The organism is Haloarcula sp. CGMCC 1.2071, from assembly GCF_037078445.1.
Classification (GTDB): Archaea; Halobacteriota; Halobacteria; order Halobacteriales; family Haloarculaceae; genus Haloarcula; species Haloarcula amylolytica.
This window is the reverse complement of record NZ_JAYMGY010000008.1, coordinates 111083-166698: the sequence shown is the minus strand read 5'-3', so window position 1 is coordinate 166698 and position 55616 is coordinate 111083. Positions and strand designations below refer to the sequence as shown.

General features: G+C 64.3%; 55 protein-coding genes, 1 tRNA gene and 2 pseudogenes (1 of these 58 cut by a window edge). 27 read left to right on the top strand and 31 right to left on the bottom strand.

Annotation, left to right across the window (positions count from 1 at the left end; genetic code table 11):
• Nucleotides 1–98: 98 nt before the first annotated feature.
• Nucleotides 99–278, top strand: a pseudogene (locus tag VI234_RS15255) (NAD-binding protein); the annotation flags it as partial.
• A pseudogene (locus tag VI234_RS15250) lies at nt 244–1548 on the top strand (potassium transporter TrkG); the annotation flags it as partial. The pseudogenes VI234_RS15255 and VI234_RS15250, both read left to right, overlap by 35 nt.
• 22 nt (nt 1549–1570) lie before the next feature.
• Here VI234_RS15250 and VI234_RS15245 read toward each other — a convergent pair.
• Nucleotides 1571–1927 (bottom strand): hypothetical protein, encoded by a 357-nt coding sequence (locus tag VI234_RS15245; RefSeq protein ID WP_336330503.1) that lies wholly within the window; start codon nt 1925–1927, stop codon nt 1571–1573.
• A 73-nt stretch (nt 1928–2000) separates the two neighbouring features.
• Nucleotides 2001–3536 carry a TrkH family potassium uptake protein gene (locus VI234_RS15240; RefSeq protein WP_336330502.1) on the bottom strand — a complete coding sequence of 512 codons (1536 nt, stop codon included), beginning with the start codon at nt 3534–3536 and terminating at the stop codon, nt 2001–2003.
• A 272-nt stretch (nt 3537–3808) separates the two neighbouring features.
• On the opposite strand from VI234_RS15240, the gene VI234_RS15235 reads away from it, so the two are divergent.
• Together VI234_RS15235 and VI234_RS15230 are read left to right on the top strand one after the other, a co-directional pair.
• Nucleotides 3809–4249, top strand: coding sequence for a universal stress protein (locus VI234_RS15235; RefSeq protein WP_008309338.1), 441 nt, complete (start codon nt 3809–3811; stop codon nt 4247–4249).
• Nucleotides 4246–6510: an amino acid permease gene (locus tag VI234_RS15230; RefSeq protein ID WP_336330501.1), complete on the top strand. Its 2265-nt coding sequence runs from the start codon at nt 4246–4248 to the stop codon at nt 6508–6510. The genes VI234_RS15235 and VI234_RS15230 overlap by 4 nt, the downstream gene beginning before the upstream one ends.
• Before the next feature lie 17 nt (nt 6511–6527).
• On the opposite strand, the gene VI234_RS15225 is transcribed toward VI234_RS15230, so the two are convergent.
• The 4 genes from VI234_RS15225 to VI234_RS15210 form a co-directional block, all read right to left on the bottom strand.
• Nucleotides 6528–6950: a hypothetical protein gene (locus tag VI234_RS15225; RefSeq protein ID WP_336330500.1), complete on the bottom strand. Its 423-nt coding sequence runs from the start codon at nt 6948–6950 to the stop codon at nt 6528–6530.
• Nucleotides 6951–6973: 23 nt separating this feature from the next.
• Entirely contained in the window at nt 6974–7711 is a 738-nt protein-coding gene (locus VI234_RS15220) for a cell surface protein (protein ID WP_336330499.1), read from the bottom strand.
• A gap of 45 nt (nt 7712–7756) precedes the next feature.
• Entirely contained in the window at nt 7757–10423 is a 2667-nt protein-coding gene (locus VI234_RS15215) for an alkaline phosphatase PhoX (RefSeq protein ID WP_336330498.1), read from the bottom strand.
• Between the two features lie 290 nt (nt 10424–10713).
• Nucleotides 10714–11001 (bottom strand): DUF7111 family protein, encoded by a 288-nt coding sequence (locus VI234_RS15210; RefSeq protein WP_336330497.1) that lies wholly within the window; start codon nt 10999–11001, stop codon nt 10714–10716.
• A gap of 87 nt (nt 11002–11088) precedes the next feature.
• Between VI234_RS15210 and VI234_RS15205 the strand changes: the two genes are divergently transcribed.
• Nucleotides 11089–11379 (top strand): PadR family transcriptional regulator, encoded by a 291-nt coding sequence (locus VI234_RS15205; RefSeq protein ID WP_336330496.1) that lies wholly within the window; start codon nt 11089–11091, stop codon nt 11377–11379.
• Between the two features lie 84 nt (nt 11380–11463).
• Nucleotides 11464–11718, top strand: coding sequence for a hypothetical protein (locus tag VI234_RS15200; RefSeq protein ID WP_336330495.1), 255 nt, complete (start codon nt 11464–11466; stop codon nt 11716–11718).
• Here the strand turns inward: VI234_RS15200 and VI234_RS15195 are convergent.
• Together VI234_RS15195 and VI234_RS15190 are read right to left on the bottom strand one after the other, a co-directional pair.
• A complete protein-coding gene (locus VI234_RS15195; protein ID WP_336330494.1) occupies nt 11715–12863 on the bottom strand; it encodes an acyl-CoA dehydrogenase in 1149 nt (382 codons plus the stop codon). The two genes, VI234_RS15200 and VI234_RS15195, sit on opposite strands and share 4 nt — an antisense overlap.
• 105 nt (nt 12864–12968) lie before the next feature.
• Nucleotides 12969–13826, bottom strand: a complete 858-nt coding sequence (locus VI234_RS15190; RefSeq protein WP_008309329.1) for a 3-hydroxyacyl-CoA dehydrogenase family protein — start codon at nt 13824–13826, stop codon at nt 12969–12971.
• Between the two features lie 269 nt (nt 13827–14095).
• Here VI234_RS15190 and VI234_RS15185 point away from each other — a divergent pair, with 269 nt between their 5' ends.
• Nucleotides 14096–14971 (top strand): class 1 fructose-bisphosphatase, encoded by an 876-nt coding sequence (locus VI234_RS15185; protein WP_336330493.1) that lies wholly within the window; start codon nt 14096–14098, stop codon nt 14969–14971.
• Between the two features lie 18 nt (nt 14972–14989).
• Here the strand turns inward: VI234_RS15185 and VI234_RS15180 are convergent, their stop codons facing one another.
• Entirely contained in the window at nt 14990–16999 is a 2010-nt protein-coding gene (locus VI234_RS15180; RefSeq protein ID WP_336330492.1) for a PKD domain-containing protein, read from the bottom strand.
• Between the two features lie 107 nt (nt 17000–17106).
• Here VI234_RS15180 and VI234_RS15175 point away from each other — a divergent pair, with 107 nt between their 5' ends.
• The 5 genes from VI234_RS15175 (at nt 17107) to VI234_RS15155 (ending at nt 22550) form a co-directional block, all read left to right on the top strand.
• Complete coding sequence (locus VI234_RS15175) at nt 17107–18870, top strand: acyl-CoA carboxylase subunit beta (protein WP_336330491.1); 1764 nt, start codon at nt 17107–17109, stop codon at nt 18868–18870.
• 128 nt (nt 18871–18998) lie between these two features.
• Entirely contained in the window at nt 18999–19382 is a 384-nt protein-coding gene (locus VI234_RS15170) for a DUF5658 family protein (RefSeq protein WP_008309322.1), read from the top strand.
• 308 nt (nt 19383–19690) lie between these two features.
• Nucleotides 19691–20947 carry a Glu/Leu/Phe/Val family dehydrogenase gene (locus VI234_RS15165; RefSeq protein ID WP_336330490.1) on the top strand — a complete coding sequence of 419 codons (1257 nt, stop codon included), beginning with the start codon at nt 19691–19693 and terminating at the stop codon, nt 20945–20947.
• Between the two features lie 63 nt (nt 20948–21010).
• Nucleotides 21011–21496 carry an SRPBCC family protein gene (locus VI234_RS15160; protein ID WP_008309317.1) on the top strand — a complete coding sequence of 162 codons (486 nt, stop codon included), beginning with the start codon at nt 21011–21013 and terminating at the stop codon, nt 21494–21496.
• A 145-nt stretch (nt 21497–21641) separates the two neighbouring features.
• Complete coding sequence (locus VI234_RS15155) at nt 21642–22550, top strand: DMT family transporter (protein ID WP_336330489.1); 909 nt, start codon at nt 21642–21644, stop codon at nt 22548–22550.
• 17 nt (nt 22551–22567) lie between these two features.
• On the opposite strand, the gene VI234_RS15150 is transcribed toward VI234_RS15155, so the two are convergent.
• Nucleotides 22568–23362, bottom strand: coding sequence for an RIO1 family regulatory kinase/ATPase domain-containing protein (locus VI234_RS15150; RefSeq protein WP_336330488.1), 795 nt, complete (start codon nt 23360–23362; stop codon nt 22568–22570).
• A gap of 82 nt (nt 23363–23444) precedes the next feature.
• On the opposite strand from VI234_RS15150, the gene VI234_RS15145 reads away from it, so the two are divergent.
• Nucleotides 23445–24584, top strand: coding sequence for an acyl-CoA dehydrogenase family protein (locus VI234_RS15145; protein WP_336330487.1), 1140 nt, complete (start codon nt 23445–23447; stop codon nt 24582–24584).
• A 15-nt stretch (nt 24585–24599) separates the two neighbouring features.
• On the opposite strand, the gene VI234_RS15140 is transcribed toward VI234_RS15145, so the two are convergent.
• A complete protein-coding gene (locus VI234_RS15140) occupies nt 24600–25016 on the bottom strand; it encodes a universal stress protein (RefSeq protein ID WP_336330486.1) in 417 nt (138 codons plus the stop codon).
• A 55-nt stretch (nt 25017–25071) separates the two neighbouring features.
• Entirely contained in the window at nt 25072–26535 is a 1464-nt protein-coding gene (locus tag VI234_RS15135) for an RtcB family protein (protein WP_336330485.1), read from the bottom strand.
• Between the two features lie 222 nt (nt 26536–26757).
• Here VI234_RS15135 and VI234_RS15130 point away from each other — a divergent pair, with 222 nt between their 5' ends.
• The 4 genes from VI234_RS15130 (at nt 26758) to VI234_RS15115 (ending at nt 29235) form a co-directional block, all read left to right on the top strand.
• Nucleotides 26758–27282 carry a DoxX family protein gene (locus tag VI234_RS15130; RefSeq protein WP_336330484.1) on the top strand — a complete coding sequence of 175 codons (525 nt, stop codon included), beginning with the start codon at nt 26758–26760 and terminating at the stop codon, nt 27280–27282.
• Nucleotides 27283–27296: 14 nt separating this feature from the next.
• Nucleotides 27297–27593 carry a hypothetical protein gene (locus tag VI234_RS15125; RefSeq protein WP_008309307.1) on the top strand — a complete coding sequence of 99 codons (297 nt, stop codon included), beginning with the start codon at nt 27297–27299 and terminating at the stop codon, nt 27591–27593.
• Nucleotides 27594–27783: 190 nt separating this feature from the next.
• Complete coding sequence (locus tag VI234_RS15120; protein WP_008309306.1) at nt 27784–28476, top strand: metal-dependent hydrolase; 693 nt, start codon at nt 27784–27786, stop codon at nt 28474–28476.
• A 72-nt stretch (nt 28477–28548) separates the two neighbouring features.
• Nucleotides 28549–29235, top strand: a complete 687-nt coding sequence (locus VI234_RS15115) for a protein sorting system archaetidylserine synthase (RefSeq protein WP_008309305.1) — start codon at nt 28549–28551, stop codon at nt 29233–29235.
• A 25-nt stretch (nt 29236–29260) separates the two neighbouring features.
• On the opposite strand, the gene VI234_RS15110 is transcribed toward VI234_RS15115, so the two are convergent.
• Complete coding sequence (locus tag VI234_RS15110) at nt 29261–30037, bottom strand: alpha/beta fold hydrolase (RefSeq protein ID WP_336330483.1); 777 nt, start codon at nt 30035–30037, stop codon at nt 29261–29263.
• 147 nt (nt 30038–30184) lie between these two features.
• Here VI234_RS15110 and VI234_RS15105 point away from each other — a divergent pair, with 147 nt between their 5' ends.
• Both VI234_RS15105 and VI234_RS15100 read left to right on the top strand, forming a co-directional pair.
• Complete coding sequence (locus tag VI234_RS15105; protein WP_008309302.1) at nt 30185–30430, top strand: DUF7127 family protein; 246 nt, start codon at nt 30185–30187, stop codon at nt 30428–30430.
• Nucleotides 30430–32703 carry a CDC48 family AAA ATPase gene (locus VI234_RS15100; protein WP_336330482.1) on the top strand — a complete coding sequence of 758 codons (2274 nt, stop codon included), beginning with the start codon at nt 30430–30432 and terminating at the stop codon, nt 32701–32703. Before VI234_RS15105 ends, VI234_RS15100 begins: the two co-directional genes overlap by 1 nt.
• 77 nt (nt 32704–32780) lie before the next feature.
• Here VI234_RS15100 and VI234_RS15095 read toward each other — a convergent pair whose 3' ends face one another.
• Entirely contained in the window at nt 32781–33533 is a 753-nt protein-coding gene (locus VI234_RS15095) for a TrmB family transcriptional regulator sugar-binding domain-containing protein (RefSeq protein WP_336330481.1), read from the bottom strand.
• Nucleotides 33534–33664: 131 nt separating this feature from the next.
• Here VI234_RS15095 and VI234_RS15090 point away from each other — a divergent pair, with 131 nt between their 5' ends.
• A complete protein-coding gene (locus tag VI234_RS15090; RefSeq protein WP_336330480.1) occupies nt 33665–35200 on the top strand; it encodes an ATP-binding response regulator in 1536 nt (511 codons plus the stop codon).
• A 60-nt stretch (nt 35201–35260) separates the two neighbouring features.
• A complete protein-coding gene (locus tag VI234_RS15085; RefSeq protein ID WP_336330479.1) occupies nt 35261–35821 on the top strand; it encodes a DUF420 domain-containing protein in 561 nt (186 codons plus the stop codon).
• Nucleotides 35822–35854: 33 nt separating this feature from the next.
• Here VI234_RS15085 and purF read toward each other — a convergent pair whose 3' ends face one another.
• The 4 genes from purF to VI234_RS15065 form a co-directional block, all read right to left on the bottom strand.
• Nucleotides 35855–37297 carry an amidophosphoribosyltransferase gene (purF, locus tag VI234_RS15080; RefSeq protein WP_336330478.1) on the bottom strand — a complete coding sequence of 481 codons (1443 nt, stop codon included), beginning with the start codon at nt 37295–37297 and terminating at the stop codon, nt 35855–35857.
• Between the two features lie 14 nt (nt 37298–37311).
• Nucleotides 37312–37485, bottom strand: coding sequence for a 50S ribosomal protein L37e (locus VI234_RS15075; protein ID WP_004517916.1), 174 nt, complete (start codon nt 37483–37485; stop codon nt 37312–37314).
• On the bottom strand, nt 37482–37664 hold the full coding sequence (locus tag VI234_RS15070; protein WP_004592851.1) for an LSM domain-containing protein: 183 nt from the start codon (nt 37662–37664) through the stop codon (nt 37482–37484). The genes VI234_RS15075 and VI234_RS15070 overlap by 4 nt, the downstream gene beginning before the upstream one ends.
• Nucleotides 37665–37737: 73 nt before the next feature.
• Entirely contained in the window at nt 37738–38796 is a 1059-nt protein-coding gene (locus VI234_RS15065) for a M20/M25/M40 family metallo-hydrolase (protein WP_008309285.1), read from the bottom strand.
• 114 nt (nt 38797–38910) lie between these two features.
• Here VI234_RS15065 and VI234_RS15060 point away from each other — a divergent pair, with 114 nt between their 5' ends.
• Together VI234_RS15060 and VI234_RS15055 are read left to right on the top strand one after the other, a co-directional pair.
• Nucleotides 38911–39192, top strand: coding sequence for a hypothetical protein (locus VI234_RS15060; protein WP_336330477.1), 282 nt, complete (start codon nt 38911–38913; stop codon nt 39190–39192).
• Between the two features lie 97 nt (nt 39193–39289).
• The gene (locus VI234_RS15055) at nt 39290–40240 is read left to right on the top strand and encodes a zinc-dependent metalloprotease (protein WP_336330476.1); all 951 of its coding nucleotides are present in this window, start codon (nt 39290–39292) and stop codon (nt 40238–40240) included.
• A gap of 36 nt (nt 40241–40276) precedes the next feature.
• Here the strand turns inward: VI234_RS15055 and VI234_RS15050 are convergent, their stop codons facing one another.
• On the bottom strand, nt 40277–40807 hold the full coding sequence (locus tag VI234_RS15050; protein WP_336330475.1) for an Rrf2 family transcriptional regulator: 531 nt from the start codon (nt 40805–40807) through the stop codon (nt 40277–40279).
• 76 nt (nt 40808–40883) lie between these two features.
• Entirely contained in the window at nt 40884–42428 is a 1545-nt protein-coding gene (locus tag VI234_RS15045; RefSeq protein ID WP_336330474.1) for an alkaline phosphatase family protein, read from the bottom strand.
• 122 nt (nt 42429–42550) lie between these two features.
• Here VI234_RS15045 and VI234_RS15040 point away from each other — a divergent pair, with 122 nt between their 5' ends.
• Entirely contained in the window at nt 42551–42976 is a 426-nt protein-coding gene (locus tag VI234_RS15040; protein WP_050038025.1) for a DUF5796 family protein, read from the top strand.
• A gap of 42 nt (nt 42977–43018) precedes the next feature.
• Here the strand turns inward: VI234_RS15040 and VI234_RS15035 are convergent, their stop codons facing one another.
• Complete coding sequence (locus VI234_RS15035; RefSeq protein ID WP_004517924.1) at nt 43019–43153, bottom strand: DUF7128 family protein; 135 nt, start codon at nt 43151–43153, stop codon at nt 43019–43021.
• A gap of 85 nt (nt 43154–43238) precedes the next feature.
• Between VI234_RS15035 and VI234_RS15030 the strand changes: the two genes are divergently transcribed.
• The gene (locus VI234_RS15030) at nt 43239–45359 is read left to right on the top strand and encodes an AAA family ATPase (protein ID WP_336330473.1); all 2121 of its coding nucleotides are present in this window, start codon (nt 43239–43241) and stop codon (nt 45357–45359) included.
• A 255-nt stretch (nt 45360–45614) separates the two neighbouring features.
• On the opposite strand, the gene VI234_RS15025 is transcribed toward VI234_RS15030, so the two are convergent.
• The 10 genes from VI234_RS15025 to VI234_RS14980 all read right to left on the bottom strand — a co-directional run bounded on the left by VI234_RS15025 (nt 45615) and on the right by VI234_RS14980 (nt 53215).
• Nucleotides 45615–46634 (bottom strand): DUF4349 domain-containing protein, encoded by a 1020-nt coding sequence (locus VI234_RS15025; protein ID WP_336330472.1) that lies wholly within the window; start codon nt 46632–46634, stop codon nt 45615–45617.
• A gap of 78 nt (nt 46635–46712) precedes the next feature.
• On the bottom strand, nt 46713–47531 hold the full coding sequence (locus VI234_RS15020) for a carbon-nitrogen family hydrolase (RefSeq protein WP_336330471.1): 819 nt from the start codon (nt 47529–47531) through the stop codon (nt 46713–46715).
• Nucleotides 47528–47959: an SRPBCC family protein gene (locus VI234_RS15015; protein WP_336330470.1), complete on the bottom strand. Its 432-nt coding sequence runs from the start codon at nt 47957–47959 to the stop codon at nt 47528–47530. Before VI234_RS15015 ends, VI234_RS15020 begins: the two co-directional genes overlap by 4 nt.
• Before the next feature lie 67 nt (nt 47960–48026).
• Nucleotides 48027–48254, bottom strand: a complete 228-nt coding sequence (locus VI234_RS15010) for a DUF7123 family protein (RefSeq protein ID WP_004592831.1) — start codon at nt 48252–48254, stop codon at nt 48027–48029.
• A 64-nt stretch (nt 48255–48318) separates the two neighbouring features.
• Nucleotides 48319–48549, bottom strand: a complete 231-nt coding sequence (locus tag VI234_RS15005; protein ID WP_011223248.1) for a DUF7525 family protein — start codon at nt 48547–48549, stop codon at nt 48319–48321.
• A gap of 54 nt (nt 48550–48603) precedes the next feature.
• Nucleotides 48604–49638, bottom strand: coding sequence for a phosphate signaling complex PhoU family protein (locus tag VI234_RS15000; protein ID WP_004961528.1), 1035 nt, complete (start codon nt 49636–49638; stop codon nt 48604–48606).
• Nucleotides 49639–49745: 107 nt separating this feature from the next.
• Nucleotides 49746–50816: an ATP-NAD kinase family protein gene (locus VI234_RS14995; protein ID WP_336330469.1), complete on the bottom strand. Its 1071-nt coding sequence runs from the start codon at nt 50814–50816 to the stop codon at nt 49746–49748.
• 196 nt (nt 50817–51012) lie between these two features.
• Complete coding sequence (locus VI234_RS14990) at nt 51013–51708, bottom strand: competence/damage-inducible protein A (RefSeq protein ID WP_336330468.1); 696 nt, start codon at nt 51706–51708, stop codon at nt 51013–51015.
• 80 nt (nt 51709–51788) lie between these two features.
• Nucleotides 51789–51863: transfer RNA gene (locus VI234_RS14985), tRNA-Glu, on the bottom strand.
• Nucleotides 51864–52003: 140 nt separating this feature from the next.
• A complete protein-coding gene (locus VI234_RS14980) occupies nt 52004–53215 on the bottom strand; it encodes a helix-turn-helix transcriptional regulator (protein WP_336330467.1) in 1212 nt (403 codons plus the stop codon).
• A 319-nt stretch (nt 53216–53534) separates the two neighbouring features.
• Between VI234_RS14980 and VI234_RS14975 the strand changes: the two genes are divergently transcribed.
• Nucleotides 53535–54650, top strand: a complete 1116-nt coding sequence (locus VI234_RS14975) for a branched-chain amino acid ABC transporter permease (RefSeq protein WP_146417253.1) — start codon at nt 53535–53537, stop codon at nt 54648–54650.
• Nucleotides 54647–55616 carry the 5' portion of a branched-chain amino acid ABC transporter permease gene (locus VI234_RS14970; RefSeq protein WP_336330466.1) on the top strand. The gene runs 314 nt beyond the window's last position, so 970 of the gene's 1284 nt are visible here — the first part of the coding sequence; the start codon lies at nt 54647–54649; the stop codon falls past the right edge of the window. Before VI234_RS14975 ends, VI234_RS14970 begins: the two co-directional genes overlap by 4 nt.

The following is a 55616-nucleotide window of genomic DNA, read 5'->3' as shown; positions in this document are numbered from 1 at the left end:
GGGAGCGGGGCGGGCACCGACAGGCCGAACCGCCGCAGTGGCTTGCTTGTGATTGATAACGGTAGTCTTTCAACCATCGGTTCAGTAAACTGGCAAAAATGTATATCGTCATCGTCGGCGCCGGTGATATCGGGTCGCCGTTGCTTGAAATCGCGACACCAGGCGGCAACGAGGTCGTTGCCATCGAAAGGGACGAGGAGCGAGCGGAACGTGCGTCGAGACAGTACGACTGTCTCGTTATCAACGACGACGCTCTCCAGTCTGGCGTACTTCCGGAACCCGCTCCACGCTTTCTTCGAGAGCATGAGCGGATGGACCGGGAGCGGCCTGACGATGGCGATTCACGAGCCCTCGCTCCCCCGCGCAGTTCAGTGGTGGCGGTCGTTCATCCAGTACGTCGGCGGCGTCGGCGTCATCGTCCTGACCGTCTCCATCCTCTCGCGGCCCGGCAGCGGCAGTTACGCGCTCTACCAGAGCGAGGCCCGCGAGGAGAAGATCCACCCGAGCGTCGTCTCCACCGTCCGAACGGTCTGGAAACTCGTCGTCGGCTACACGGTGCTCTCGTTCGCGCTCCTGTTCGGTGCCATCCTCGCCAGCGATAGCGAGTACGCCGAATCGCTGCCGCTGTGGGAGGTCGCCTGGCAGGCGCTCAACCACGCCATGACCGGGCTCACGACTGGCGGGTTCTCGGTCACGGACAACTCGATTGCGACGTACAACTCGCCGCTCGTCGAAACCGTTCTGTTGCCGATCATGATTCTCGGTGCGGTCGCGTTCCCGGTCCACTACGTCGTCTTGCACGACAGGCAAGTTCGCGAACTGGTGTCGGACTTACAGACTCGCTGGCTGTTCATCCTGCTCGCGCTCGGCGTCGTCGCGCTCTCGGTACAGAACGTATGGTCCGTGCCCGCGACGACCGAGGCGTTTGCCACCCAGTCGTTCCTGCCGTTTTCGGTGCCGATGCTCGACGCCGCACAGCTCGATGCGGTCCGGGACTCGACGTTCCAGTGGGTCAGCGCCCTCAGCTGTACCGGGTTCCAGTCGGCCCCGATCGGCCGCTGGCTCGCTGGCGGGAAAGTGCTCGTGGTCGGCGCGATGGTGCTCGGCGGCGCTGCCGGATCCACCGTCGGCGGCATCAAGATCATCCGCGGCTACACTATCGCTCGCGGCATCATCTGGCAGTTCTCGCGGGTGTTCCTCCCGACGAACGCGGTGATTACGGCCCGAATCGGCGACCGGACGCTCGACCGCGAATCGATGGAACGGGAGTTCAGCGAAGCGGCCATCGTCACGCTGCTGTGGCTCATCATTCTGGTGACCAGCAGCGTCGTCCTCACCAACGTCGCGGGTCCGGAGTTCGGCTACGCCGATGCTCTGTTCGAAGTCGCCAGCGCGCAGGGGAACGTCGGCCTCTCCTCGGGCATCACCGGCCCGTCGATGTCCCCGCTCGCAGAGGGGATGTTCGTGCTGAACATGTGGGTCGGCCGACTGGAGATCATCCCGATTCTCGTGTTCATCCGCGCCGGACTGTACGGGCTGGAACCGTAGTTGAGCGTTCGCCCGCTGTCTCTCACTCTTCGTCAGGGTACACTTCGCCGAGGAACATCCAGCGTGCCTTCGTTCCACCCTCGGGTCGGGATTCCTGTTTGACGTGGTAGAGATACGGACCGTGGGGACAGTCGTCACAGCCCTGCGCACAGGAAGCCAGCTTTACCACCTCAGTGTAGCCGTCGCGTTCGGTTGCCCGGATGATGTCTTCGTTGGGACCCGGTTCTATCGGCGACGCCGTCTCGTCGTGGAACTGCAGCAGTTCCTGCGCGTAGATGATCGTGTTGCGGAGTTCTTCAGGCGTCAACTCCGGTAGGTCCGTCGCCACCCGGTCCGGAACCCCCTCAGGTGGTGTCGGTTCGTCTGCAGGACTGGTCATACCGTAGTCTCCGTCGGGTAGGTACATAACTGAACTGCCAGCTAGAACTGCCGACGGAACGAGTCTCCCGCACTCACTCGTTCCAGAACGCCCCGGTAAATATCACGAACACCGGAATGATCTCCAGTCGACCGATCCACATCAGGAATATCATCAGCAGTTTGCTGGTCTCCGGGAAGAGTTCGTAGGTCCCGAACGGCCCCAGAAACCCGAACCCGGGACCGATGTTCCCGATGGTCGCCAGGCTTGCGCTGATGGCTTCGAAGACAGTCAGGCCGAGCCCGACACGGCCTGCATCGAGGAGGAGAAACACTGTCGCGACACCGAACGTGAGCAGGTACAACAGCGTGAACCCGTATATCGCGTTGATGACGTCCTCGTCGATGACCTGCCCGCCGAGCCGAACTGGTTTGACAGCGCTGGGATGAGCTGTCGTGAACAGTTGGCGTCGGATGCTCTTGAGCACGACCAGCCATCGGACTATCTTGACACCGCCACCGGTCGACCCTGCGGAGCCACCGATGAACATCGCGAACAGGAGGATTCCCTTTGCGGTGTTACCCCATTCGGCGAAGTTACTGGTCGCGTACCCGGTCGAGTTCAGCAACGAGGCGATCTGGAACGTGGCTTGCCGGAGCGAGTTCTCCAGCGCACCCTGTGTGATGCCACCGAGTTCGAGCGGCGGCGCGGACCCGGTAAAGAGCAGTCCCCAGAGGATGACGGCCACGCCGGCGTTCGCACCGAGGTACGCCTGTAGTTCGCGGTCCTTGAGGAAGGCGGCGTACTCGTCCTGTAACAGGAGGTAAAACAGCGCGAAGTTCATCCCGGCGATGAGCATGAACGGGATGACGACCCACTGGACGGCCGGTGAGAAGTAGGCGATGCTCTCGGCCTGGGGGGAGAACCCGCCGGTGGGCAGCGTCGTGAATCCGTGTGCGACGGCATTATACGCATCCATGTTCGGTGCGTAGCCCGTGTAATGGAGGCCGAGCAGAATGAGGATATACAGAAGGGTAAAGCCCAGATAGAACAGCCAGAGGAGCCGTGCGGTTTCGGCTATCTTCGGCGTCAGCTTCTGGAGTTCGGGGCCGGGCGCTTCGGATTCGATCAACTGCGCCCCGTTGACGGCCGCTTCCGGAAGAATGGCGACCATCAGAACGATGATACCCATCCCGCCGAGCCACTGGGTGAGCTGTCGCCACATCAACAGCGCATGGGAGTGGCGGGCAAACGAGATCTCGTCAGTCACAGTCGCGCCTGTGGTCGTAAAGCCGGACATCGACTCGAACAGCGCGTTCACGGGCTCACCGAGCGCTGATTCGGTCCCCCAGCCGGCGATAACGTAGGGAATCGCGCCGATAACCGCGACAGCACCCCAGGAGAGGCCGACGAACAGCAGCGCCTCGCGTGGCCCGAGTTCGTGACTGTCGCTGGCTTGCTCCAGCGCTATGCCGAGCGTGATGGCGATCGCGATAGAAATCAGAAAGACGACGGTATCTTCTCCGTACAGAAAACTGATCCCGAGCGGGACCAGCATTGCGACGGCGAGATACTTGATTACAGTGCCGGTCAGGGCGACACTCTGTCGCCAGTCGACGCGAACCGACATCACTGATCACCGACCATTAACTGACGCTCACACTCCCGATATGAAAAAGCCCCACGTTCCAACAGCGCTGCTTCCGACGGAGATACTCGGGAACAGCGCTGCTGTAGGGTTTTCCCTTCCGCAACGGAACTCGCTATATACAGACAGGTACCGGTCCGAGTGTTCCGTTGACGACGATTGGTTTTCCGAATTCGAACATCTATATTTAAATGAGGTTCGAATATGCGATATAAGTAGACACATTCTTACCGACCTATCTACTCCGTCTGTGTATGAACAGTAGCACCAACGAGACAACCACGGACATTCTTGCACATGTCTTGCTACCGGTTGGCAACGAGGACGACGCGCTTGCGACGGCGACTGCGCTCGAACCGTACGAGCCGGAGCAGGTGACGGCGTTACACGTCGTCGAGAAAGGCGAGGGTGTTCCGGACAAGACGCCAGTCGAGCAGTCAGAAGAGCTGGCGGCAGAGTCGTACGCGGCCGTCAGGACGGTGTTCCCTGACGCCGACGACCGCACCGCGTACGCTCGGGATGTCGTCGAGGCTATCTTCGATGCCGCCGAGGAAGTCGGAGCGAGCGCTATCGCGTACCGATCCCGCGGTGGTGGTCGCCTCATGCAGTTCCTCTCCGGTGATCTCTCGCTGAAGCTCGTGACAAACGCGGAGGTCCCAGTAATTGCACTTCCACAGGCGGACTCGAAGGAATGAGCGACGAAGAACTGGCGAAAGACCTCGGGCTGGTGTCGGCGATGACCATCGGTATCGGGACGATGATCGGTGCCGGTATCTTCGTCCTGCCCGGCGTGGCCGCGAACGCGGCCGGTCCCATCGTCGTCGTCTCGTTCGTCGTTGGTGGACTGATTGCGATGGTGAACGCGCTATCAGTCTCGGAACTCGGCACGGCGATGCCGAAGGCGGGCGGCGGGTACTACTACATCAACAAGTCACTCGGACCGCTGTTTGGCTCGATAGCCGGGATGGGCGACTGGATGGGACTAGCATTCGCCTCTGCGTTCTACTGCATCGGGTTCGGCCAGTATCTTGCCGTCTTCGTCCCGCTCCCCGAAGTCGCCTTTCTCAACCCGATTCAGATAGGGGCGCTCATCGCCGGGGCGATATTCGTCGCCGTCAACTACATCGGTGCCAAGGAGACCGGCGGCGTCCAGACGGTCATCGTCTTTATCCTGCTCTCTATTCTCACCGTCTTTGCCGTTGCAGGCTTTTTCGCCTTCGACTACGCGACGCTGGTGGGATCGGACGGCCTGGCGCCGTTCGGGACCGGCGCGATCCTCCCGGCGACGGCGCTCGTGTTCGTCTCCTTCCTCGGGTACGCGAAAATCGCGACCGTCGCCGAGGAACTCAAGAACCCGGGACGGAACCTCCCGATCGCTATCATCGGAAGTGTCGGTATCGTGACCGTCATCTACGCCATCCTCGTGTCGATGATGCTCGGCGTCGTCCCGTGGCCGGACCTCAGTCAGGACGCGCCGGTCGCACAGGCCGCGCAGGTCGCGTTCCCGGAATCCATCGGCCCGATCGGCGGCGTGGCCGCCGGTGCGGCAGCCATAATGACCGTCGGCGCACTGCTGGCGACGGCTTCCTCCGCGAACGCGTCGATTCTCGCCTCGGCCCGGATCAACTTCGCGATGGGCCGGGACAAGATCGTCACGAACTGGCTCAACGAGATCCATCCCAACTACGCCACGCCCTACCGCTCGATTCTGGTCACCGGCGGACTCATCATCGTATTCATCGTGTTCCTCGGTCGCGACATCGAGGTGCTGGCGAAGGCGGCCAGCGTCCTCCACCTCATCGTCTACGCCCTGATGAACGTGGGACTCATCGTCTTCCGCGAGGCCGACGTGCCGGAGTACGACCCGGACTTCACGGTGCCGCTGTACCCCATCACGCCGATACTCGGTGCGGTACTCTCGCTTGGCCTCGTCGCGTTCATGGACCGCATCGAGATTGCGCTGTCGGCCGGATTCGTCCTCGTCGCGATCGCATGGTACTTCGTCTACGCGCGCGGCAAAACCACACAGCAGGGCGTACTCTCCGACTACATCGGCAATCGCGAGGAACAGCTTCCGGATCAGGTGGTAAACGCCGCCGACGCAGTCGCACCGAACGGAACCGGGGGACCGACGATCATGGTGGCACTGGCGAATCCCCGCACCGAGAGCGCGCTCATCACCCTCGCGGGCGCGCTGGCGAAACACGAGGGCGGACGGGTGCTCGCAACCCACATCGCCACGGTCCCGGACCAGACGGCGCTCGAAACCGCCGCCGCGAATCGGACCCAGATCGACGCGACTTCCGAGAGCCTGTTGAACGCCGCGAAGGCCGATTCGGAGGCCTTCGACGTGCCAATTGAGACGAAGACGATCCTCTCCCACCGCGGTATCGAAGAGGTGTTCGACGCGGCCCGGACGAACAACGCCGACACCGTCGTGATGGGCTACGGCGGCACCCAGTTCGCCGGCGGTCGCGCCGAAGGCACGCTTGACGAACTGGCCCACGACCTGCCGTGTGACTTCCTCGTGCTGGACGGGCAGGACCTCGACCTCAGTGACGTCCTGGTTCCGACCGCTGGCGGTCTCTCGTCTGATCTTTCGGCGGAGGTCGCTAAAGCGCTCGAAGAAACCGTCGACGTGGCCGTCGACCTGCTCCACGTCGTCGACCCCGGCAAAGAAGAGAGCGGTCGCACGTTCCTGCGTGAGTGGGCGGCGGAACACGACTTGACCGACGCCGAGATACGCATTGAAACCGGTGACATCGAGGGGACCATCGAACGGATCGGCCGCGACTACAGCCTCGTCATCGTCGGCGCGACGGAACGAGGCCTGCTATCACGCATTGTTCGCGGCTCGCTGGTGTTCGATGTCATCGAGACGCTCGATACGCCGGTCCTGTTGACCGAACGGCCGTCGTCGCGTTCCCTCCGAGAGCGGCTGTTCGGCCGCGAATAGCGGGGCGCGACTGCGGTTCAGGCGTGGCCCTGTTCTTTCGCCCCGTCGCGGATCTTCTTCGACCGTTTGCGGACGCGTGAGACGTACCGTTCGATTTTCTCCGGTTTCTCGCCGTAGAACGACGCGGCCCAGTGGACGTCAACGCCGTCCTGTGTGAGGAAGTAGGCGACCAGCGTATCACGGCCGGCCTGTATGACCGTCGGCGGCACGCCTCGGTCGCCGGTCCCGGCCTCCTGGAATCCGTTCACGTCGAAGTACACGTCGGCGTACAGCGTCGCCATCTCGGGGTCGGCGAACTCGACTCCCCGGTGGTCCGGGGCCTCGAATCGGTAGCGTGTGTCGCCGTCGTCTGGCGTCCGTTCGACGATGCGTACGTCGAGGATGTACTCGCGGTAGGGCGAGCGGTCCGTCGGTGCAGCGGCGGTGTCTGGTTGTGGCATGGATAGGTTGGACTGGTCTACGGTCATCGGCTCGTTCTGGCTGCGAGCGCCGCCACCGCGGCGAGTGCGGCGATGGCCAGCGCTATCGGGAGTGGACCGTTCGCTCCGGTCGTCGACTGGTCGCCGCCGCCCGCGGCGTCGTCCTCTGTGGCGTTCGCAGTGCCGGCTGACTCGGCTGTGGACTCGCCGCCGGGTGACGATGCTTCGGTCGCAGCCGCCACTGTCTCCGTCGTCGCGCTCGGTGACACTGCGAGCGCCGCCGGCTCGGTCGCTGGCTCGACTGCGCCGCCGCCGTCGGCGTCGACCTGGTTCGACGCGACGGTCACCTGCGTCTCACCGCCGTCGACGCCGGTAAGCGAGACTGTCGCGAGTACCACGTCGCTGGCTCCGGGCTCGATCTGGCCGTCGAGGTCAACCGCCTCGAGCGTGACCGTCCCGCCGTCTGAACTAACGACGGGGTCGGTCGTGAGCCCGAACCGGTCGGGGTAGCTCGCGTTTCCGAACCGGGCGACAGCGGTGTCGTCGACGGCGAGTTCGAGCTGGTAGCCGGCAAGGCCGTCCGGCGCGCTCGTCAGGACCACTGGAACGGTCGTTGTCTCGTCGGCGGCGACGGAGCCGGCCTCGATGCTGATTGTCGGCGTGCTCTGCCCTGTGGCGAGCGCGGGGACCGTCCCCGCGAGGAGGACGAGCGCGACGAGCGCCAGGGGGCGGCTGGCGGTTCGGACGCGACCGCGTATCGAACAGGTGGTGTCGTCGGTCATTGTGTTGCTGTATCGAAAGATGGGAGGAGGACTCGGTCGCTGTCGTCAGTTGACCTCTTCGTAGAGCGCCGTCACGTCCGCGAAGTCGATCTTGCCGTTCTCGTTGAAGTCGTACGCGCCGGTGTTCAGCTGGACGCTGTCGGAGTCCATGTTCGAGAACAGCACCTGCACGTCCTCGTAGTCGAGACGGCCGTTGCCGTTGAGGTCCTCGAAGTGGCCGTCGCCGTCGGGGTCGGTCGGCGCGGCGTCGCCGACGACCGTCTTCGGACCGCCAACGACGATGCCGTTTCGGACCTCTGCCTCGATGGCGTTGCCGTTCTCGTCGTCCATCTGCTTGATGGAGACGGTCAGGTCGGTCGTGCCACCGCCGTTGGCGCGGACGTCGAGCGTTGCGAGTGGCACGTCCATCGCGCCGGACTGGACGTTCGTGTCGACATCGGCAACCCGGATTGTCGCCGACGAGCCGTCGTCGCTGATGGAACTCTCGGTGAGTCCGAGCGCGTCGGGGAATGAGACGCCGGTGATAGACGCGATTTCGGGGTTCGAGACGCTGACGGTGAGCCGAGCGCCGGAGAAGCCAGCGGGGAGCGACGAGGCGGTCAGCGGGACGCTACCCGTCGACCCGCTGCCGACCGCGGCGGAGTTGGCGCTGACGACGACGTTGGGCTGGTAGACATAGAGCCCGTCGTTCGGATACGAGCGTGCGGGGCCGCCGAAGCCGTCTTCACAGCAGATGACGCGGCCGTCGCGCATCGTGTAGACGTTGTCGATGTTCCGGAGCGCGTCGTTTGCGTCCTCCGGCGAGTCGGTGAAGTCGGGGCCGGTGATGACCGGTTCGAGCGTCGAGACGTTGTAGTCCGACTCCAGTACCCCGCGGTAGACGACGCCGCCGTCGACGCGGTCCATCTGGATGTCGCCGGTGTCGTCCGCGAGTGCGTCGTTGAACTCCGAGATGCCGAAGTAGACGAAGTCCCCGGGCTGGGAGTCGTCGACGCTGTCGACGCCCTCGGCCTTGTTGAACTCGATAGACGCGCCGATTTCTTTTGCGGCCGCGCGGGTCTCCAGGAACGGGACGCGTCGGAGGTCCTCGTCGACGCCGTCGGGACCGTTGGCCTCGTACTGCTCGGCCCACTCGACGATTTCCTCGTTCGTGATGTAGTTCCGGTTCCCGTTCTCGATGACGGACAGGTCGGCCTGCTTGATGACCGCCTCGGTCACCTCGTCGCCGTCCGCCCAGTCGGCGTGTGCGCTGAGGTAGTCGGCCTGGGTCACGTCGTCGTACTCGGCGACCCAGGACTCGACCTCGCTGTTCGTGGCGTGACCGAGTTCGAGCCACTCGATTTCCAGCGGGGTCTGTGCGGGGGAGTTCCGCTCCCCGGCTTCGGCGGCGTTGGCCGCGTCGTTCGTGATCTTCGGTGCGTACAGCGTCCCGGCGACGTCCATCGGGTCGTCGTACTCCGGAATCGGCTCGTCGGCGACGAACTTGTAGATGCCCTTGCTGTCGCCGTCCGAGCAACCGTAGAGGGTCCGCTGGTCGCCTTCGATGTCGGGTGCCTCCCACGAGGCCCGCCCCATCACGTAGTACTTGACCGCTTCGGGTTCGTCAGCGGTCGGTTCCCGGAAGTCGACGAAGTACCCGTACCGGTACGGGTTCGGATACACGTCGTCGAGCAGCGTCGTTGCGAGGTTCTCGCCGTCCCCCTGGTCGTCGCGCTCCGCACCGAGGTAGTACGCGAGGAACTCGACGCCGGTCAGCGCCCAGGAGCCCTGTGCATAGAAGTTCTCGTCGAGGTCGCCGCTCTCGGCATAGGACTCGATAGCGCCCGAGATCTCGCTCGGGTTCGGCCGGTTCCAGAACTGACACGCGCCGATGAGTCCCTCGCCCGACCCCGCCTCAACAATGTCGCTCACTGTCGCCGTCAGACTGACGCGGGGGTGTGCGTAGTTCTCCTCGGCGGAGACCATCGTCTCCCACGGACTGAGGTCGCCGTAGCAGTTGATCCGCGTCCCGCCGTGTTCACGGAGGGATTCGGTGTTGGTCAGGTTCATCGCGTTCCCGGTGTCCGCGCTCCACTCGCCGTTCTCGTCCTGGCTAAGCGGGACCCGTGAGACGCATCCGGGGCTGTTCTCCCAGTTCGTGAACAGGTACCCCTCGGTCCCCTCGTCGTTGGCCGGGACGAACTGGTTACAGTCGGGGTTCGTCGCCGCACCGCCGTACTGGGTGCCGGCGAAGTTCTCCTGAGTGATATCCGTCCCGTCCGGCGTCTGGACCACACCGAGCCGTTCCGCCCCGCCGTTGATGGGTTCGCGTCCCTGCACGAGGATTTCGTAATCGCCGGCCGCAGACCGGACCTGACGCTGTTTCTCCTCGGTGTCCGGAACCCCCACCTCCGGGAAATCGTCGTTGCTCCCGTCGAACTCGAACTGGAAGCCGCTGAAATAGCCCACTGCGGCCCGTCCGAACGGGTCGGGGTTCTCTCCCTCCGGATGCTGGAGACTGTACAGCAGTGACCCGTCTTCGAAGACGAACGGCCCGGTCACCTCCGCGCCAAACGCCGTCGTCGAAAACCGTTTGAGACTTCCGGCGACGCTCGGAGCGCCTGGTGTGTCTGTCTCTTCGACCTCTTCCCCGCTTGCCACGCCGATGACGCTGGCCCCAAGCGCAGCAGCCACCGACTGTGAAAGCACCTGCCGTCGAGTGAAATCGACCATGCGAGTGAGGAGAGGAGGTGATTATTAAAGCAATTTTATAATATTTGTATGATGTTTTCGGAGCGGTCTTAATACATCGGTTACACACGTACTCCTAATTTGTAAGACCTATCAGAAATAGTGCTATTTTTGCCGAATACGTACTGAATAGCTCCGAGGACATCGTCTCAGGGACCGGTTCATACCCACCTACTTACCAGTAAGCGGTACGAGTAGCTGGCACAGTATTGTACCAGATATATCAGGTAGCTAGTCAGACAGGTAGTCGATGTGGTGGGCGAGCCGGGTGGCTACATCCCCATGTCGGCAGCCGGGTCGGGGATCGGAAGCGCGTTCGGGGACACACCGAGTAGTTCCGCCGCGTGGTCCAGCGCCATGTCGAAGCCGTAGTATCGCTCCAGTTCATCGCCGCCTGCGGTCGGTCGGACCTTCAGCATCGCGTATCCCTCGATGTTCTGTGCGACCGCGGCGCTCCCGCCGTCACTCTCGAATATCAGCAGCCGTTCCTCGTCGGTCTCTCGGTAGGTGGCCGTGATACCGTCGGCTGACGCCTCGACGGGGAGTTCGGAATCGGTCATCGGCGGCTCTAGGGACGGGGGGTATGCGAACTTGGCGGTCCGGTCGGAACCGCAAACGCGAAACCGGGCGGCTGTGACCGGACACCTATGGCGAAGTGGCTCCAGAGCGGCCGTCGGCGCGATATGTGCGTCCTGCTGGCCGCCGCCGAGGACGGGGAACTCTCCGGCCAGCGGCTGAAGACGCGGCTCGAACGCCGCTACGACACGCGCATCGAACCGAAGAGCTTCTACGGCGCGCTCGACGCGCTGGAGTCGGCGGGGTTCGTCGCCCACCGCGAGGACGGCATCGCCGACAAGTACTCGCTGACCGAGGCCGGTGAGCGGCGGCTTCGAGACCAGTTCGAGTGGATTCGGGAAGCGCTCGACGAGGACGGCTGACGCCGCTGATTGTCTGCCCAGCCGAATCGTTGCACCGCTACTGATGGGATATCCTTTTTGTGAGCGCTCCCACAGAACACAGGTATGTCCCTGTCCCGCTCGCTCCTCCTGGCAGGCTTGGACGCCCTCCCGTTCGCGGCGCTCGCCAGCGTCGCAACGTACGTGTTCGCACGCACAGCCATCCACCCGTCGGAAATTGTCGGAATGCTCGCCGGGACCGTCGGCGTGGCGGTACTCCTCGCGCTTGGAACCATCAGCGCGAACCGCTACCGTGCGGACGGAAAACCGTTCTACTTCACGCGTGCGGTGGTCGTCGAAGGGCTCCTCTCGTTTCCTTAGTCGAGGAGTTCACTGGCAATCGTATTGCGCAGCACCTCGCTGGTCCCTTCGTAGATCTCGTTGAGTTTGGCGTCGCGGTAGAACCGTTCGGCCGGGAAGTCCTTCGTGTAGCCGTAGCCGCCGTGGACCTGAATGCCCTCGTTCGCCACTTCCCGGGACACTTCAGAGGCGTAGAGTTTGGCCTGTGCAGCCTCCTTGACGAAGGACTCGCCGGCCATCTTCTTGTCGGCCGCCTGGTGCATCAGCAGGCGGGCGGCCTGCGTTTTCGTGTCCATATCGGCGAGTTTGTGCTGGATGGCCTGAAAATCGCTAATGGGCTGGTCGAACTGCTCGCGGTCCTGCGCGTACTGCAGCGCCTCGTCCAGTGCGGCCTGGGCGATGCCGACGCCGCGGGCCGCGATAGTGATGCGCCCGCCGTTGAGCGTCTTGAGCGCGTGGACGAACCCACGGCCTTCCTCACCGAGACGGCGGTCCGCGGGGATGCGCATATCGTCGAACCGCAGTTCGGCGGTCGGACAGCCCTTGTCGCCGAGTTTGTGCTCGGTCCCTTCGACGATGAAGCCGTCGTCCTCCTCGGGGCGGACGACGAACGACGAGATGCCCTTGTTGCCGGCCTCGGGGTCAGTCTTTGCGAACAGGACGACAGTGTCGGCGACGGACCCGTTGGAGATCCAGAGCTTGCCGCCGTTGACCAGATAGGCGTCACCGCCGTCGACCGGTTCGGCAGTGGTGTCCATCGCCGGCACGTCACTGCCCGCGCCCGCTTCGGAGAGGGCGAACGCGCCGATCTCCTCGCCTTCGGCCAGCGGCGTGAGGTAGGTCTCTTTCTGCGCTTCGTCGCCGAACTCGTAGATCATGTTGCAGGCCAGCGAGATGTGTGCGGCGACGATGGTACCGAGCCCGCCGCTTCCCCGCGAAATCTCTTCGAGGGCCATCGCGTAGCTGTGATAGTCCAGTTCGGCCCCGCCGTACTGCTCCGGAATCGGCATGCCCATCAGACCGAGGTCGGCCATCTCGTCGACGAGGTCCCACGGGAACTCGTCGGTTTCGTCGATCTCCGCCGCCCGCGGCTTGACCTCGTCGTCGACGAACTCCGAGACCATTTCCTGTATCTGGCGTTGTTCCTGTGTGGGGCTAAAGTCCATGACAGATTCTAACGCGGGTTGGGTCTTTACTGTTGGCCAACGCCCAGCCCGTTGCTGGGTATTGTACTCGGCCCGGTACTGTCGGTGTTCGGTACCGCAGATCGGTCAGTCGTAGTCGTAGAAGCCCCGCCCGGACTTTTTCCCGAGGTCGCCGGCCGCGACTTTGCGTTTGAGCAGGTATGCGGGCTTGTAGCGGTCGCCCAGTTCTTCATACAGCGTTTCGGAGGCGTCGAGGACCACGTCGAGGCCGATGTGGTCGGCCAGTTCGAGCGGCCCCATGGGGACGTTCGTTCCGAGAGTTAGCCCGCGGTCGATGTCGGCCTTATCCGCGACGCCTTCGTCGTACGCCCGGATGCCCTCGTTGATCCAGGGCATCAGCACGCGGTTCACGACGAAGCCGGGCTTGTCGTCGGCCTCCCAGGTCTCCTTGCCGATGTCGTGGGCGAACTCGCGGCCCAGCGTTACCGTCTCGTCGCTGGTCTTCTCGCCGACGACGAGTTCGACGCCTTTCATCACCGGCACGGGGTTCATGAAGTGCAGTCCGAGGACCTGTTCGGGCCGTTCGGTGACACTGGCGATGGTCGTAATCGAGAGCGTGCTCGTGTTGCTTGCTAGCACCGTGTCCGGCCCGCAGACGGCGTCGAGGTCCTCGAACACGGACTGCTTGATGTCCATGTTTTCTGTTACGGCCTCGACGACGAGGTCGGCATCCGCGAGGTCCTCCATCTCTGTGGTTCCGGTGATGCGGGCTGTTGCCGCTTCTGCTTCCTGTTCTGTCACTGTGTCGCGCGCAACGAGCGTCTCGAAGCTCGACTGGATCTCCTCGAACCCGGCGGCAACCAGTTCTTCTGATACATCGCGCATGACGACGTCGTAGCCGGCCGTCGCTGTGACCTGGGCGATGCCGTTACCCATCGTTCCAGCTCCGACGACGCCGACGGTGTCGACTGTTTCGAGATGCATACCCGCGCCTTCGTCCGGCGGTCGTGTAAGTCTGCCGACGGTATCGACTCGTCACGGCGGCCGGAAGCTCGCCGAGTGAGCCAGCCACACGCTTAGCGGCAAAAGGTGCGCCTCGGCTGAATATTCACTCGAAATGTAGTAAATGTCAGCAAAAAGATACTTATGGTGTGCCGGAGAACGAACTGATGATGAGAGACCCTGCGGGCAGCAGGCTCGGAGAAACATTCGACTGGTTTCAGTATGGCCAGTCCCTGCCCCTAATCTGACAAATGAGTAAGTCACTCGACATTTCGACCACCGAAGCCGAGCAGACAGTCACGGCAGTCATCGAGACCATCGCCGCGACGACACCGGACGTCCGCCGCGCCATCGCCGACCACCGTGGCCAGAGCAACTCCGTCAACCCAACCGGCGACGACCAGCTCGCGGCTGACCTGCGCGCCGACGAACTGTTCGAGGAGCGGGTGCTGGACATCGACGGTGTCGCCTCCTACGCCAGCGAGGAACGCGCGGACGTGAAAACGACGGACGGTCGCCTCCACGTCGCGATGGACCCGCTCGACGGGTCGAGCAACCTCGAACCCAACAGCGGGATGGGGACGATTTTCGGCGTCTACAGCGAGCAGCCGCCGACGGTCGGCACCAATCTGCTCGCCGCCGGGTTCGTCATCTACGGCCCTATCACCTCGATGATCGTCGCCCGGGACGGCAGCGTCCGCGAGTACATCCTCGAAGACGGCGACAAGCGGGTCGTCGACGACGACGTGACGGTTCCGGAGGACCCCACAGTGTTCGGGTTCGGCGGCGGCGTCGACTCCTGGACCGACGAGTTCGAATCCTACGCCGAGAAGGTCCGCCACGAACTGAAACTCCGCTACGGCGGAGCGATGGTCGCTGACATCAATCAGGTGCTCACCTACGGCGGTATCTTCTCGTACCCCGCACTGGAATCACGCCCCGAAGGAAAGCTCCGGGTCCAGTTCGAGGGACAGCCGATGGCCTACATCCTCGAATCGGCCGGCGGTCGGTCCTCCGACGGCGACCAGTCGCTGCTCGAAATCGACCCCGACGAGCTACACGAGCGGACGCCGCTGTATCTCGGGAACGACGACCTGATCGACCGGCTGGAAGCGACTATCGACTGACGGCTCGGATTCTGCAGTTCAGTAGCCGAGATATATCGCCAGGGCTTTGAGAACGCCATACAGGCCGACAGCGACGCCCAGGAGCCCGCCGAGAACGGTTCCGACGATGCCGTCGGGCCACAGCGAGAGCGGGTTCGGAATCCCGATTGACGGCAACGCGGGAATCGGCAGGCCACCGCTGTCGCCTGTCACGTTCCCGACGCGCTGCCCGTCGACCGTTAGCTCACCGGTCCTGTTTTCGGGTACAGAGCGGGCAAACTCCGTCGTTCGTGTCTCGCCGGCAGGGACCGTGACCGTCCGTGTCGTCAGTATCGAGGTGTTGAGCGCGACGATGACATTGTGGTCCCCGCTCGCAGTCCCCCGGTTTTCAAGCTCGACGGTGATGACGGTCCGCTCGCCGGGGCCGAGTTCCGATGGAACAGCCGTGGCGTTCGTGACCACGATATCCGGCTGTCCGGGTTCTTCTGTCTGTGTCTCGGTCGTCTCGGGTTCGGCCGTCGACGTTTCCGAGTCGGTTGTCGCCGCCTCCGCATCCAGGTCTGTCGCTGCCGTCTGTTCGACTCCGACGACGAACGTCGAGAGGCCCGGAGAGTCAGCCCGGTAGACGATGTGTGACTCGCTCCGGCCGGCGATGTCGGTCGCTAACGGCGTCCACCCGTCGTCTTTCCGGAACAGCGTCACAGCATCGGGTTCCGCGCCGACCGCCCCCAGCGCGTCACGGTCAACAGTAAACGTGAACGTCGCGTCCTCGGCCGGAACGGAGCCGTGGTCGATATCGAACCGGCTGACGCCGGTGTGACCGGTGGCAGTCGCGAACGCTGGCGTGGGCTGGCGGGAGCGGACGGTGAGTGTGGCGGATTCGTTACGCGGGAACGACGCGGCAAGCCGCTCCAGCGTTCCGTTCTGACCGGTGACGAGTGGCCCCTCCGGGGGCCGAATCTGCTGTGTCTGGCCGGACCCGTTCACCGAGACGTTCGCCACGGTCGCGTTCGGCTGCCGCACAGTCACGTTCCCGGCGGTTCCATTGCCCGTCACAGACACGACTCTGGTCACAGTTTCCGTGTTCCCGAGCGGATCGGCGGCGGTCACTGTGACTTCGTGACTGCCGGGCGAGGCGAAGGCCACGGTGATGTTCTCGCCGGTCAGGATCGTCTCGCTCCCCACCTGCCACCGGACCGACTCGACGCCCTGATCGTCTGTCGTCCCCGCCGCGGAGAAGGTCACCGACTCGCCGACCGTCGCGTTCTCCGGCCCGGCGACGGTGACGTTCGGTGCGGAATCGTCATAGAGGAACGTCTGCTGTCGGCCAAAGGAGTTCTCGTTACCGTTCTCGTCGGTCACCGACATCAGCAGCAGCGAGTACTCACCCTCCTCCAGGAACGTGTACTTTCGTGTGTACGTGATCGTGTTACCGGTGCGTTCGGTGAATCCCGAGATGTTGAGTGTGTCTATCGACGGGCCGCCGACGGAGATTCGAAGCTGCTGTATCGGTTCGTGAATCCCAACAGAGATGCGGGCGGTGGAGCTATTGACGCGGCGTACCTCGAACGACTGATACTTCGGCACGACGGCGTCCATCCCGGTGACGGTGACCGACTCGTGGGGAAGTTCGTTCCCCGCTTCGTCGGTGATACTGGCGGTGTCACGGAGGCTGACAGTGACGTTGTCTGTGTCGACTTTTCTCTCTAGCAGCAGGGAGACGCGCACCCCGGTCCTGTTTTCGCCGGAGGCGTTGATCGATGCGACCGAGACGTTCTCCACTCGACCCGCGGTTAGGTCGAAATCCGCTGCCTGAATCGTACTCGTGTCCACCGACCCACCGTCGTCGTACAGGGACACCTCGATAGTCGTCGCGTTGCCCCGCGTCGCATTGCCCCACTCCGGCGACTCGGTGTCTTCGGCCGCGACCGTGCCAGAAGCGACTGCAATGAGCAGCGGGAGCAAAAGGAGTACCGCGAGAAGCGGGAGCCACCGACGACGACGCCCGGGCGACGGCGGCGTCTCTCGGGGGTGGCCGGTGGTACTCATGGTGCATGAGTAGTCTGGCACCCGATATCAATGGTGCGCCACCATTACGAGAGGTGATAATCGCACGCGGGGTAACTACTGTGACCCCCGGGACCGTTGGATATGGTATGAAAGTGCATATCGCGGACGAGGCCACGCGCGACGAGGCGTCGGCCATCGCGGCCGCCGTCGCCGAACACACCGACCGAACTGTGGAAGTGTACGTCGGCGACGATGAAACCCCGACGTTAGTCCGCGAGGTGACCGATGAAGGTGGGACCGAAGATACAGCCGTGGACGGCGATTCGGCGGACGCTGCACTGACGGAACGAGAGAAACGCCTCCGCGAAGAGATCGCCGACATCGAACGTGGCGGGCCGCAGAAGTACCGCGACCGCCTCGCAGAGCAGGGGAAGCTGTTCGTCCGCGACCGACTCGAACTCTGGTTCGGCGACGATGGCCTGGACTTCGAGGACGGCCGGTTCGCGAACTTCGACTCGTGGCATCCCAGCAGTCCCGACGTGGACGACGAGGACGACCGGCTGCCGGCCGACGGACTCGTCACCGGCGCGGGGACCTTCGAGGGCCGACAGGTACACGTCGCCGCCAACGACTTCACCGTCAAGGCGGGATCAATCGCTCGCCACGGGGTCGAGAAGTTCCTCCGACTGCAAGAGCGCGGGCTGAAGAGCGGACAGCCGTTACTGTATCTGGTCGATTCCTCGGGCGGCCGTATCGACCAGCAACGGGGCTTCTTCGCCAACCGCGAAGGGATCGGGAAGTTCTACTACAACCACTCGCTGCTATCTGGCGCGGTTCCACAGATATGCGTCCTATACGGCCCGTGTATCGCCGGCGCGGCCTACACACCGGTGTTCGCCGACTTCACCGTCATGGTCCGTGGCATGAGCGCACTGGCAATCGCATCCCCCCGAATGGTCGAGATGGTCACTGGCGAGGACATCGACCTCGAAACGCTCGGCGGGCCGGACTTGCACGCCCGTCACTCCGGCAGCGCGGATCTGGTCGCCGACGACGAGGACCACGCCCGCGAGCTCGTCGCCCAACTCATCACGTACCTGCCCGATAACGCCGACGAGAAACCGCCACGGACCGACGGGACCGCGCCAGCAGTCGACCCTGCGGGCCTCGATTCGGTCATCCCCGCTGAACCGAACAAAGGCTACGATATGCACCGAGTTATCGAACACATCGTCGACGCCGACTCCTTCTTCGAACTGCAGTCGCAGTACGGGGCCGAAATTCTGACTGGATTCGCCAGAGTCGACGGCCGCTCCGTCGGTATCGTCGCCAACCAGCCGAGCCAGCGGGCCGGCGCGATATTCCCTGATTCGGCCCGCAAAGCGGCCGGCTTCGTCTGGACCTGTGACGCCTACAACATCCCACTGCTGTACCTCTGTGACACGCCGGGGTTCATGGCTGGCTCCTCGGTCGAAAAGGAGGGCATACTGGAAGCCGGGAAGCGGATGATCTACGCTACCTCGCAGGCCACCGTTCCGAAGCAGTGCGTCGTCGTCCGGAAGGCCTACGGCGCGGGCATCTACGCCATGTCAGGCCCCGCCTACGACCCCGAAGCGACCCTCGCGCTCCCGGGTAGCGAAATCGCGATCATGGGGCCAGAAGCCGCGATAAACGCGGTGTACGCGAACAAACTGGACGCAATCGACGACCCGGAAGAGCGGGCCGAGCGCGAGCAGGAGCTACGCGAGGCGTACCGCGAAGACATCGACGTCCACCGGATGGCGAGCGAAGTCGTCATCGACGAGATCGTTCCGCCAGGTGACCTCCGAGACGAAACCGTTGCCCGATTTGACCTGTACGAGGACGTCGAAAAGGACCGACCCGAGAAGAAACACGGGACGATTCTCTGACTGTATTCGTGGCGGCCCATACACCCGTTTTTCCCGGGAGTAGACAGCCCCTACCCCTTCCGTTTCAGTAGTAAACACTGTGTATTTAATACACTGGGTGAAAACAGGATAACAGACCACGTGGGGGCGTGGTTGCGGAGGGTGACGTGTTCACAACGGACCGAACGGTCCCGATAGGGACCATCGACGGGTGGTGTAGCGCCATGCTCGACGAACTTGCGGCCGTCGAGCGAGAGCTATGGCTGGTAGTCGCCGTGACGCTCATCGTCGACGTGTGGCTGACACACGTCGGCCTCCAGCACGGCCTCCACGAGGGAAACCCCGTGATGCGGGCCGCGATAGAGACGTTCGGGATCGCCGTTCTCGGAGCGACGAAAGTCGGCGTTCTCGGGCTTGCGGGGCTGACCCGCCAGCTGCTGGACGAGCAGCGCGGCGTCGTCGTGCCGCTCGGGCTAGCGCTCCCCTGGGTGGCGGCCGTCGTGATAAACGCGGTCCTCTTGAGTAGCCTGTAGCCGTCTCGGGGTTTCCGCCTCCGATTTCAGTCGTCCGCTCGCTGGACGAAGGCCGTCCGCTCGAACGTACAGACGAGCGTGTCGTCCTGGCTGTAGGCGTCGACCTGCATCGTAGCGATACCATGACCTCGTCGCCGGCCAGTCGCTTGGGCAGGACCGCCGTTTCCGCACGGATCGTATCGCCATGGACGACTGTACTCAATCGCCGACAATCCATGTGGCCGACTAGTGCCGTTGTAGGTATCGCTCGTCTGACGAATCCCATGGACGGCGGTACCCTTTTGCCCATAGTCCGAGTCAGTTCTCGTATGTCGTCTGAGGTAAACCCGTTCGAGAGTTTACAGGAGCAGATCGACGACGCGTCGGACTACCTCGAATATTCGACCGACGTGCTCGAACGGCTGAAACACCCCGAGCGAGTGCTGGAGACGAACCTCTCCGTGGAGATGGACGACGGCTCCGTCGAGGTGTTTCGAGCCTATCGCTCACAGTTCAACGGCGACCGAGGGCCGTACAAGGGCGGAATCCGCTATCACCCGCAGGTCACACGCGACGAGGTCAAGGCGCTGTCAGGCTGGATGGTGTACAAGTGCGCCGCCGTTAACATCCCCTACGGCGGCGGGAAAGGCGGCATCGAGATCGACCCGCGCCAGTACTCGGCCGACGAGATAGAGCGGATAACGCGGTCGTTCGCGACGGAACTCCGTCCGATCATCGGCGAGGACCGGGACATCCCCGCGCCCGACGTCAACACCGGACAGCGCGAGATGAACTGGATCAAAGACACATACGAGACGCTGGAGAACACCACCGAGCCCGGCGTCATCACCGGCAAGGCCCCGGAGTCGGGCGGCAGTGCGGGCCGCGTCGAAGCGACCGGTCGGTCCGTGATGCTCACGGCCCGCGAGGCGTTCGACTATCTCGGCAAGGACATGGAGAACGCGACGGTGGCCGTGCAGGGCTACGGGAACGCCGGGTCCGTGGCGGCGAAACTCATCGAGGACCTGGGCGCGAACATCGTCGCAGCATCGGACTCGTCAGGAGCCATCTACAACCCCGACGGTATCGACGCACGCGACGCGAAGGCGTTCAAGAGCGAGACCGGGTCGCTGACCGGTTACGAGGGCGCGACCGAGGAGCTGACCAACGAGGACCTGCTGACGATGGACGTGGACCTGCTCGTCCCGGCGGCGCTCGAAAACGCCATCGACGGCGACCTCGCGCCGGACGTACAGGCCGACATCGTCGTGGAGGCGGCAAACGGCCCCCTGACGCCGAACGCGGACGACGTGCTCACGGAGCGCGACGTGGCCGTGTTCCCCGATATCCTTGCTAACGCGGGCGGGGTCACAGTGTCGTACTTCGAGTGGGTGCAGAACCGCCAGCGGTTCTACTGGTCCGAAGAGCGCGTGAACGAGGAACTGGAGACCATCATCACGAACGCGTTCGACGACCTCGTCGAGACCTACGAGGAGACCGGCGCGCCGAACTTCCGGACGGCGATGTACGTCGTCGCCATCCAGCGCGTCGTCGCTGCCGCAGAGGAAGGCGGCATCTGGCCCTGACTCCGTCCCGGCATCGGTCGCGGCTATCGCGGGTGTTTTGCCACCGGTCCCCCTACTGTGTGTATGAACGTTTACGAGCGGCAGGTTCGCGTCGAAGCCCCGCTGTCAGAAGTCTGGAAGTTCCACGCGACGGGCGACGGGCTGGTCGCGCTGACTCCCGACTGGATGAACATCCGCATCGAGGCGGAGCGGGGACCGGACGGCGAGCCGAACCCCGAGGAACTGACCGCCGGGTCGGTCGTCGAATCCTCGATCAAGCCGTTCGGCGTGCCGCCGCGCCAGCGCTGGGTCTCGAACATCGTTGCCCGAGAGGAGAGCGAGGACGAAGCGATGTTCCGCGACGTGATGGAGAAAGGGCCGTTCCCCCACTGGGAGCACACGCACACGTTTCGGGCGCTGAGCGACAGGGAGACGCTCGTCCACGACCACGTCGAGTTCGAACTGCCCGGCGGACCGCTGGGCCAGGCGCTCGGTCCCTTCGGCTGTCTCGGCATGGAGCCGATGTTTCGGTATCGCCATCAGCAGACGAAGGAACTGCTCGAAGGGTAGCGTATCATCGCCCGCGGACGGCACGGCCCCGACTATGGTCACCGGTGTTTCTTTATTCCCGTGTCGGATACAGCCACAGGATGAGCGGACGTGTCGTCGCGGTAACTGATTGGGCTGTACTGTCTCCGCGCCACAACGGAGCGACATGGGCGTGACGGAGCCGCGAGTCGACCCGCGAATCGCGCTGGCTGTCGCCGTGCTCGCAGTCAGTACGAGCGCGATTCTCGTCCGCTGGAGCGCGGCCGCGGCGTCGGTGGCGGCCTTTTACCGCGTCCTGTTGACGACCGCACTGCTGGCCCCGCTGGCGTTGGGCCGGCATCGGTCAGCCTTCGGGCGACTCTCCCGGCGAGACGTACTGGCGGCGGCGGCGACTGGCGTCGCGCTCGCGGTTCACTTCGCCGCGTGGTTCGAGAGCCTGGCGTGGACGAGCGTCGCGGCGTCAGTCACGCTGGTCCAGTGCCAGCCGCTGTTCGTCGCCGTCGGGGCGTGGGCGCTGCTGGACGAGCGCGTCACGCGCGGCACGACGGCGGGCATCCTCGTCGCTATCGGTGGCATCGTCGTGATGTCCGTCGGCGAACTGCTCGGCGGCGGAGCCATCGGCCCGCGTCCGCTGTACGGCAACGCGCTGGCCCTCGTCGGCGGTGTCATGGCCGCCGGGTACGTGCTCGCCGGGCGTTCGCTCCGCCAGCGGTTCCCCCTCATCCCCTACGTGACCGTGGTCTACGGCGTCGCCGCGATATGCCTCCTCGGCTTCGTCGTCGCGTCGGGCCACCCCGTGACAGGCTACCCGCCGCAGGAATGGGCGCTGTTTTTCGCGATGGCCGTCGGCCCCGGCGTGTTCGGCCACACCGTCCTCAACTGGGCACTGGCACACGTCGAATCCAGTATGGTTAGCGTCTCGCTGCTCGGCGAACCGGTCGGGAGCGCGCTGCTTGCGTTGCTGTTGCTCGCGGAGATACCCGGACCGTCGACCGTCGCCGGCGGGGCCGTCGTGCTCATCGGCATCGGCGTTGTTGCTAGAAGCCGAGCGCTCGGAGCGACGCCGGCGGACTGAGGCCGTTCCGGGCCGGCCTATGTGCGCTTTTCCACGGCCCCGCGGATTTCGGCGGCGGCGAAGTCGTGGTCCGGACGGATGTTGACGAAATCCAGGAACTCCTCCGCGGCCAGTAGCTCCGCCGTCTCGTAGTGCATCGCCGCGGCCGAGACGGCGGCCGGCGCGCCGATGAGCGGCTCCAACGCGCCCAGCGCACAGGCAAGGTCGTAGGCGCGAGCGTCGCTGATCGCTTCCTCGCGCACGCTCGTGGCGTCGATGAAGTACAGGTCGTCGCGGGCCACGAGCACGTTCTCACACCGGAAATCGCCGTGTGCCAGGCCGTCCTCGTGCATCCGGTGGAGGAAGTCAAACACCGTCGGGCTGTGACACTCGACGGTTTCGGCCGAGAGGTGGTCCAGCGGCTCGAAGTCGGGGATGTATTCCAGCACGAGTACCCCCATCCCGTCGTATTCGAAGGCCTCGATTGGTTCGGGAGCGTTGACGCCGATCTCCCGCATCTGCCGGGTCGCCGCCAGTTCGTGTTCCGCCATCTCGTAGGGCGTCCCGAAATGCTCGAAAAAACCCTCCGTCCCCGACGAGAACGCGCCGATGTTGCGGCCGGCAGTCAGCAGCGTGTGAACAAGCGAGTTCTGCCCCGTGATGACTTTCACGAACCACTGGTCGTTGACGACCAGCGGCGTCGAGAGCCAGTTGTCCGCCTCCAGAAACGCCACGCGGGCCGCGGGCTCGTCGTATCGCTCCATTACCGCCCGCACCACGCCTTCGAGTTCCTCCCAGGGGACCGTCCCGCGGAGGAGTCGCCGGAACGCCATTCCCCCGAGGGAACGCCGTGGACGGGCAAATGGCTTGTGTCTTCCCCATGTGGTATTTAATAACACAGGCCATAGACGCGGTATGGAGTTCGACGTTCCCGGCGAACACCGGATGATACGGGATTCGGTCCGCGAGTTCTGCGAGAACGAGATTCAGCCGATAGCTCAGGAGATAGAGGACGAGCACCGGTTTCCGGCGGAAATATTCGAGGAACTCGGCGACCTGGACGTGATGGGCGTGCCGATCAGCGAGGACTGGGGCGGGCTGGGCGGAGACACGTTGATGTACGCGCTCGTCGCCGAGGAACTCGGGCGGGTCTCCGGGAGCATCGGCCTCTCGTACGTGGCCCACACCTCACTCGGGAGCAAGCCGATAGAGCTGTTCGGCACGGACGCACAGAAGGACCGCTGGCTCACACCGCTCGCTACCGGTGAGCACCTCGGCGGCTGGGCGCTGACTGAGCCGGGCAGCGGGAGCGACGCCAGCGACATGGACACGACAGCGGTGCGGGACGGTGACGAGTACGTCATCAACGGGACGAAACAGTTCATCACGAACGCCTCCGTCGCCGGGTCGGTGCTGGTCAAGGCTGTCACCGACCCCGAGGCCGGCTACGACGGCATCTCGACGTTCATCGTCGCTCCCGAGGACGACGGGTGGGCGGTGACGACCGAGTGGGACAAGATGGGGCTGAACGCCTCACCGACCTGCGAACTCCAGTTCGACGACTGCCGGCTTCCCGCGGACCGTCTGCTCGGCGACGAAGGCGACGGCTGGGAGCAGACGCTGAAGACGCTCAACGGTGGGCGTATCTCCATCGCCGCGCTTTCGACGGGGCTCGCACAGGGGGCCTTCGAGGCCGCGAAATCCTACGCCACCGAACGTGAGCAGTTCGACCGCCCCATCTCGAAGTTCGACGCTGTCCGGGACAAAATCGTCGAGATGGACCGCAAAATCGAGCGGGCCCGCCTGCTGACCCACAAGGCAGCGACGATGTACGATCAAGGCGAGGACGTGACGCGGCTCTCCTCGCTGGCAAAGCTCGACGCCAGCGAAATCTGCCGGGAGGTCGCCGAGGACGCCGTCCAGGTGCTGGGCGGCTACGGCTACACGACGGACTTCGCGCCCCAGCGGTTCTACCGGGACGCGAAGCTCATGGAGATCGGCGAGGGAACGAGCGAGATACAGCGGATGGTACTCGGCCGGGAACTGGGCCTGTGACGACCTGCGCGACGCTCAGGGGTCTGCGGGACCTTCGGGGACGATCGTCACCGGCACGTTGGCGGCGTCGATGACGGCGACCGCCGCGTCGCCCTCCCGGATTCTGCCGGCCAGCCCCTTCGGCTCGTGGCCCATGACGATGTGCCGGACGTCCACGTCGGCCGCGAGCTCGAGCAGTTCGTTGCCGATCCGCGTGCCCGAACGCATCGCTGACCGGCCGACGTGTTCGATAGCGACCGTCGCCACGATGGTGGCGTCGCGGAACCGGTCGCGCATCTCGTCCCGGAGTTGCATGGCCGTGCCGTCGGCGGTGTCCTCGTCGACGAGGTGGACGACGTACAGTTCCTCGTCGAGCCCGTCAGCGAGTCGAACTGCCGTATCGATGACCGCCGGAGAGACCGAATCGTTGGCGATAGCCACGAGAATGGTCATACAGGACACAGGGCCTTCGCGTCCTAATCACTTTCTGCCAGGCTAACAGGCCCGCTCACTCAGTCGCCTTCAGATTGTGGACCGCGTCGACGTACTCGACGACCTCGGCAGTGGGCTGGATGGCAGAGAGAATCGCGTCGGCGTCCTTGTACGCCATCGGCGCTTCGTCGCGGACACCTTTGATGACGGACTCCGAGTAGACGCCGTCCATCGCTGCGGCGAACTCGTCCATGTCGACCTCGCTGTGGGCCTGCCGGCGACTCATCACGCGACCCGCGCCATGCGGTGCGGTCTGGTGGTACTCGTCGTTGCCCTTCCCGCGGGCGATAATCGACCCCTCAGCCATGTTGAACGGAATCAGTAGCCGCTGGTCCTCGCGGGCTGGGGTCGCACCTTTTCGGATGGTCAGGTCCCTGAAATCTATATAATTGTGAATCGATTGAAACTGGTCAACGGGGTCGATCCCCAGCGCGTCGCAGACGGCGTCGCTCATCAGTTCGCGGTTCCAGCGGGCGTACTGCTGGGCGAACAGCATGTCGACGAGGTAGCCGTGAGCCTCGCGGCCTTCGAGCCAGTCTAAGTCCGTGTTGCGGTCCTCGTCGTCGCTGCTGTGGATGGCGTCCTGGACCTGTCCCAGCGCGTCGAAGGCGTCCTCGATTTCCTTGCCGTCGAGTTCGCGCCGGAGGCGGTCCTTCCGGATGTAGGACTCGCCCATGCCGCCGGTGACCCAGGCGTAGAGGTCCCGCGATTCGACTGTATCGGGGTCGAACTTGAGGTACTCGACGTACTCGTCGGGAATCTGCTCGCGGATCTCGCCGATTGTCCGGCGGTCCGTCGCCGTCGATTGCCAGTACTCGGCGACAGACTTACCCAGATACCGGGACCCGCTGTGGATGACCAGCCAGTAGTCGCCCGATTCGCGTGCCTTGCCGAACTCGACGAAGTGGTTCCCGCCGCCCAGCGTCCCCGCACTCTTGATTATGTACCCCATTCCCTGACGCTGGTCTGCCAGCACGCGGTCACAGAGCGACTCGAAGTACTCCTCGTCGTAGCCGTCGAAGTCGAACTCGACTGGGTCGATGTGCTCGCCGAACCGCTCGGCGTAGGCCGCGTCGAACTGCTCGAAGACGCGGTTGGCCCGCTCGAACGGGAACTCCTCGACGAAGTGGACCGCGTCGTCGTAGTCGTGAACCGACCGTCCCATCGGGACCGCCTCGCGGACGCGGCGCTCGCGCTCTTCGTTTTCCAGCGGGAGGTCCGGCCCGAGGTTCGTCGCAGCCATCCCACAGCCCACGTCGACGCCGACGATGTTCGGGACGACGCGTTCGCCAAGCGGCATCGTGAAGCCGATGGGTGCGCCTGCTCCCCAGTGCGTGTCCGGCATGATCCGCACCGGTTCGGTGAACGCGGGATGGTCGATGAGCGTCTCGATTTGCTCCCGACACCCAGCCTCGACGAGCGATTCGTCGTCGACCATCACCCGCGCTGTGGTGTGTTCGCCCGTCAGTTCGAGTACCATTGGTGTCCTACCGTAGTTGCATGGATGGTTTGAACCTCACGGTGGCCCGTGAGTGGGTGTCTCCCCGTCGGAGGAAATAAAAACCCGCAACCGAACAGGTGTCGAAACGCTAAACGGCTGATACATCCCTTCTCAGGGGCTGAGATGTGTTTTCACTCGGTGGGAACGCTCGTTCCCTTATATATCATAGCGGCGCGGAACTCTATATGTGAGGTGACACAGATGTCCTATCAAGCGGCGAACCCCCTGGCAGACGACTTCGAGCTCGAGCTCGGCGGGGCCTGGACCGCGTACTGGCTGGCGTTCCTGCGTGTCGTAACCGGCTGGTGGTTCTTCCACGCAGGCGTAACGAAGCTCATCGAGAACGGGCTGGCCTACACCTACGGGCCAACGTACCTCAAGCAGATGACTGGCACGGCACTCGGCCCGCTCCCCGTGCTGATGGGCGAATACCTTGGCTGGCTCATTCAGGCAATGGTCCCGCTGGGCGAGACGCTCATCGGGCTCGGACTGATGGTCGGCGCGCTAGTCAGGCTCGCCTCCGTCTTCGGGGTCTTCTTCATGGCCCTGTTTTGGATCGGCAACGCGGAGTTCGGCCACGGGCTGGTCAACAGCGACTTCATGGGCATGCTGCTGTTCATGACGATGATCGTGCTGGCTACCGGTCGCTACTACGGCCTCGACGCGATCATCGAGAAGACCAAACTGGTCAAACGACACCCGAAACTGAGGTACCTGCTCGGCTAAGGAGGTGACCACCAATGCAACAACACACCACCGTCATCGACAAAGCGGCGATGGCACTCAGCGGCGGACTGATGCTGCTGGGCGTCGTCGTCCTCGGCATCGTGGAGATACTGGCGGGTAAGCCCTACAGCGCGGCACCGCTGACGAACGACGCGGGCGAGATCATCGCGACTCCGATGATCGATCCGACGCTCCGGACCGGACTGGTCCTGGCCGGCCTCCTGGTCCTGGCTCTGTACGGGCTCTACAGGCTCGTCGCCCCAATGAAGAATGAGACGGCCACGGCACAGCAGGAAATCACGGCGGACTGAGCAGTTCCCGTTTTCGCTGTTTGACTCGGCATATCGCTCACGTCGACAGAAGTGATAATGGGTGCCGTTCCACCCCACCGATTCCCCACTAACAACGTATTTACTATGGCTATATTAATCAAGTGGGGTAGTTTCTAATTCTGATAGAGCCCACCACAACGCTCATTTCTGTGGTAGTATTGATATCTATATGCCTTCGCTGGTGGTTCACTACGCCTTCGTTGGGTTACTCGCCGCAACGCTGCTGGGTGCTGCATTCGACAAGCGGTCGCTCCTCCTGTCGATACTCGTCGTCACGTTTCCCGACATAGACGCGTTCCTCGGGCTCTACTGGCAAGCCGGCCACCGGGCCGCGACGACGAACCTCGTCATTCCGGCGGTACTGGCGCTCCTTATCGCGATGGACCTGTACGTGCGCGACGAATCGTATATCGAGGGCCGCTGGGGGGCCTACGGTGTTCGAGTCAGTTGGTTCTGTGTCGTGGTGTACGCGGTGGGTCACGTACTGCTGGACTTGATTACGGGCGGTGCGAACCTCTTCTGGCCGCTGTACGACCAGTTCTATCAGCTCAGCGGTCATCTGGAGCTGTCGAGCCAGCGCGGCATCGTCCAGACGTTCGTCGAACTGCCCGAGCCGTCCTCTCAGGCTTCCGGTGGCACCGGCACGGGCGGGAGCGGCGGGTCGACCACGCAGTCGATGGGCAACTCCACCGAGGTACAGATGAGTACCGGCATCGACCCGAATCCGGGACAACCGGAACCAGAAAACGTCGACCGCGTGTTCCCCATCGCCCGGAGCGGCTGGGAACTGGTCGTCCTCGTCGTTGGGACGCTCGCCACCACCGCTCGCCTCGTCATCGGCCACGACCTCCCGGAAGAGTAATCGCCGGCCGGTCGGCACTGCGGGGCGTTCGCTTTCGAGTCCTTCATATACGCCGTGGCCAACCGGGAAACCATGGGCTTCGAGGTACGCCGACGACTCAGTGTCGCCGACACGGTGACGTTGTTCAACGCCGTCGTCGGGTTCGTCGCCGGAGCCATCGCCTTCACCGACCCGCATCTGGCCGCTCGGCTCATTCTGCTGGCTGTTATCGCCGACGCTATCGACGGGATCGTCGCCCGGAACGGCGACAGTTCGGCGGTCGGCCCGCTGCTCGACTCTGTGACTGACGTGGTCTCCTTCGGCGCGACACCGAGCCTCTTTCTGTACGTGCTGTTGACAGACGCCTACGGCGGCATCGAGTCCGCCCACCCGGCCGTGTTCATCGGCCTCGCCCTGCTCGCCTCCGCGTACGTCGTGTGCTCTATCGTCCGGACCGCGTTCTACTCGACGTACTTCGATTCACCCGACGAGCGGCCGGGTATGCCGAACACCCTCGGGAGTATCATCATCGCGACGGCGTATCTGAGCGGCGTCACGAACCCGCTCGTGCTGAGCGTCGGCGCGCTCGGCCTCTCGCTTGCGATGATCGCGCCTTTCGACTACCCCAAGCCAGGGCCGAAACACGCCATCCCGATGGGTGTCGTGCAGGCCGTCGCCGTCGTCGCGCCAACGGCGCTCTTCAGGGCTGGGCCGCGGGCGATGCTCGCCATCGCGCTGCTGTTTTTCGCGCTCGGGCCGTGGGTCTACTCCGGAGAGTAACCCCTCTCCAGCCGCTCAGGCCCGCTCAGACCGTGTCATCGATGAACTCCTCTAGGACGTCGTTGAACGTCTCGGCCTGTTCGACCATCGCGAGGTGTGCAGCGTCGGGAATAAACGACACCGCTCCGTCTTGGACCTCGCGGGCCAGTGTCTCGTGATACGCACGCGGGGTCAGTTTGTCGTGTTCGCCACAGACGGCCAGCAGGGGCACGTCAATCTCGCCCAGTCGCTCGCGCACGTCGAAACCGTGACACGTCATGAAGTCGCGGCGGGTCACCGCCTGCCCGACCGCCGCCATCTGCTCGTGGGAGCGCGACACGGCCTCGTGGTCGGTGTCGTGGAACAGGCGGTCCCGTTCGTGCAGGAACTCGACGGCGCGGTCCCAGTCGTCCGCGAGCCACTCCTGTAATCCTTCGAACACCGGGAGTTCGGGGCCGGTCCCCAGCAACACTATCGCCTCGGGCGTCCAGTCCCGCTCCAGGGCGACCCACTGGGCAACGGCCCCGCCAAGCGAGTTCCCGATCAGCACCTCCGCGTCTGTCTCCCGCCCCACAGCGGCCACGTCGTCCGCGTAGGCGTCGAGTGTCGTGGTCCCGGCTGCGGTGTCGATGTCGTCCGACTCTCCGTGCCCTGACAGGTCCAGCGCGATGGCGGGATGGGTCGGTCCGGATGGCGCGTACTGACGACCCCACACGCGGTGTGTCGCCCCGCTGCCGTGGACATACAGCGCCGTCGGCCCCGATGCCGCAGGCTGTGTCTGTCTGTACGCCGTGACTCGCCCGTCGTGACTGACCCGTTCCATGCGACACCGTTCGGAAGCGGTGTGGATAAAAGGTTGGCGCGCTCAGATGAGGTGTGAACCGCATTCAAGCAACTACACTCATTTTTCCGCCGTACAGCGTATTTCAGCGATAGGTTTATATACTTATCTCGCTTACTTTGAGTTAGCATGACTTCAGAACAGCAGTTGTTCGACGAGACGCCCCTCCGCCGATTCGAGTACGACGACAGCGTCGTGTTCGCGGCGGACGTGGGACCTGCCGCCGATGCGAGTGTCGATGTGGTCGACGGGACCGTCATCGTCGTCGCTGACGGCCACCAGTACGAACAGGAGATTCCCGCGAGGGACGCACGAGCGTTTATCAATCACGGGGTTCTCACTATCGAAGTGTCAGACGGCGAGGGAGATAACTAATGAGACTTACTGTTAAACCACTCAAACAGAAAGACGCTGGCCGTGGCCTCGCGGCAATTGACCGCGCCGCGATGGACGAACTCGAACTCGAGAACGGCGACTACATCGTTCTCGAGGGGAAACAGGACAGCCGCGCTGTCGCCCGGGTCTGGCCCGGCTACCCCGAAGACGAGGGGAACGGCATCGTCCGCATCGACGGGCAGCTCCGCCAGGAGGCCAACGTCGGTATCGACGACCCCGTCAACATCGAGAAGGCCGACGTCAACCCCGCGACCTCGGTCACCGTCGCGCTGCCCCAGAACCTCCGGGTTCGGGGTAACGTGGGTCCGATGATTCGCAACAACCTCAGCGGTCAGGCCGTCACGCAGGGCCAGACTGTTCCGGTGAGCTTCGGCCTCGGACCGCTCTCCTCGATGTCCGGCCAGAAGATCCCGCTGAAGATCGCAGAGACCGAGCCCTCCGGCACGGTCGTCGTGACCGACTCCACGGACATCCAGGTCAGCGAGATGCCCGCCGAGCAGGTCCACAGCGGCGAGGGCGCGCCCGAAGCGAGCGACACGCCCGACGTGACCTACGAGGACATCGGCGGGCTCGACCGCGAACTCGAACAGGTCCGTGAGATGATCGAGCTGCCGATGCGCCACCCCGAACTGTTCCAGCAGCTCGGCATCGAGCCGCCGAAGGGCGTCCTCCTGCACGGCCCGCCAGGCACCGGCAAGACGCTGATGGCCAAGGCCGTCGCCAACGAGATCGACGCGTACTTCACCACCATCTCCGGCCCGGAGATCATGTCGAAGTACTACGGCGAGAGCGAGGAGCAACTCCGTGAGGTCTTCGAAGAGGCCGAGGAGAACGCCCCTGCTATCGTCTTCATCGACGAGATCGACTCCATCGCCCCGAAACGCGGCGAGACTCAGGGCGACGTGGAACGCCGCGTCGTCGCCCAGCTGCTCAGCCTGATGGACGGGCTCGAAGAGCGCGGACAGGTCATCGTCATCGGCGCGACCAACCGCGTCGACGATATCGACCCCGCCTTGCGCCGTGGCGGCCGCTTCGATCGCGAGATCGAAATCGGCGTCCCGGACAAGAAGGGCCGCAAGGAGATCCTTCAGGTCCACACCCGCGGGATGCCCCTCTCCGAGGAGATCAACATCGAGAACTACGCCGAGAACACCCACGGCTTCGTCGGCGCTGACCTCGCGACCCTCACGAAAGAGAGCGCGATGAACGCCCTCCGGCGCATCCGCCCCGAACTCGACCTCGAATCCGACGAGATCGACGCCGAGGTGCTCGAACGCCTGGAGATCAGCGACAAAGACTTCCGCGAGGCGATGAAGGGCATCGAGCCCTCCGCACTCCGGGAGGTCTTCGTCGAAGTCCCGGACGTCACCTGGGACTCCGTCGGTGGACTCGAAGACACCAAGGAACGGCTCCGGGAGACCATTCAGTGGCCTCTGGAGTACGAAGACGTGTTCGAGTCGATGGACCTCGAAGCCGCGAAGGGCGTACTGATGTACGGCCCGCCCGGCACCGGGAAGACGCTCTTGGCGAAGGCCGTCGCCAACGAGGCCCAGTCCAACTTCATCTCCGTGAAGGGGCCGGAACTCCTGAACAAGTTCGTGGGTGAGTCCGAGAAGGGCGTCCGCGAAGTGTTCAGCAAGGCCCGCGAGAACGCCCCGACCGTGGTGTTCTTCGACGAGATCGACTCCATCGCCGGCGAACGTGGCGGCGGCACGACCGACTCCGGCGTCGGCGAACGCGTCGTCTCCCAGCTCCTGACGGAACTGGACGGCATCGAGGACATGGAGAACGTCGTGGTCGTCGCGACCACGAACCGGCCGGACCTCATCGACGACGCGCTCCTGCGCCCCGGCCGACTCGACAGGCACGTCCATGTGCCCGTCCCGGACGAGGAAGCGCGCCGCGCCATCTTCCAGGTCCACACCCGCGACAAGCCGCTGGCCGACGGCGTCGACCTCGACGACCTGGCCAGCCGCACGGACGGCTACGTCGGCGCGGATATCGAAGCGGTCGCTCGCGAGGCGTCGATGGCCGCGACCCGGGAGTTCATCAACAGCGTGGACCCCGAGGACATCGGCGACAGTGTCAGCAACGTCCGCGTGACGATGGACCACTTCGAGCACGCGCTCGAAGAAGTCGGCCCCAGCGTCACCGAGGAGACCCGCGAGCGCTACGACGAGATCGAACAGCGCTTCGACCGGGCCGAACCCGGCGTCACCGACGAGAGCACGGCCAGCCGCACCTTCCAGTAGCGACGGTCGGCACTCGATAGCGACGGTCGACACACCGACGCTGATTGTTGCGTCTTACAGGCGATTTTCTCGCTGCGTTATTCGTCGTCAGCCCTGTCCAACGTGATCTCGCGACACTCGTAGGCTTCCTTCGTCGCACCGGCCCCGCCGACAGTGACCGGTCCGGCATCGGTCTCGATAGTGAGTGACCGTTCGGCCGGGTTCTTGCTCGATGCGGGATAGACGACGCTCTGCCGGACGTTTATCACTGGCCCCGATATCGTCGTCTCCGTCCGATCCGTAGTCGAGACCACCCGAGCGCGTGCGGTGATCGGTGTCCCCGCACGCAACGCCAGCGCCGCCATGAGCACCGCGAACTGGAACGCGGAGAACGTCCGCGGGAACGCACACACGCTAGCGACGTACCGTTCCGTCCCCATCAGCCAGTGGGTGCCGAGGAACATCGTGAACTCGTCGTGCGCGAGGTTCTCGTTGTCGAACTCCGTCGCCTGGTGGTCCGTTCCCGAGGCAGTCACAATCTCGAAGTGACCGGTGAGTCCGCGCTGGATGTCAGCGGTCACGAGCAGCGGGGTGATGCCGCTCTCGATTGTTCTGACCGCCGTTGCGATGTCCTCGTACGCGGGCGTCGGCGCTGACGCGTCGCCGTGGACCAGTAGCAACACCAGCGTGTCCCGCTCGAGAGCGGCTCTGAGTTGCGGCGCGAACGCGGGGAGAGAAGATTTCGGTACCGCAATCGTGAGACTCTCGTCGGCACTGTCGATAAGTGACTGTATCGCACCGATGACTGCCGACTGGGTCCGATGGATCTCCAGCCCCGAATGTGCCATCATCAGAGGATGCGGTGCCACGTGTATAAATCGTCCCCTGAATTGGGCAATAGCGTCGCTGAGCGGGTGGAAATGTCAATGGGGGAGAGGATAGTGGTGTAACTTCTTTATGTGTGTATCTCCTCGGACAGGTGATGAAGCCACAGCCCACCGTCCTGTTCGTCCGTAGTCCGAGCCAGGACAGGGCCGCGATCTCGGTGCTCCGGGATAGCGGTGTCACCGTCCACGAGTTCGACGGTGTTCGTGACCTGGAGTGTGCGCTCGGCGACTACGACACGGACTGTGTCGTCACGAACTGCGAAGTGGAGAACCCGGACGGGACACAGTATCTCGGTGGGTTGACCCTTATTGATCGACTGCAACGAAATCACCCCGAACTCCCGGTCGTCCTCTTTGCCGAGGTGGCAAACGGCGACATCGCCCGCGAGGCCTACAGCCGCGACGTGTTCGGCTACGTTCCGAGCACAGTGAGCGACGCTCACCAGCGGCTCTTGGCGCGGGTCGATGCCGCCGTCGCTTCCAGCCCGGCCCGTCAGCGGGCGAACAAGCGAAAACAGCTCAACGAGGCCGTCCGGCTGGTCAATCAAGCGCTCGTCCGCTCACAGTCGCGGGTGGATATCGAACGCGACGTCACGGCGGTTCTGGCGGGCACGACCAGATACAGCGAGGCCTGTACGGTGACCTGTCAGCACGACAGGCCGGTCGTTCGAGCGCTGGGTTCACAGCGTGACCGCGTCTCCATCACCGTGCCGGAGCCGTTGTGCCGCGCCGAGTCGGAGGACCGACTGGTCGTTGCGGATATCGACCCAGCAACGTTCGCAAATGACACAGACGCACTGGAGACGGACTGCGCCCGAGTTCTCGCTGTCCCACTGGTGTACGATGGGACGTCGTACGGCGTCCTCGGAGTGTACGCCGACCGCGTCGATGTCTTCGACACGGAAGAACAGGACACGTTCCGGGAGGTCGGCCACAACATCGCGCTGGCTATCGACGCGAGCCAGACGAAAGACGCGCTCCAGCAGCGGACGACGGAACTGGAACGGCAGAAAGAGCGGCTCCGAGAGCTCGCACAGATCATCTCACACGAACTCCGGAACCCGCTCCAGGCGGCGATGGGACGAGTCGAACTGCTAGCCGCGGAACACGCCGCCGAGGAGTTCGACGCCATCCAGCGCAGCCACACTCGCATGTCGTTTCTCATCGACGACCTCATGGAGATCGCCCGTCAGGGCGACCGACAGTACACTGTCGAGCCGGTCACGCTCTCCGACGTGATGGCGGACGCCTGGACGACGGTCGATACCGATGCAGCGACCATCGAAATCGACTGTACCGAGACGATCCTGGCCGATAGCAGCCGGCTATGTCAGCTCGCGGAGAACTTCTTTCGGCTCGCCACGGAGCAGGGCGACACCGGGAAGATAACGATCACGGACACGGGCGATGGGTTCGCCCTCGAACACGACGGCCCCCCGTTGGGGGAAGGCAGCGAGGGACCGTTTGAACTCTACTACGCCTCCACCGACGAAGGTGTGGGCCTCCACCTCGCCGTGATCCGGGAAATCGCACGCGGCCACGGGTGGGAAATCTCCCTCGCCGATGAATCGACAGGACGGGTCCGTCTGGACGTCACCGGCGTCGAACGGCCCTCAGCGAAAGCCAGGTAGCGACCTGGCTCGCGGTACGTGACTCGAAACGGTATTTTGCGTCCAGTCCGGAGTTGGGGTATGGATCTCCAGGCTCGGTATCGCGTGCCAGCACTCACTGGCCTGTTGACGGTCGTGTCGCTCGCGCTCGTGTTCGGGGCCGTTCTCGGGGCGATTCCCCAGTCGGCGCTCCCCGCTGCGCCCGCGAGCGTTCTCGGGGCGATCCCACACGCCAACGCCGTGGTCAGCGCCCTCGCTATCGGTACCATCGTCGGCGGCGTCCGGGCGATTCGCCGCGGGAACGTCGCCCGGCACCGCAAACTGATGCTCTCCTCGTTCGGCCTGTTCGCTCTGTTTCTCGTGCTGTACCTCTACCGGATAACGCTTGTCGGACCGACGGACTTCACCGGCCCGACGGTCGTCGAGACGTACTTCTATCTCCCCTTCCTCGCTATCCACATCCTGCTTGCCATCATCGCTATCCCGGCGGTGTACTACGTCCTGCTGCTGGCTTACACGTACCCCGTCTCGGAGCTACCGTCGACGAACCACCCGCGGGCCGGGAAGCTGGCCGCAAGCCTGTGGCTGATTTCCTTTACGATGGGTATCGCCGTGTACGCGATGCTGTACCTGGTGTGGTAGCCGGCCAGCACCACAGAAAGAACCAGCGCGCCCTCAGTCGTCGGCCGGGCTCGACTGCGTGCCGATATCCGGGCGGGCAACGTCCCGATCCGTCGCCTCGCCGTCGATGTCGTAGGGGTACTCGCCAGTGACACAGCCGAGACAGAGGTCCGTCTGGCTCTTGTCCAGCGTTTCCGCGATAGCGTCGATAGAGAGATACGACAGCGAGTCCGCCTCGATCTCGTCGCGGATCTCGTCGACTGACTGGTTCCCGGCGATGAGTTCATCCCGGGAAGCCATGTCGATTCCCATGTAACACGGGGCGACGATTGGCGGTGCGCCGATGCGGACGTGGACCTCCTCGGCACCGGCGTCTTTCAGCAACTGGATCAGTTGCGTCGAGGTGGTCCCGCGGACGATAGAGTCGTCGATGATGGTGACGCTCTTCCCCTCGATGGTGGACTTGATGGGGTTGAGTTTCAACCGGACGGCCCGTTCGCGTTCGTCCTGGGTCGGCATGATGAAGGTGCGGCCGACGTACCGGTTTTTCATCAGCCCTTCGGCGAACTCGATATCCGACTCGTCGTCCTGTGCGGCCTCGGCGTATCCGGAGGCGAACGCACGCCCGGAGTCGGGCACCGGCAACACCACGTCCGATTCGACGCCGGACTCCTCCCAGAGCTTCCGGCCCAGTTCGCGCCGTACTTCGTAGACGAGGTTCTCGTCGATGGTCGAGTCCGGGCGCGCGAAGTAGACGTGTTCGAAGAAACAATGGGCCGTGTTCTCGGGCTCGACGAGCTGATAGGTGTCGAAGCCGGTCCCGTCGGCGTGCAGAACGACGAGTTCGCCGGGCTTGACGTCCCGAATCAGTTCGCCGTCGAGCGTGTCGATGGCCGCCGACTCGGAGGCGAGGACGTAGCCGTCCTCGAGTTCGCCGATACACAGCGGTCGGTTCCCCTGCGGGTCGCGCACGCCGAGCACCGTCTCGTCGTGCATAATCGTCAGCGAGTACGACCCGTGGATGCGGTTCATCGTCCGCTTGACAGCCCGAACCAGGTCCTCCTCCAGGAGATTTCGCGCGAGGTCGTGGGCGATGACCTCGGTGTCGCCGTCTGAGGTGAAGGCGTGACCGAGGTCGGCCAGTTCGTCACCGATCTCGTCGGCGTTGACGAGGTTCCCGTTGTGGGACAGCCCCAGCGACCCCGACTTGAACGAGACGGAGAACGGCTGGGCACAGCAGGCGTTGACGCTCCCGGCGGTCGGGTATCGGACGTGGCCGATGCCGTTCGACCCGTTGAGCGATTCCAGGTCGCCGGGGTCGAACGCGTCACCGACGAGGCCCATCTCGACGTGGCTGTACTGCTGGAACCCGTCGTGGGTGACGATACCGGCTGATTCCTGACCGCGATGCTGGAGCGCGTACAAGGAGTAGTAAAGCGGTCGGGCGGCGTCACGGTCCTCCAAAGAGATGCCAACAACGCCGCACTTCTCGTGCATTTGTGTTGAGTGTGTTATTCGCCTGCTTTCGACTGCCACTCGTAGTCACGCCGCTTGGCCGACTTGCCGAAACCGCACGACGAGCAGACCTTCTTTTTCGTGTGATACGACTTTTCACCACACCGTCGACACTTCGTGTGCGTCGTGGTGTTTTTCTTGCCCTGACTCGGAGTTCCTGCGCCAGTCATGGAGTAATTGAGACGACGTTATCGCCGCGTATAATCGTTGTGTCTTCATCCTCGACGACGAGGTTCATGTGTTGATCGTAGCCGGTGAGTTCCCCTTCGAAGATTTCGCCACCCTTCAGCTGTACGGTGACTGTCTCACCGAGGGACGCTTCGAGTACATCCAGCGGTCGTCCACTCATGTACGGTTTGGATAGTGACGGCCGCTTAAACGTACCGTTTGTGTGGTGGCGCGCGCGAGACAGTCCCGACTCCCTACACGTCGACGCTAAAGGGCGCTCGGTCGGCCGCTCGGACAGCGAAGCCGGCCAGCAGGTCCGCGAGCGCGTCGAGGTCGTCGGGGTCGATGACCTCGACCGGCGTGTGCATGTAGCGGTTCGGCAGGCCGACGTTGGCCGACGGAATCCCACCGCGGGAGGTGTAGAAGGCGTCCGCGTCGGTTCCGGTCCGGCTGCCGGTCGCCTGCAACTGGATGTCGATGTCCTCGGCGTCGCTCGTCTCTCGGAGGGCGTCGACGGCGACCGGATGGTTCGCGCTCCCGCGGGCGACGACCGGCCCCCCGCCGAGTTCGACCCCGGTCGCGGCCTTCCCCGGCGAACCCGGCGAGTCCGTCGCGTGGGTCACGTCAACGGCGATAGCGACGTCCGGCGCGAGATCGAACCCGACCATCTTCGCCCCCTGGACGCCGACCTCCTCCTGCACCGTGGAGACGGCGTACACTGTCGCCTCTGCATCGGCCTCCGCCGCGCGCCGAAGCCCCTCAGCGGCCGCCCAGATACCGATACGGTTGTCCATTCCCCGGGCCGCGAGGCGGCCGTTCTCCAGTTCGCTCAGCGTCTGGACGAACGTCACCGGGTCGCCGCGGTCGACGAGTGATTCTACCTCGTCGCCGTCCTCGGCCCCCACATCGACGTGCTGTTCGGCGATCTCCGGCACGGAGTCGTCGTCCGGGTCCCGGAGGTGAATCGCAGTCTGTCCCACGACGCCCGATACCGGCCCGTCGGCTGTGTGAATGGTGACGTGTTGCCCGCGCGAGACGGTCTTGTCCGAGCCGCCGATGCGGCCCAGTTTGACGAAGCCGTCGTCGGTGAGGTCCCGGACGATGAAGCCGATCTCGTCGCCGTGGCCCGCGAGCGCGACGGTCGTGTCGCCACCTTCGACCTTCGCGACGGCGTTGCCGTAGTCGTCCGTTCGGACCTCGTCAGCGAACTCGCTGACGTAGTCGAGCCACACCCGCTGGCTGTCGGCCTCGTACCCCGACGGGCCGGGCGTCGTCAGAAGCGATTCCAAGAATTCGCGTCGTCGTGTGTCCATATGCGGGATAATCGCTCTGTGGTCATGAAAACAGCGGACGGCACGCGGTCTGGGACCGTCCCACCGTGGCTCTGGGACCGCCACGGCTAAGAGTCGCGGCGTCGAACTGTCAGTATGGCCGAATTCACTCTCCTCGAACTGCATCTCGACAGCGCGGAGTTCACTGCCAACGCCCCGTTCAGTTCCACCGACGATGACGACGAATCGGAGCGCAAATCACGGTGGTCGCGGTCCCGGACGGACGAGCAGAGCGACGAGACGGACGTTGAGGGTGACGGTGGCCGTAACGTCGGTCGCTTCGCGCTCGCGGTACTCGGTGCCGTCGCGCTCGTCGCGGTCGTCCTGCGTCTGTACCTCGGTGGGTCAGACGGCGACGACAGCGACGAAGCCCTGTAAGGGACAGCGTCCCACTCCACAGCAAGGCCACGAACCGAACGCCGGTGGTCGTTTTCACAGGGAGAAGGCCTATTTTCTCCCGCCACATTTCAGACGTATGGGAATATACCACAGCGTTCAGGCTGTCGCCGGCGCGACCGGCGACGGCCCCATCGACTGGAGTGCCGTCGCCGACGCCGCGAAGGGCGCGACGGACACGGGCGACCTCACCGTCGAGACGCCCGAACGCGACGGCTACGCCACCGACGTCCGGGACGCCAGAGATCGCGTCCGGGAGGTAGGCCAGCTCGCCTTCGACCTGCCCGAAACCGTCGAGATCCAGAACCGCCACCACTGGATCGACGCCAACGTCGCCACGTTCAGCCGCGTGATGGAGCCGATCGAACAGCAGGCCGAGTACATCCCCGGCATCGCCCGCGTGGTCAACACCGGGTCGATGGCCGTTGCGCTCTCGTTTCTGGGGAACAACGTCTTGGGTCAGTACGACCCCGTCTTGCTCGCGGATAACGACGCTCACGCGCTGTACTTCGTGCGCCCCAACATCCACCGGGTCGCCGACGAGTTGAATGTCGAGCGGGACCGCTTCCGCCGCTGGATCGCGTTCCACGAGGTCACGCACGCGGCGGAGTTCGGCGCGGCCCCGTGGCTCTCCGACCACCTCGAAACGGCGATGGAGGACGCCATCGACAACCTCACCGACGGCAACATCGACCGGACGACGCTTGGTGAACTCGACACGACGATGACCGCCGTCGAAGGGTACGCGGAACTGCTGATGGACCGGGCCTTCGACGACGAGTACGACGACCTGCGCCGGAAAGTCGACGAGCGCCGGCAGGGGCGTGGCCCCATCGCGTCGCTCATGCGCCGGCTGCTCGGCCTCGGGATGAAGCGCCAGCAGTACGAACGCGGGAAGGCGTTCTTCGACACGGTCGCCGACGCCCGCGGCGTCGCTGCGGCCGGGCGCGTCTGGGACTCGCCGGACACCCTCCCCACCGAAGACGAGATAGAGACGCCGACGCTGTGGATCGACCGCGTCGACCCCTGAAAGAGCTACGGTACGCCGCGTGGCCGCACGGACCGCTTATTTCTCCGGTTCTTCCACAGGCGCTTCGATCTTCGCGACGTCGAGGAGGATTTCGCTGTTGGATTCGTCGACAGCGACAACCGTCCCGGCGACGACGAGCTTCGAAATCGGCGTCGGTCCGAGAATGACGGCCTGTCCCTCGCTGAAGTCCTGCACCGAGCTCTGGAGGTGGAACCGGGCGCGGCACTTCTCCGGGTCGTGGACGTTCGTGAAGTTGATTTCCTCGACGGTGACGTCGACGCGATCGTAGTCGTGGGCGACGACGACGCTCTCGGCCTCGTCTATCTGCTGGCGGTCGATTGCGTCGAAGGCCTCGGACGTCGGCTTGTACCCGCCGGTCGGGCCGGGAATACCTTCGACGAGTCCCAGCGAGGTCAGACTCTGCATCTGGTTCCGTACCGTTCCGGGGTTCCGGTCGATCTCCTCAGCGATTGTCTCGCCGGTAACTGCCTCACCGGTCTGTTGATACCTGTTTACCAGCGTCGTAAGCATCGTTCGCTGGCTGTTGTTCAGATCGATGCTAACCATACCGGTGTGTATCGGGAGCGGCTACTTATCCCATTGGGTTCACTCATTTGAACGCCGGTCGAACTCACAGATGGACCTACTCCATGTATCCCAGTTGTTTCAGCCGGTCTTCGACGGCGTCGCCGTCGTCGCTTCCGAGGGCGTCCTCGATACTGAGTGGGGCACGCTCGCCGACAGCGGGGTCCTGGGGGAACACCGGGAGCACCTCGCCGCGCATATCAGTCGGGACAGCACAGCCGTGGGCGGCCAGCACCGTCGGCGCGATGTCGAGAATGCTGATACGGTCGAGTTCGCCCTGTGGCTCGAAGTCGGGGCCGCTGGCGGCGAAGATGCCGTAGGGCGTGTTCTCGGCCGCCCAGCGGTCCGGACCGCTCTGGATGGTCCCGCCGCCGATACCGTCGTTGACGTGGACGCCCGGGCGCTGGTCGACGACGACCTCCGGGCCGGCGTCGACGTAGGGGCCGTTGTACACGTCTTCGCCCCTATACACGTCGGTAAACAGCGGGCCGTGCTCGTCTTCCACCTCGCGGAGGTCAGCCATGAGCGACTCACGGACCGATTCCACGTCGAATCGGGGGTTGACGTACACCGGCCCCTGTCCGCTGGCGACGACCTTTGTCTGCTCCAAGTCGATGGCTTCGAGTTTGCGGTCCCGTTTGACGCCGTCGCGCTGCGGGACGAGTTGCTGGATGGACTCCGGAACGACGCGAGCGAGCGTGTCGACCAGCCCGGCGCGCTTTGCGACTGCGAGCAGGTTCTCGCGGTCGAGCCCGATTCGGGTGAGCACGGCGTCGACGCTCGTATCCCGGACCTGGTAGCCGTTCTCGGCCAGCCACTCGTTGATGTAGAACTCCGTCTGGGTCGCGTCACAGCCGTGGTCGGACATCAACACCAGGTTCAGGTCCTCGCGGTCGTCGAGCCGGCCGACCCACTCGTCGACGAGCTGCCACGCGCGCAGGCTCGGCTCGTCGTCCCAGAAGAAGTGATGCAGGACGTTCAAATAGAACAGCGTCACATGGACGAAATCGAGGTCCCGTTCGTCCATGAGTGTCGTGGCAACCTCGAAGCGCTTCTCTAGCAGGTCCAGAATGGCCTCGACCTCCGCGCCGCGCTCGTCGTTCGAGGACAGCAGCGGGTCCGGGTGGACGCTGTAGTCGAACCGGGATTCCAGTTCCTCGGCCAGTTCCGGCGGCGAGGTGTAGCCGGAGCTAATCGACCGGTACTCCCCCTCGACGGCGTCCGGGCCGCCGGCGACGACGAGGTCGTCGATGTCCCGCGGAGGGTACATCGTCGGCATGTTGACCACGCCGGCCGATTGCCCCTCGTCGTTGAGGTAGTCCCAGAGTTCGGCGGTGTCGTAGTCGCCGCCGTTCATCACGGTGATTTCGCCCGCGTCGAGGTCGACGTTCTCGAACCAGAAGACGCCGAACCCGCCGGGGTCCTTGCCCGAGGAGTAGCACTTCCAGTTCGGGAACGTCACCGGCGGCAGACAGCTTCGCGTCCCCGCCCAGGTGCCGGTGTCCCGCAGCGCGGCCAGGTTCGGGAGCTCGCCGGTCTCGATCCACGGGTCGAGCAGTTCCCAGCTCGCTCCGTCGAGTCCGACGACGAGGGTCTTCGTCATGTTGAGACGGAGACAGGCGAGTCACTAGTCCCTTTCGCACCCCGTCCGATGGGGTTGGAAACCGACCGCTCGGTCGAAACGGACAACGCGTCACTTTTGAGCGCGCCGCCGGAACTGACGGTATGAGCAACCGGTCGGACATCGCACCGGACACCGTCTCGGTCGAGTTGACCGAGGACGGCGTCGTCGTGGAGTACCTCGACGGCCGCCAGGCGTTCTATCACGGCGTCCCAACGGCGGTCGAAGGGAGTATCCAGACTGCGCCGGGAAAAGACACACACGTCCTGATTACCGACGAGACGGAGACGTCGGGCATCCTCGTGTACGTCAACGACCTCCGCACACATGACGATATTCTCGAAGAGACAGGCGTCGGACGGGTCATCCTCGACGACGGCGAGGAGGACGAACTGTTCCCCGGCGTCACGGTCCGAGACAATCAGATGCGGACGGAAGTAGACGTGGACTACGACGTAACGAACGGCCGCGTGTTCGTCTTCGAGGAGGACGAACTCGGCGAGCGGAGCTTCGAGATCGTCGAAGCGTAATACCGGTGGTAAGGTGACGCGTGATTGTGGGGTCGAGGACCGCTACTGGATGTAGGACGGGTCTTCGTCGTCACAGTTCTCCTCGTGCTGTCGCGCGTCGCTCTGGTCGTCGAACATCAGGCCACAGGTCTCGCACTTGTACCAGGTGACCTCGTCTCGCTCGGTTTGGACAACCATACCTGAAGATCCGACGGCCGACCGTATATTATTTTCCCGCAACACAACGGGAACCCTCAAGGGAGTCGGATTGCAAGAAGGCGGCATGAGCGGGTCCACTGACGCCGGTGTCGAACTCACCGTCGAGGGTGCGAACAAGCGCGACGCCGGGCGCGGTATCGCACGACTGCCAGATTCGGCACGCAGCGAGCTACGCGTCTTGAGTGGCTCACCTGTTATCATTGAGGGCGAGGACAAGACTGTAGTGAAGGTCTGGCCAGATGACGACGAAGACGGCTCCTTCGTCCGCATCGATTCAGACACCAGAGCGAACGCCGGCGTCAACATCGGCGACACGGTGACGGTGACGAGTGGGTCGGTCTCTGAGGCGACCGAAATAGCCATCCAGCCGGTCGAACCGATACCGGGCAGCGAGGACTACGAGAGTCTGGTCAGGAAGCGGCTGGTCGACCAGATCATTCAGGCCGACGAGCGGACCCACATCGAAGGGCTGGGAACGTTCCTCGTTCGCAAGACCTCTCCCTCGGGGCCGGTTCGCGTCACCGGCACGACGGCAGTGACTGTACTGCCGGGCCTCGACGGCGGTAGCGACGCGAGCCAGTCGTCGTCCGGTGAGGCAACAACGGCGAGCACACCGACCGCCGAGACGGAATCGGGGGTAAGCTACGAGGACATCGGCGGCCTCGACGAGGAACTGGATCGCATCCGCGAGATGATAGAGATGCCCCTCTCCGAGCCCGAGGAGTTCCGCCGCCTGGGTATCGACCCGCCCAGCGGCGTATTGCTCCACGGCCCGCCCGGGACGGGGAAGACCCTCATCGCGCGAGCGGTGGCAAACGAGGTCGACGCCTACTTCGACACTATCTCCGGCCCCGAAATCGTCTCCAAGTACAAGGGCGAGAGCGAGGAGCGGCTCCGGGAGGCCTTCGAGACGGCGGAGGCGAACGCGCCGGCTATCCTCTTCGTCGACGAAATCGACTCCATCGCCGGCTCTCGCGACGAGGACGCCGACATGGAGAACCGGGTCGTCGCCCAGTTGCTCACGCTGATGGACGGCCTCGAAGACCGGGGCCGGGTCGTCGTCATCGGGGCGACGAACCGCGTGGACGCCATCGACCCGGCGCTGCGCCGCGGTGGCCGCTTCGACCGCGAAATCGAGATCGGCGTGCCCGGCGAACACGGTCGCCGCGAGATCATGGACGTCCACACGCGGGATATGCCGCTGCAGGACGGCGTGGATCTGGACCGCATCGCCGCACAGACCCACGGCTTCGTCGGCGCTGACCTCGCGTCGCTGACCACCGAGGCCGCGATGGCCGCGCTCCGGGCCGACCGCGACGACGGCGACGTCCACCAGGACGACTTCGAGACCGCGCTCGCCACCGTCGACCCCAGCGCGATGCGGGAGTACGTCGCCGAGTCGCCGACGGCGACCTTCGACGACGTGGGCGGGCTGTCCGAGGTCAAACAGACGCTGACGGAGGCCATCGAGTGGCCGCTCTCGTACAGCGAACTGTTCACCGCGACCAACACCGACCCGCCGAGCGGCATCCTGCTGTACGGCCCGCCGGGGACCGGCAAAACCCTGCTCGCTCGGGCCGTCGCCGGCGAGAGCGACGTGAACTTCATCCACGTCGCCGGCCCCGAAATCATGGACCGCTACGTCGGCGAGAGCGAGGAAGCGGTCCGGGAACTGTTCGAGCGCGCCCGCCAGACCGCGCCGAGCATCATCTTCCTCGACGAAATCGACGCCATCGCCAGCCACCGGGGGCAGGGCAACGAGGTCACCGAGCGCGTCGTCTCGCAACTGCTCGCCGAACTGGACGGCATCACGGAGAACCCCAATCTGGTCGTGCTGGCCGCGACCAACCGCCGGGATATGATCGACGATGCGCTGCTGCGGCCGGGTCGCCTCGAACAGCACGTCGAGGTCCCGAACCCCGACCGTGACGCCCGCGAGGAGATTCTCGCCGTCCACACCGACGGAAAGCCACTCGCTGAGGGTGCCGATATCGGGGAGATCGCCGAGGAGACCGACGGTTTCTCGGGTGCAGAACTGGAGGCCGTCGTCCGCGAAGCGTCGATGCTGGCCATTCGAGAGGTGGCGTCCGCCTACGGGCCGGAAGAGGCCACCGAGAACGCCGATGAAGTGGAGATCACGCCAGAACACTTCCGTGAAGCGCTGGAGCGGGAACGGACGCGGTAGCTCGCAGGGCATCTTCGTCGCAGTAGCTGCTGAGTGGCCGTTTTAGATCGATAGTATCGGAAAGACGAGGAGAGGCGAAAGGATCGACTCCGGGAGAGGAGTGAAAAGGCTGTCCGGACAGCCTTGGCGGACGAGCGACGCCGAGTGGCCGAGCAGCGAGACGGGCGTTAGCGCCGGCATCGACGTGAAAAGCGCCTTGCCGGCAGCTACTCGTAGCGAGTGCACACGCAAAAAAGGCCCGGTGTTCGGTTCCGGCTACGCGTCCTTGTCGGGCGACTCCGTGTCCGATTCCGCAGCGGGTTCCTGCTGTGGGTCGTTTCCTCCGCCAACACCGTCGCCGTCGTCTGTGGCTGGTTCCGACGCGCCACGTCGACCCAGCAGCGGGAGCGGCCGACCGCGAAGGAGCCGCCGGCCACCGACGACTGGGACGGCGAGGACAACGAGCCACGGCGCGAGACTCGCCGCAGTCACCAGCAGGCCACGGGTGAACACGTACACGTCATTCACTGACGAGAGGAACGCGGCGACCAGCGACCGCTCGTGGTACGGCACCTGCTGGGCCGACGGTGCCGGCGCTGGCTCGTGAATCTCGACGCGCAGCGTCGAGTAGGCGACCCGCTGTTCGAGCGAGCGCTTCTGGGCTTCGAGGCGTTCGATGTCGTTCTGGACCGACGACAGTTCCTCCTCGATGCGGAGCAGTTCCTCCGTGCTGTTGGCTCGCTCGTAGAAGGTCCGCAGTCGGTCGCGACGCTCCCGGAGGTTGGTCAGCCGCGCTTCGAGGTCGACCAGTTTGTCGGTCACGTCTTTCGTCGTCGTCTCCTCGGAGCGGACCGTCCCCTGCTCGCTCACCATCGACTGCGTCGGTTCGTACTCCTCGCTTGGCACTCTGACCACGATGTAGCCGGTGTACCACGTCTCGCCGTCGTCCCGGTGGAGTTCGCGGTTGGAGTCGCTCACGTACCCGCCGGACGTGCGCGCCCAGGCGGCAATCGCGTCGGCTGTCGTGGAGTAGTTCTCCACTTCGACCACCATCCGACCGTTGCGGATGATGGCCCGGTCGGTCATGGCGTTGCTGGCCTGGACGTTCCCGCTATCAGCCGAATTTGCGCCCGAATCAGCCGCTTCGGGCTGATTCGACCCGCCGTCGCCGCTGGACATCTGTGCGCCGTCACCGCCGCCCTGTGCCTCGCCCGCATCGCCGCTCCCACCCATACCGGTACAGCCGGCAAGGAGGAGGAGACCGACGACAGCGAGGACCCTGATTCGCGAAGCCATACGGGTCGTACTCGTCCTGAAAGCGGCATAACGACGGCGAACGCTCAAAAACCGCTTTTTGTAAAACAGCGACTGCAGTTACGGCCAGTCCGTCCGGCGGTCCGCAAGCGCCGGGAACTCCTCGCGGACCTGGTCGACGCGAGCCGGGTCGAGAGTGGCAGTTACCAGTGCCGGGTGGTCGTCGGCGCTTGCGAGCGTCGTTCCCCACGGGTCGTACACCGTCGACCGACCCAGCAGTTCCGCGTCCTCGAACTGTCCGACGCCGTTCGCGGCGGCGACGTACAGCTGGTTTTCGACGGCCCGAGCGCGGCCGAACAGCTTCCAGTGCTCGACGCGCGGATAGGGCCACGCGCTCGGGACGAGCGTCAGCGTCGCGCCCTCGTCGACGAGATGGCGATACAGCTCCGGGAACCGGAGGTCGTAGCAGGTAGTGATGCCGACGGTAAACTCCTCGAAGTCGAGGGTCGGAATCCTCCGGCCGGCTTCGAGCAGTTGGGACTCCGCCGAGTCGTAGCCGAACAGGTGATGTTTGCGGTACACCGCCTGTCGCTCCCCGTCGCGGTCGAAGAACACGGCGGTGTTCGCCATCCCCTCCGGGGCCGGCGTGTCGAAGCCGCTGTCGGCGCTGGCTTCGAGGTCCTCGACGATACTTCCGGCGAGCACCGCCACGTCGTTGTCCGCGGCGACGCCGCGGATTCGGGTGAGTGTCTCGCCCTCCAGCCCCTCTGCTTCGCGGGCGTAGCGGTCGAACGCGAAGTAGCCGACGTTGAACAGTTCCGGGAGCACGACGAGGTCCGCGCCGTCCGCGGCCGCGTCCCTGATGGCGGTCGTCGCGCGGCCGACGTTCTCTGCCACCGAGTCCGACGACACGTCTATCTGGGCAAGTGTGAGTCTCATGCTTCGACTTCGAGGTCGTCCCGCAGCGCCTGTTCGAGGTTCTGCATCTCGTCGTCGAGGTTCCGCTTGAAGAACCGCTCGACGCCCGGGAGCTTGCCGTCGACGATGAACCGGTTGGTCAGTTTCGTGCCGCCGTCGGCCGTCTCTTCGAGTTCGTGCTCGCCCTGGACGGTCATCACTTTCGAGCGACCGATGAAGCGGGCGTACTCCGGGCGGCGCTGTTCGACGTCCTCGGTTTTCACCGTCATCGTCTGGTTGACAACCGGAATCGGGAGTTCTATCGACCAGTTCGCGTGTGTGTCGTCGATGACTTCCCAGTCTGTGACGACGCTGATCGGCCGGGCCCGTTTATCCGGGTCAGTGATGAATTCCCAGACACGCTCCGGTGTGGCCGGCACAGTCATCGTTCGCTCGGCCCGGACAGTCATGGAAGGTACTCGGGACTACTGGCCGATGAATCCACCGATTGTCGCAGTGCGTAAAACCCGGCAGCGGCTATCCGGTCGGCGTGACGCGCCACGTCGTCGACCGTGCCCGTCCCCACTTCTCGATCTCGACTTCGTCGGCCTCCTCAGCTAAGCGTGGCAGCCGCGCTCCCACTTGCTTCGACGAGAGGCCGAGCTGCTCAGCGATGTTCTTCGCGCGGAAGTAGCTCTCCCCACGCGAGACGCTGTCCCGGAGATATTCGAGAATGCGTCGGTCTTCCTCGCTGTAATCGGCCATACTAGAGACTAGGTCTCAGCGTTTTTAACGGTTCCCTTCACAGTCTCTCCGCTGATACCAGGCGTCAGGCGTCGTAGGCGTGAATCGCCACGATAGCCACGGCCGCGGCCAGCATTGCAAGCCCGAACGCGCCGCCGGATGTCACGAGAAGATTCCCGGTCTCAAGTTCCTGTGCGTGCAGAATCGCGTAGTTGTAGCTGTTGGTTGCTGTGACCACGGCCGCGCCGACCGAGACGAGCCCGAACAGCAGGGCCAGACCCGTCCCCATGTCGCTTTTGGACGCCTTGGAACTCATGTACGAGGCTTTCGGTGTTGCCCACTTAGTTCATTCGGGCTGGTGTCGAAAGCGCTATTCGATGGTCGTGTGTTCGGACTCCTCGTTGAGCGCGAGGTTCGTCGCGATCTCGGCGCTCCGGACCGCGAACTCGGCCGTCTGCTGGAGGCTGACGAGCACTTCACGCACTTCCAGCAGCGCCTCGTTGTCCATCTCCGGCAGGTCGTCGAGGATCTCGTGTTCCTTGTCGCCGATGTCCTTGTACAGCTCTCGGACCTGAATCGCGGTGTCGTAGTTGCGGTCGACGGCCGCCTGGACCGCGAGTTCGGTGATATCGTTGACCTGGTCGGTGAACTCGCGGATGCGGCGCATCGTCGAACTGTCGACGTTGAGGGAGTGGTCCTCGGTCTCCAGCGCGATTTCGGCGATGTCCTCGGCGTTGTCCGCCGTCAGTTCGAGGTTCTTCGCAATCGAGCGGTAGCCGATGAGCGGGAAGCCGTCGTTGAGGCCGATGGCCCGCGCGAGGTTGGGGTTCTGGTAGGCCGTGAAGATGAGCCGTAGCAGGAGAACGAATATCTTGTTGGCCTGTCGCTCGCGGTTGAGCGCCCGCTGGGCGAGGTCAGGGTTGCCGTGGGCGAGGGATTTCACCGCCTCGTTTCGCATCGTCGAGCCGGTGGATTCCAGCCGTTCGAGAAGGTTGTTCAGCGTGAAGTCCTCCGGGTCGACGGAGCAGCGAATCGCGATCCGGTCGGGCGTCTCCTCGATGACGCCGAGGCCCATCAGCTGGGTTTCGGCGTTGTAGACGGCGTTGATGTGAGAGGATTCCAGCGTCTCGCCCTCCGGGGCTTCGACGTGGATGACGCGCCGGCCGAGCACGTACTGTGCGACGATAGCCCGCTCGACAGACGCGGCATCGAGATTCTCTGCGTGGATGATAGCCTCTGATTCCTCGGTCTGGACGGACTCGGGCATGACTGTCAGCGTGCCTTTGCCACCCATCCGTAGCGACACCTCGTCGCCCTTTTCGACGTCGTGCGCACTGGCCCACTCCGCCGGCAACGTCATCGCGAGCGTCGACGGCCCCAATCGCTGGACTTTCCGGGTTTCCATATGTCCTTTGTGGGGCGTGAGATACCTTAATCTTGACTATACATGATAAAATACCGGAGCCGATATATCATGGCTTGCGTCTCTCGGCTGGGGAGGCCACAGAGGGATTAGACGACTTCGACGAGTCGACGCTCGTGTCGGCCGATGCGGACCCGCAGCCAGCCGCGCAGTTCCTCGTCGAGGTCCGGGTCGCCGGTGTCGACGCGGAGCGTGCCGATACCGTCCAGTTTCCGGCGGGAGGCGACGACTTCGAGGTCACACTGCCTGATGACCGCCGGCGATAGCTGCTGGTTCCCCCGGCCGAACACGAACCCCTGGCCGCCGATGGGCGAGACGACGATGACGTTTCGGTCGCCAAGGGCGTCGAGAATGTCAGATTCGGCGGCGTCGCGAGCAAGCACCTCTCCGTCGCGCCACACGTCCACGCCGAGCGTCGTCCCGTCGAACCCGAGCTGTTCCTTGATAGCGCCGACAGTGCTCCCTGGTCCGAGGACGTACGTGACGCCCGGTTCGACGACGTTGGCGACACTCTCGGCAAGTGATTCGACGCTGCCGCCGCCCAGTTGCTTGGCGGACTGGCGCTGGTCGGCGACGGGCACCTCCGCGACGGCCCGGAGTTCAGTGACCACTTCCCCGCCTCTGAAGGCGTCCTCGTCGATATCGTTGACCTCCGCACGCTCCGTCTCGGAGAAGCGGGCCACAATGCGCCCGGCCGCGCGCGGCGACACGCCAAACACGGAGGAGTACACCTTGACGCCCGCCGGGACGCCCAGAATCGGGATGTCGGCATCCAGTTCGTCGAGGGTCGTCGCCACGTCGACGGCTGTGCCGTCGCCGCCGACGAACAGGATCGCGTCCACATCCGCCTCGGCGAACGCCCGGACCGCAGCTCGGGTGTCCTCGTTGGTCGTCTCGTCGGGAGTCGCCGGGGAGCCGACCACCGTCGGGTCGAACCCCGCCACACGAGCGATACCCTCCCCCATCGGGTCGCCGTAGGTAAGCAGTTTCACGTCCGTCCCCACATCGGCGAGTGACTCCAGCGCCGTCCGTGCGCGGTCCGGTGAGCGTTGCTCCGCGCCGCGGCGGCGCGCCTCCGCGACTTTCCCGTCAGTGCCCTTGAGGCCGACGCGGCCGCCCATCCCGGCGATGGGGTTGACCACGACACCGATTCGTCGCATTCGCCGTCACTACGCGACCCCGCGGCAAAAGGGACCCGGGAGCGTGCCTTTCAAGCCACCCCACGAAGAACGCACAGCTATGTCAGTCCTACTCCAGAGCGGCGTTCAGACAGGGATCATCAACGCGTCCGGCGCGGTCATCACGCTCGGTGGCCTGCTCCTGACGTTTCTCTGGCTGAACCACCTCTACCGGTAGTCACTCCGCCGTCGGTGACTCGACGCGTTCGCCGAACCACGCGGCCGCGTCCTCGACCAGCTCCTCCTCTGTCCCCTCGAACCGGACGGTTACGTGGTCGCCGGGATAGCTTCCGACCTTGACCGGGAACTGCTCCTGTACCTCCGCCAGTCGATCCAGCAGCGCGCTCTCGGGCTCATCGGCGTCGACGGTGCGAACGTACCGCTGCTCGCCGGCGAACTCGCCCGCAATCTCCTCGAACATCCGCTTCATCTCGGCCGGCACGCCCGGCAAGACGTAACAGCTCTCGACGACACAGCCGGGGGCGACGCCCTCGTGGTTGGGCAGCACGCGGGACCCCTCCGGCACCTCGCCGGTTCCGTCGGTCAGATCCTCGCGCGTGTAGCCGCCGTGTTCCTCCAGCCACGCGATGGCGTCCTCGCTCTCGACGACGTCCCGGCCGAACGCCGCGGCGACGGCCTCGATGGTTTTGTCGTCGTGTGTCGGTCCAAGGCCGCCGGTGACGATGACGGCGTCGAACTCCGCATGGTACTCGTTGACCACGCGGGCGATATCCGATATCTTGTCGGGGACGACCGTCGTCCGGCCGACAGTGACGCCACGCTGCGCGAGCTGTTGTCCCAGCCACGCGGCGTTCGTGTTGACCGTCTCGCCACTGAGCAGTTCGTCTCCGACGGTGACTACCGCGACGCGCATACCGCCCGGTTGGACTGGGAGACACAAATACTGTCGGTCACAGAACGTGGTGACTGTGTATCCGTCGAATCGGAGAGAAATGCTCCGTCAGGGATTTGAACCCTAGTCATCACCGTGAGAGGGTGATATGATTGGCCGGACTACACCAACGGAGCGTACACAAATTCGTAGCGAGGAGATACGTATAATCATTGCGTTTCGGCCCCGCCCTGTGTTGGTTCCTCATACTGTTGGCTGTAACTATGGCACGGTATTCACAGTGGGAGAGTTCTGTACAGACGTACAGCCGGCGGTCTCACTCGTCGTCGAACGGTGAGCCAGCGGCGTCGGGCTCCTGACCGGCGAGGCTGATGATGTTCTCGCGGCCGACTCTGAGCTTCGAGATGTCGCCGTCGTCCTCCATGTCCGAGAGGAGCATGCTGACCTTCGACTTCGACCAGTCGGTACTGTCGACGATGTCGACCTGCTTCATTCTGCCGCCGTTCTCCTCCAGCAGTTTGCGGACGCGGTCGCTGTCGGTGAGCAGTTCCTCGTCGGGGACGGCCGGTTCGTCTGCTGTGTCGGCGGCCGCCGCCGTCTCGCCCGGCGGAGCCGTCGACGACTGCTCCGCGTCCGTAGCGCCCGACGGTGACGCAGCGGGCGGTTCGTCGTCGTCGGTTCCCAGGACCTGTCCCAGTGCGCCGGACCGCCACGCGGCCGCACCGCCGGCGACGATGATGACAACGACGACAGCGGCCGGGAGCATCCACGACGGCCCGCTGGCAGCCTCGTCAGATGTGTCACCGCCCGCCGTGGTGCGCTGCTCCGTACCGGCGCTCTGGCCGGTTTCGCGCGGTTGCAGTTCCACGTAGGGCCGGCGGTCGTTGAACGACTGCTCGCCGTTCCACGTAACGCTCTCGCTGTTTTCGAGCGAGTCCGGGGTACTCTGTGAGTCAGGTTCCGGCTTGACATTGACGAATGCCAGTTCGGGGCCGCGCTCGAAGACGAACGACTGGCTCGACCCGATGTAGAACCCGCCGTCGAACACGTCGCTGACCACGACGGAGTCGCCCTCGACGACAGCGAAGTTATGCCAGCGGAACGACATCCGAACCGTGCCGGTGTTCTGGAGCGGGTCGACCGATGCCGACCGCTTGTAGTCGGTCGCACTCATGTTCCGGTCAGTCACGTTCGTCCCGTACTGTGTCAGCAGCGTCGACTGCTCGACGAAATTCTGGTACAGCGGTTGCTCCGTCTGCTCGAACGCCTCGGCGAACTCCTCAAACTCCTGCTCAGAATCGTTTACCAGTGGAGTCCTGTGGACGATTGCCCACTCGGCTGACCCGTTCTGATACAGTGTGACCTGGAACGTCGTCCGGTCGAACCTATCGGGCGTCTGGACGCCGACGCTCTCGTCGGCCGGCTGTGACATCGCCAGCGGCGCGGCACCGCTCCCCAGCAGGAGAACCAGCACGAGACTGGCGACGACCAGGCGTACCATCTGTCGTATATCATCGATGGACCGCATAAAAGCGCTGTGAATAGCACCGTTCTCAGCCAGTATCCGGCCGGAGTCCGGTGATTTCTCGGGACGGGTACGACTCGAAGCAGTGGTGACCGAAACCGGTGTCGCGCGCCGTGCGGGCGCTCGAATTCGTGATCCGCACTGGGTTCGAAGTGGCGCTATTCGCCAGTCTGTACCGTGGTATCACTAGTCTCTCGCTCGACACGCGACCATGGGAGGGGGAGATTCCTGTTTTGACAGCGGTGTCCTGGCTTCTACACGGTTATTTCGTACGAATTTCCGGTGGGTTATTTAGACAGGAGGGTCCAACGAACGGTAACCTATGGGAATTGCTGAGTTCGCAAGAGACGGCCGCGTGGTGATGGGTGACCGGCCGGGGGCAGCAGTGGTGGCCGCCGTAAGTGGCTTCCTCTTGCTGGATTTAGTTGCAAAGCTCGCTGGGACAACCGTGTTCTTCCTCGGGACCAGGTTACTGGGGGGGTCCCTCACCGTGGGCTCGTTGCTCTCGATGGTGGTGGACGGACTGCTCGTCGGACTGGCGGTCGGCCTCGCCGGAATCGGCCTGTCGATGACGTACAGCATCCTCGACTTCGCCAACTTCGCACACGGGGACACAGTGACGGTGGGGGCGTTCCTGGGGTGGGTCGCCGCGTACATCACCGCCGGTCTCGGAACCGGAGCCCCGATTGCAGAACTGTTCATGCTCAACTCTGGACGGCAGTTGAGCACCGTTTCGACGTTCGCTCCGGTGCTTCTCGGTCTCGTCGTCGCCGGGGTCGGGTCAATCGGTATCGTGTTACTCATCGACCGACTCACCTATCGCCCCATGCGCGATACGGACAACATCTCCTTGCTGATCGCGTCAATCGGTGTCGCACTCGCATTGCGATACCTCATCGCGTTCGTCTTTGGCACGCAGACCAGCGGGGTCGCAAGCGGCGGGCTCCGAGTGACGGTGTTCTCGATGATCTCGGTCACCGACAACGAAATCACCCTGCTGGTGGTGTCGCTCCTGTTGATGCTTGGCGTCCACCTGCTGCTCCAACGGACGAAGCTCGGCAAGGCGATGCGGGCGATGGCCGACAACGAGGACCTCGCACGCGTGACCGGGATTCCGACCGAACGCGTGATCCGGCTCACCTGGATTCTCGGCGGCGGTCTGGCGGGCATCGGTGGCTACCTGCTCGTGCTGGAAAGCGGCACGATATCGTTCAACTTCGGCTGGATTCTGCTCCTGCTCATCTTCGCCGCTGTCATCGTCGGCGGTATCGGCTCGATATACGGGGCGATGGCCGGCGGGATCCTCATCGGACTGGTCGATAGCCTGGCCCTTATCTGGCTGCCGTCCGGGCTGACGCGGGCCTCCGCGTTCCTGGTACTCATCGTCGTCTTGCTGTTGCGCCCGTCCGGCATCTTCGGGGGGGTGTCGACCGCATGAGTACTGTTGACACTGTTCGAGACCGTCTGGACGCGCTTCCGGACGTGGGGCTGGTCGTCGGCTTCATCGCCAGTATCTGGGCCGTGATGCTCGTGCTGGCAATCGCTGTCGGCGGGGCGAACTGGGCGAACCTCGCCGCCGGCTTCATCGGCAGCGTGACCGTACTCATCGGCGGCTACGCAATCCTCGCGCTGGCACTGAATCTCCAGTGGGGGTACACTGGCCTGTTCAACATCGGCATTGCGGGGTTTATGGCCGTTGGCGCGTACACCACGGCGGTTCTCACTGCGCCAACTGACCCCGCCGCTGGAGCGGTCCCTGGGCTCGGCCTCCCGCTGTGGGTCGGCCTCATCGGCGGTATGGTTATGGCCGCTATCGTCGGCGGTCTCGCGGCGCTCCCGGCGCTCAGACTGAAAGCGGACTACCTCGCTATCGTGACAGTCGCGTTCTCGGAGATAATCCGACTCGTTGTCAACTGGAGCGGCCTCGCCGAGTTCTCGCTGTTCGGGGTGCCGGTCGGCACCGGCGGCGCGACCGGCATCTCGTTCAAGTCCGCGAACGAGGTGGCGTCAACACTTATCAACGGCGTCGGGCAGCCACTCGTCACTGCCGCGGAGGGCGTCGGCGTCTCCGGGCCGAACCTGGCGAATCTCACGTACGGGATACTCCTCCTGCTGGTCGTGGCCGGGAGCTACTGGGTGCTCGCCCGCATCACGAACTCGCCGTTCGGTCGCGTGCTGAAAGCGATCCGCGAGGACGAGACCGTGACCCAGTCTCTCGGCAAGGACACCCGCCAGTTCAAAATCAAGACGTTCATGATCGGCTGCGCGCTGATGGGACTGGCCGGTGTCCTGTTCCGCGGACAGGCGGGTTACATCAGCCCACAGCAGTTCAGACCGACGATCACGTTCTACGTGTTCGCGGCCCTCATCATCGGCGGCTCCGGGTCCAACACCGGCAGCATCG

Coding starts and splice junctions, on each gene's coding strand:
- VI234_RS15245 (WP_336330503.1), bottom strand. CDS start 1,927: ATGACCAGTCCTGCAGACGAACCGACACCACCTGAGGGGGTTCCGGAC.
- VI234_RS15240 (WP_336330502.1), bottom strand. CDS start 3,536: ATGTCGGTTCGCGTCGACTGGCGACAGAGTGTCGCCCTGACCGGCACT.
- VI234_RS15235 (WP_008309338.1), top strand. CDS start 3,809: ATGAACAGTAGCACCAACGAGACAACCACGGACATTCTTGCACATGTC.
- VI234_RS15230 (WP_336330501.1), top strand. CDS start 4,246: ATGAGCGACGAAGAACTGGCGAAAGACCTCGGGCTGGTGTCGGCGATG.
- VI234_RS15225 (WP_336330500.1), bottom strand. CDS start 6,950: ATGCCACAACCAGACACCGCCGCTGCACCGACGGACCGCTCGCCCTAC.
- VI234_RS15220 (WP_336330499.1), bottom strand. CDS start 7,711: ATGACCGACGACACCACCTGTTCGATACGCGGTCGCGTCCGAACCGCC.
- VI234_RS15215 (WP_336330498.1), bottom strand. CDS start 10,423: ATGGTCGATTTCACTCGACGGCAGGTGCTTTCACAGTCGGTGGCTGCT.
- VI234_RS15210 (WP_336330497.1), bottom strand. CDS start 11,001: ATGACCGATTCCGAACTCCCCGTCGAGGCGTCAGCCGACGGTATCACG.
- VI234_RS15205 (WP_336330496.1), top strand. CDS start 11,089: ATGGCGAAGTGGCTCCAGAGCGGCCGTCGGCGCGATATGTGCGTCCTG.
- VI234_RS15200 (WP_336330495.1), top strand. CDS start 11,464: ATGTCCCTGTCCCGCTCGCTCCTCCTGGCAGGCTTGGACGCCCTCCCG.
- VI234_RS15195 (WP_336330494.1), bottom strand. CDS start 12,863: ATGGACTTTAGCCCCACACAGGAACAACGCCAGATACAGGAAATGGTC.
- VI234_RS15190 (WP_008309329.1), bottom strand. CDS start 13,826: ATGCATCTCGAAACAGTCGACACCGTCGGCGTCGTCGGAGCTGGAACG.
- VI234_RS15185 (WP_336330493.1), top strand. CDS start 14,096: ATGAGTAAGTCACTCGACATTTCGACCACCGAAGCCGAGCAGACAGTC.
- VI234_RS15180 (WP_336330492.1), bottom strand. CDS start 16,999: ATGAGTACCACCGGCCACCCCCGAGAGACGCCGCCGTCGCCCGGGCGT.
- VI234_RS15175 (WP_336330491.1), top strand. CDS start 17,107: ATGAAAGTGCATATCGCGGACGAGGCCACGCGCGACGAGGCGTCGGCC.
- VI234_RS15165 (WP_336330490.1), top strand. CDS start 19,691: ATGTCGTCTGAGGTAAACCCGTTCGAGAGTTTACAGGAGCAGATCGAC.
- VI234_RS15160 (WP_008309317.1), top strand. CDS start 21,011: ATGAACGTTTACGAGCGGCAGGTTCGCGTCGAAGCCCCGCTGTCAGAA.
- VI234_RS15155 (WP_336330489.1), top strand. CDS start 21,642: ATGGGCGTGACGGAGCCGCGAGTCGACCCGCGAATCGCGCTGGCTGTC.
- VI234_RS15150 (WP_336330488.1), bottom strand. CDS start 23,362: ATGGCGTTCCGGCGACTCCTCCGCGGGACGGTCCCCTGGGAGGAACTC.
- VI234_RS15145 (WP_336330487.1), top strand. CDS start 23,445: ATGGAGTTCGACGTTCCCGGCGAACACCGGATGATACGGGATTCGGTC.
- VI234_RS15140 (WP_336330486.1), bottom strand. CDS start 25,016: ATGACCATTCTCGTGGCTATCGCCAACGATTCGGTCTCTCCGGCGGTC.
- VI234_RS15135 (WP_336330485.1), bottom strand. CDS start 26,535: ATGGTACTCGAACTGACGGGCGAACACACCACAGCGCGGGTGATGGTC.
- VI234_RS15130 (WP_336330484.1), top strand. CDS start 26,758: ATGTCCTATCAAGCGGCGAACCCCCTGGCAGACGACTTCGAGCTCGAG.
- VI234_RS15125 (WP_008309307.1), top strand. CDS start 27,297: ATGCAACAACACACCACCGTCATCGACAAAGCGGCGATGGCACTCAGC.
- VI234_RS15120 (WP_008309306.1), top strand. CDS start 27,784: ATGCCTTCGCTGGTGGTTCACTACGCCTTCGTTGGGTTACTCGCCGCA.
- VI234_RS15115 (WP_008309305.1), top strand. CDS start 28,549: ATGGGCTTCGAGGTACGCCGACGACTCAGTGTCGCCGACACGGTGACG.
- VI234_RS15110 (WP_336330483.1), bottom strand. CDS start 30,037: ATGGAACGGGTCAGTCACGACGGGCGAGTCACGGCGTACAGACAGACA.
- VI234_RS15105 (WP_008309302.1), top strand. CDS start 30,185: ATGACTTCAGAACAGCAGTTGTTCGACGAGACGCCCCTCCGCCGATTC.
- VI234_RS15100 (WP_336330482.1), top strand. CDS start 30,430: ATGAGACTTACTGTTAAACCACTCAAACAGAAAGACGCTGGCCGTGGC.
- VI234_RS15095 (WP_336330481.1), bottom strand. CDS start 33,533: ATGATGGCACATTCGGGGCTGGAGATCCATCGGACCCAGTCGGCAGTC.
- VI234_RS15090 (WP_336330480.1), top strand. CDS start 33,665: ATGAAGCCACAGCCCACCGTCCTGTTCGTCCGTAGTCCGAGCCAGGAC.
- VI234_RS15085 (WP_336330479.1), top strand. CDS start 35,261: ATGGATCTCCAGGCTCGGTATCGCGTGCCAGCACTCACTGGCCTGTTG.
- purF (WP_336330478.1), bottom strand. CDS start 37,297: ATGCACGAGAAGTGCGGCGTTGTTGGCATCTCTTTGGAGGACCGTGAC.
- VI234_RS15075 (WP_004517916.1), bottom strand. CDS start 37,485: ATGACTGGCGCAGGAACTCCGAGTCAGGGCAAGAAAAACACCACGACG.
- VI234_RS15070 (WP_004592851.1), bottom strand. CDS start 37,664: ATGAGTGGACGACCGCTGGATGTACTCGAAGCGTCCCTCGGTGAGACA.
- VI234_RS15065 (WP_008309285.1), bottom strand. CDS start 38,796: ATGGACACACGACGACGCGAATTCTTGGAATCGCTTCTGACGACGCCC.
- VI234_RS15060 (WP_336330477.1), top strand. CDS start 38,911: ATGGCCGAATTCACTCTCCTCGAACTGCATCTCGACAGCGCGGAGTTC.
- VI234_RS15055 (WP_336330476.1), top strand. CDS start 39,290: ATGGGAATATACCACAGCGTTCAGGCTGTCGCCGGCGCGACCGGCGAC.
- VI234_RS15050 (WP_336330475.1), bottom strand. CDS start 40,807: ATGGTTAGCATCGATCTGAACAACAGCCAGCGAACGATGCTTACGACG.
- VI234_RS15045 (WP_336330474.1), bottom strand. CDS start 42,428: ATGACGAAGACCCTCGTCGTCGGACTCGACGGAGCGAGCTGGGAACTG.
- VI234_RS15040 (WP_050038025.1), top strand. CDS start 42,551: ATGAGCAACCGGTCGGACATCGCACCGGACACCGTCTCGGTCGAGTTG.
- VI234_RS15035 (WP_004517924.1), bottom strand. CDS start 43,153: ATGGTTGTCCAAACCGAGCGAGACGAGGTCACCTGGTACAAGTGCGAG.
- VI234_RS15030 (WP_336330473.1), top strand. CDS start 43,239: ATGAGCGGGTCCACTGACGCCGGTGTCGAACTCACCGTCGAGGGTGCG.
- VI234_RS15025 (WP_336330472.1), bottom strand. CDS start 46,634: ATGGCTTCGCGAATCAGGGTCCTCGCTGTCGTCGGTCTCCTCCTCCTT.
- VI234_RS15020 (WP_336330471.1), bottom strand. CDS start 47,531: ATGAGACTCACACTTGCCCAGATAGACGTGTCGTCGGACTCGGTGGCA.
- VI234_RS15015 (WP_336330470.1), bottom strand. CDS start 47,959: ATGACTGTCCGGGCCGAGCGAACGATGACTGTGCCGGCCACACCGGAG.
- VI234_RS15010 (WP_004592831.1), bottom strand. CDS start 48,254: ATGGCCGATTACAGCGAGGAAGACCGACGCATTCTCGAATATCTCCGG.
- VI234_RS15005 (WP_011223248.1), bottom strand. CDS start 48,549: ATGAGTTCCAAGGCGTCCAAAAGCGACATGGGGACGGGTCTGGCCCTG.
- VI234_RS15000 (WP_004961528.1), bottom strand. CDS start 49,638: ATGGAAACCCGGAAAGTCCAGCGATTGGGGCCGTCGACGCTCGCGATG.
- VI234_RS14995 (WP_336330469.1), bottom strand. CDS start 50,816: ATGCGACGAATCGGTGTCGTGGTCAACCCCATCGCCGGGATGGGCGGC.
- VI234_RS14990 (WP_336330468.1), bottom strand. CDS start 51,708: ATGCGCGTCGCGGTAGTCACCGTCGGAGACGAACTGCTCAGTGGCGAG.
- VI234_RS14980 (WP_336330467.1), bottom strand. CDS start 53,215: ATGCGGTCCATCGATGATATACGACAGATGGTACGCCTGGTCGTCGCC.
- VI234_RS14975 (WP_146417253.1), top strand. CDS start 53,535: ATGGGAATTGCTGAGTTCGCAAGAGACGGCCGCGTGGTGATGGGTGAC.